Below are 57,671 nucleotides of genomic sequence, written 5' to 3' on the forward strand. Positions count from 1 at the left end.
GGGTACCTGCCTAAGTCACGCAAGGTGAGTTCGGCGTACGCTTACCTCCAAGGATTTCATTGGAGTGCTCATCGCGAACCAGCAGCGCGATTGCTTCCCGTCCCGGATCACCCGCTCGAGAACGGTTATGCGCCCGCAATGGCCGAAGGATAGCCGCGAGCTCTTCTTCTCCCGGATTTACCGTCATCTCGATACGAGTATTCATTCGCTAGTCCTTTAGACGTTGGGTCTGTGCCTCGCTCCCCAGTAGCAAGCAGGAGCGCCACGCCAAGCCTCCCACAAAGGTTGGCCCGCCGAATAGGTGGCGGGATTTGAACCAATGAACTGACAGCAGGTTTCACACGCGTTGCCTGACCAATGCTCAGCGACCTGCCCCTGACAACATTGCAGTACGGCCGGTCTACATAGGCAACCAGGCGGGGCAGCGACGAATATCCATGAACAGTGGTTCGCTATAGGGCCGGTGCAGCCAGTGTTTTAGTGCCACCTGGTTGCTCCGGCGAAGCTTGCGGTTGTCTACCTTCCGAAAGTTCCGCGGCGGACGCTTGCGCCAACTGAAGAAACTGTCGCTGTGAAAGTGTGCGAGGCGCTGGCGAACAGCAATCGACTTCGGGTCCCAGTCGACCTCGTCAATGTCCCAGAGTGCGTACACATAGTCGTATTGGCAGACTCGGCGACGGTAGGTGCGGGCCATGTCATGACTCCTGACGGATTATCTGGCTGACATGGCGACCTCCTGAAAATGGTGGTGAGAGTACTCAGCTGGCAGATGCATCGGGCATTGCGTTTTTGACTAGTTGTTCTGGTGATTGAGCCTACCGAAGTTGGGAGGTAGTCCAAGCATCGGTCGGGGAAGTCTAGTGGAGCAGGGCTAGTCCATAAGTGGTGTTGCTTTGCATTAGTCAGGTGGCACTTGCTGGCGGAGCGTCTTCGCTCGCGAGGGTTTAGGGGCTTGAAACGGATAGGTGACAGGGTGCGTCGTGCTGGAATTGAAGCGGGAATGACCATTCACCCAGGGCCAAATGCCAGGAGCCTGAGAGCATGGTCTGCGTAGTTGGCAGACAGATAGCCGGTGGCGATGACTTCGCATCCGATGGCCGTTCCGAGCAGTTCCAGGATGCTGGCGTAGTCACCCAGGGTGAGGCTGTGATTGGCCTCGATCACCAGCAAGGCGTGAACGGCATTACCCAGAACCGCAGGCTCCGTCTGGGCCAGCAGAGCGGCAACCGCGGCAGCGGGGGTAGCGCCCCGGCCTACTGACGCATGGCCAAGGCTGGCGCCCGTCGACCAGTTGGCATAGCTGCTCCAGTCGAGTCCGGGAATGCACGGACCTTCTCTGGCCAGGTACAGGCTTGCCCAGAACGAGACCAGATCCTGCCGGCTTCGCCACTGGTAATGGCGGGCGGGAATCTGGAGAACGGGCCCGGGTGGTGCGAAGTGATGGATATGAACGGTGTCCGCTGACTCGGATAGGCGCTCCCAAGGCGTCGTTCCGGATGCCGTGGTGTTCAGCCAATGGAGTTCATCGAATCGCCGCCTTGGCCAATTCTGGTTTAAGCCAAGGGCCGTGAAGTGATGCCGTCCCCAATGGCGCTGGCCTATGGGGTGGGCAACGCCGCAGTGCTTTCGCATGCCGTGCAACACTTGCCTGGCCTCGGTATCCGTTGCAGCGACCAGGGCTATTTCGAAATGGCCCATGGTCAGCTCTCGGTAATCTGGATACTGATGCGCCAAGCCTCGTTTTGCGCTTTCGACGTCTTCGCCCTGGCAATGCAGGTAATAGAGAAAATCGCGAGGTCGCCAGCGGCGGAAGCTCATTCTCAGCGCACCTGCACCGGTGCATTGATGCATTTGTACCCAGGGTACTGGGCTTCCGCCGTTACTCGGGCCATTTCCGAGCTGACGGCCTGGACGGTAATGGTGAAGTTGGCGCGGGGGCCGGCGTTGGGTACAACGCGCTGCAAGAACGCAGAGTAGGTTTTCATCGCTTGGTCTCCTTATCCGGGTGGCAGGAGACAGGATGAAGAGGTTGTGCGACACCCTGTGTCGTAAGGACTACCCCTCTTTGTAGAGCATGGCCACTCGCGTTACCGTCGCGATGATCTGCTCACGCAGTTCGGTAGGTTCAAGTATTTCCAGGTGTTCACCTTGGCTCAACAACCATAGATCGAGTCCTTGGCTCAGGTGCAGGCTGCCGGTCATCAGCCACCAGCCGTTGGCGGTCGGTTCCAGATGTTGATCGCTCGTGAGTGCGTTTTCCTGCAAGCGTTCATGGAGCGTCTGGCTTACGCGCAGCTTCAGCTGGACCGGATTGTCCGTCTTCAGGCTTACCAGACTTTTCTGGGCCGAAACGGAGTTTATGTCGTAGTCCTTTGGGGCCGGGAGCTCTTCGACGGTTGCACGTGCCGCAAGAAAACGGTGCAGGGGAAGTGCGGCAATGCTGCCCTGCGGTAGGCCATTGAAGATGCAGGACAGGTAGATATTGGAGTCCTGGTAGGACAGGCCCAGCGGCTTGAGGTGAAGCTCCTTCGGCTCCTGGGCTCTGCGCTTCACGTATTGGGCTCTAACGGTGCCGCCGTCCAATAGCGCTTGCTGTATGACCTCGAGAACTTCAGGTTTGACCGTGCTTGGCGCAAGGGTCACGAAACGCGTGTTGCTGATGATCTTCCCGGAACAGTCCTGGGCCGGACGAGCGCCCTTCAGCAGGGATTTTGCGTATTCCCGTATGGGGGTGAGCTTCTGTACCTGGGCTTCCATGCCGAAACGGGCGGCGTGATCCATGATCATGACCAGATTCATCGCATCGGTCGGTAGCATGCTCAGGCGCGAGAGTGATTTCTCGGCCCACCACAGCTTGGCCTTACCCTTGCCCTTGGCACGGCTATGCACATGGGGGTACTTGAGCTCGAGTTCCCTCAGGTCCCGCTGGATGGTGCGAATGTCGACATCGATGCCCTGGTTGGTTACGCGTTGGAGAACGGCGGAGCTGTCGAGGGCGTTTTCCTTGTTGGGGAGGAGGCCGAGGATCAAGTCCCGGCGATATAGCTGCTCCACATTGTCATCCTTGCTTGCATGCGACACGAGTTGTCGCAGGGGCTGTTGAAAATCGACTGACATGATCAGCGACGAGACAGCAGCATGGGCAAATCCGCCGACCTGTTCAATCTGATGGAGAATCTTCTGCCGCCGAGTGATCAGCTGGCAGTTGTTGTGCCTGGCGAGCTGCAACGACTCTATTCCGGCATTGGCATGCCATCGCTGCGGATTGCCGAGTTGGGTGGGAAGGGGCGCTTTCTCACTTACCACCAGGCCAAGGCGGCCAACCCGCTTCTGGGACTGGCGGATCCGATCAGGCTTCGCCAGCGCTATGGAGAGCTGCGCGAGCAAGCCATGCAAGGCGATGCAGATGCGCTCAATGACCTGGGCTGGCTGTGGCTCAATGGATCGCGACTGGAATCCGATCCACGGTTGGCCAGGCGCTTGTTCAGGATTGCGGCCGTGCTGGAGTCTCCGGAGGCGCTATTCAATCTTGCCGAGCAAGCTTGCTATGGCAAGGGCGTGACAAGCGATCCGATCCTGGCGATCGATTACTACGAACAGGCGTTCACCTCCGGCATTCCTTGCGCAGCCCAAGCTCTGGGAGCCTTGTATGAAAAAGGGGATGACGGAGTTCCTGCCGATCACGGGAAAGCCATCGCCTGGTACAAGCGGGGTGTTGACGAGCAGGATGCGATGGCCGGATTTCTTCTTGGCCGGCTGGCCCTGGATGAGTCGTCCTCCGAGCATTGTCCTGCCGTGGGCCTTTACTGGCTGCAGTGGGCGGCCATGAGTGGTGAGATGCTGGCGAGTGAGCGGCTCGCAGACTTCTACCGCTCCACTTTCGACGCTCCTCCTGACCCGGAGGGTCGGCTTTACCGTTTCTGGCGAGATGTTGCAATCACCCAAGGAAGCAGCTGGGCAGCAGAGATGTCCGCCCTGGATGGTGAATGCCAATTGGCCACTATTCGATAGTAGGATGCGCGGGCTCATCCATCACTACAGCAGGGAAGCCATATGGACCTTTTCAGAGCGATTCCTTCCGGCCAGATAGAGAAGGCGGGAAAAGGGCTGCGTCGTCAGTCGACTGTACGTGTTCCAAGCAACGTGCCCTACATAGTCGACAACCTGTGGGAATGGCTAAGGCCTGAAAGCATGCCTTCGCGGCGGCACGCGATTTATGCCAGTCCCACGGCAGAACTGGCGCTTGCCAATGCGAGTGCACCTCTGGGTGACGGCGAGCACTACATCGCGTGTCGCGTGGTCGTCGACCCGGGGCACGTACGTATCGCTCAGCTGTCCGTCCGTGATGCCCGGGAGCATCCAGACATCCGCGCTGTCGCCCGGTGGGTTAGCGGCCAGGGGCAGGCATTCGTTGCCTTGGACCCTGCTCAGAAGCAGCGGATCGCTCCACTGTTCATGCCGGGTCTGGGGCGAGACGAATTGGAGGGCCTGCGTGATGCGGACAGCCTGGTTGCGGAGGTTTGCCACCACTTCAAAACGGCTTCGACTTTTTGGGGCGCCGCGGCAACACCGGTAGCCTCATCCGAGGGCGAGCTGTTCTTCGAACTCACCGACTCATCCGTCACCTATCGGCTGGAGCCGATTTAAGGACGCAGCAAAATGCAAGACGTTTTCCAGATTGAACCGCTGACCGAAATCGACCAGACGCAGTCCTATATTCGTGCCTATCCGCACATACTGGCCTCGCTGAGGTCCCGGCAGGTTCTGGACGAACAGGACTTCGTGTGTGGCGCACACATGGTTTATGGATGGATGCCGACCATCCTGGAAATTCATGCCAGCGAATCCCTCGATGTTGCCAATGGCGTGGCGCTACTGAACAAGGCGAGTGCCGAGGGTTGCCTCAGTGCGGGTGAGATCGGGCAGTTGGCCCAGCTGGTGAATCGCTCTGTGGTTGGCGCGTCCAAGCTGCTGCACTTCGTGAATCCGGAAGCTTTTGCGATCTGGGACTCGAGAATCTATCGATTCATCCATCGGCAGGAACCGCATCAATACCGCGTCAACAATGCTGCTGAGTATGGAAAGTACCTGGCGCGGCTCCAGCAGCTTCGGCAGGATGCGCGGTTCCCGGATTTCCATGTTTCGGTCAATCGGAAGATGGGGTATCCGGTTTCTGCTCTACGCGCGCTTGAGGTCGTGATGTTTATCAATGCGCCCCGTACCGGTTCGGCGGCGGTTGCCATGTAGATAGGCATCCAGAGCGACAGCGCCACAGTTTTTCATCCCCATGAAGGGTTGTTACGACGCAGGATGTCGTAGCGGCCCGACAGTATTGTCCCTACGGTGCACACGCAGGAATCCTACCCATGCAGGAGCTTGAACCCGGCCTTATCGTGATCCATGGCAACCACCTGGAGGAGCTGCGCGCCCTGTCGGTGGAGTGGATGAAACGCTACCCGCTGCGGCCGCTGGAGAACGAAGTGCTGCTGGTGCAGAGCAACGGTATCGCCCAGTGGCTCAAGCTGGCGCTGGCCGAGCGGGACGGTTGTGGCATCGCCGCGGCGCTGGATGTGGATCTGCCGGCGCGCTTCCTCTGGCAGGCCTACCGCAGCGTGCTTGGGCGCGACGCCATTCCCGAGCAGTCACCGCTGGACAAGGCGCCGCTGACCTGGCGCCTGATGCGCCTGTTGCCGGGCCTGCTGGCCGATGATGCATTCGCGCCGTTGCGCCGCTTCCTCGCCGACGACAGTGACCTGCGCAAGCGCCACCAACTGGCCGAGCGCCTCGCCGACCTGTTCGATCAGTATCAGGTCTACCGCGCCGACTGGCTGGCGGACTGGGCTGAAGGCCGCGACATCCTGCGTACCTCTCGTGGAGGCGAGCGCGAGTTGGACGACGCTTCGTGTTGGCAGCCGGCCTTGTGGCGCGCGCTGCTGGCCGATGTGGGCGAGGAGCATCTGGCGGAAAGCCGCGCCGGCGTGCACCTGCGCTTCGTCGCTCGCCTGCGGGAGCTGGATGCGCCGCCCCCCGGCCTGCCGCGCCGTATCACCGTGTTCGGCATCTCCTCATTACCGGCCCAGGTACTGGAGGCACTGGCGGCCATGGCCCGTTTCAGCCAGGTGATGCTCTACGTGCACAACCCCTGCCAGCACCACTGGGGCGACATCGTCGAAGACAAGGACCTGCTGCGCCACGAGTACCGCCGCCAGCAGCGCAAGGGCGGCGGCGCCAAGCAGATCGGCCTGTTCGACCAGGAGGAAATGCACCAGCACGCCCAGCCGTTACTGGCCGCCTGGGGCAAGCAGGGCCGCGACTACATCAACCTGCTGGACCAGTACGACGAGCCCCAGCGCTACCGAGAGGAATTCGAGCGCATCGACCTGTTCAGCCCGGCGCCGGAAGATAGCCTGCTGGGCCAGTTGCAGAACGACATCCTCGACCTCCGCCCCCTGAAGGAGACCCGCGACACCTGGACACCGGTGGAGCCTTCGCGGGACCGTACCCTTCGCTTCCACCTCGCCCACAGCGCGCAGCGCGAGGTGGAGGTGCTGCACGACCAGCTGCTGGCCTGCTTCAGCGAAGACCCGACACTGCGCCCGCGCGACGTGATCGTCATGGTGCCGGACGTGAACACCTACGCGCCTCACATCCAGGCGGTGTTCGGCCAGTTCAGCGGCGATGATCCCCGCTTCATCCCCTTTACCCTGGCTGACCAGGGCCTGCGCGGCAAAGACCCGCAGGTGATCGCCCTGGAGCATCTGCTGCAATTGCCGGACAGCCGTTTCAGCGTCAGCGAGGTGCTCGATTTGCTGGACGTGGCCGCCCTGCGCGCGCGCTTCGGTATCTCGGAAGATGAACTGCCCACACTGCGCCGCTGGCTGGAGGGCGCTGGCATCCGCTGGGGTCTGGATGCCCGGCAGCGCGAATCCTTAGGCCTGGGCGAGGGGCTGGAACAGAACACCTGGCGCTTCGGCCTGCGTCGCATGCTGCTGGGCTACGCCGTGGGCGGCGCTGGGGCGTACGCCGGCATCGAGCCCTATGACGAAATCGGTGGCCTCGACGCGGCCCTGATCGGCCCGCTGACCCGTCTGCTGGACGCCCTCGACATCCAGCTGGCACAGCTGCGCGAGCCCGCCGCCCCGGTGGTCTGGGGCGAGCGCCTGCGGGGCCTGCTGGACACCTTCTTCCTGCCCAAGGGCGATCGCGAGGAAGTCCTGCTCACTCAGTTGCTCGACGCCCTCGACGGCTGGCTGGCGCTCTGCGAAGCCGCCAGCCTGCAGGAGCCGCTGCCACTGCCAGTGGTACGGGAGGCCTGGCTCGGTGACCTCGATCAGGGCCGCCTCAGCCAGCGTTTCCTCGCTGGCGCGGTGAACTTCTGCACCCTGATGCCGATGCGCGCCATTCCTTTCCGCCACGTTTGCCTGCTGGGCATGAACGACGGCGACTACCCGCGCAGCCAGACGCCACTGGACTTCGACCTCATGGCCGGCGACTACCGCCCCGGCGACCGCTCTCGCCGCGAGGATGACCGCTACCTGTTGCTGGAAGCGCTGCTGGCGGCGCGCGACCGCCTCTATATCAGCTGGGTGGGCCGCAGCATCCGCGACAACAGCGAGCGGCCGCCGTCGGTGCTGATCGGCCAACTGCGCGACCACCTTGCCACCGCCTGGAGTCTCGCCGGTGGCGGCGACCTGCTCCACGCGCTGACCACCGAACACCCGCTGCAACCCTTCAGCCGCCGTTACTTCGGCGCCGAACCGGAGCTGTTCAGCTATGTCCACGAGTGGGCCCGGCTGCACGGTCAGGCAACGCCGGGTGAAGCCACGGGCAGCCTGCCGGCCTGGGAGGATGGTCTGCAGATCACCCCGGAATTGTTGCAGGGCTTTCTGCGCGACCCGGTGAAGTGCTTCTTCACCCGTCGACTGAAGGTGCATCTGGATGAAGAGGAGCAAGCTGAGCTGGACAGCGAACCCTTTGCCCTCGATGGCCTGGAGCGCTACCAGTTGCAGGACAGCTTGCTGAAATCTGCCGTGCTGGCGGGCGACGGCGACACCCAGCAGGCGCTGCTGGAAGCGGCTGACCGGTTGCAGCGCAGCGGTGTGCTGCCGCTGGCCGGGTTCGGCGAGCAGTACCGTAAAAGCCTGCTGGAGCCGCTGCCGGCGCAGCTGCAACGCTATGAAGGGCTCTGCCTGCAGTGGCCGGATCGGGTGGAGTCGCCGCAGCGACTGAGCTTCAGCGCAGGCGCGGTGCAACTCGACGGCTGGCTCGGTGGCCTGCGGCAGCAAGCCGACGGCCGCCTGGCGCGGCTGGAACTGCTGCCCAGCGCCCTGGCCAAGGAAAAGACCTGGAAGTGGCATCGCCTGCTGCGCCCCTACGTGTTGCATGTGGTGGCGGCGGCGTGCGGCGCGCCCATCACCACGCTGTTGGTGGGCGAGGACCAGAGCCTGGCCTTCGAGCCGCTGGCGGCCGAACATGCCGCAAAGTTGCTCACCACCTGGCTGGAGGCCTGGACCGCCGGTATGCAGGCGCCGCTGCCGGTGGCACTGAAAACTTCCCTGGCCTGGCTGAAAGATGGCAACGACGACAAGGCCTGCGGCGTGTATGAGGGCAGCTACAACATCACCGGCGAGGTAGCCAGTAGCGCCAGCCTCGCCCGGCAGTTCCCGGATTACACCGCTCTGACCGCCGATGGCCAGTTCCCCGCCTGGAGCGAGCGGCTCTACCAGCCGCTACTGGAGAGCCACCCCATTGCCCTCAAGGAGGAGCAGGCATGAGCCAGCCCCAACGCCCCCTTGCCTTGCGGTTCCCGTTGCACGGCAGCCGTCTGATCGAGGCCAGCGCCGGCACCGGCAAGACCTTCACCATTTCTGCGCTCTACCTGCGCCTCATCCTCTGCCATGGGGACGACGCAGCGTTTCGCGAGCCCTTGCTGCCGCCGCAGATTCTGGTGGTGACCTTCACCGATGCCGCCACCCGTGAGCTGCGGGACCGTATCCGTGCCCGGCTGGTGCAGGCGGCGGCAGTGTTCCGTGGGGATGGCGAAACCGACCCCCTGCTGGACGAGCTGCGCGGCGATTTTCCGGAATCCCGCTGGCCCGACTGCGCCCGTCGCCTGGAGCTGGCTGCGCAATGGATGGATGAGGCGGCCGTGTCCACCATCCACGGCTGGTGCCAGCGCATGCTGCGGGAGCACGCCTTCGACAGCGGCAGCCTGTTCAGCCAGACCCTGGAAACCGACCACAGCGAACTGCTGGCCGAAGTGGTGCGCGATTACTGGCGGCAGCATTGCTACCCGCTGCAGGGCGTCGCACTGGAGTGGGCTGTGCGCAGCTGGGGCAAACCGGCCAATCTCGGTGCTCGTTTGCGACCGCTGCTGGGCGAGGACGGTGCAACTAGCTCACAGCCCCTGGGCGAGTTGCTGGAACGGGCCCTGCTGGATCGCGAGCGGGAGCTGGCGGCGCTCAAGGCGCCCTGGCGAGCATGGGCTGATGAGCTGCAAGTCCTGTTGGACAAAGCGGTGGCGGACAAGGCGGTGGACGCCCGCAAGATCCAGGCGCGCTACTACAACCCCTGGCTGGACAAGCTGCGTGAGTGGGCGGAAGGCGACGAGGAGCGACTGGACCTCGGCACCGGCTTCACCCGTCTGACCCCCGAGGGTCTTGCCGAAGCCTGGAAGGGCACACCACCTGCGCACCCGGCGCTGGAGGCAATGGCCAACCTCAAGGCTCAGCTCGACGACTTGCCCGCCGCGGACGAAGCTGCACTGCACCACGCCGCCGCCTGGGTTCGCCAGCGCTTCGATCGGGAGAAACGCCAGCGTGCGGAGATGGGCTTCGACGACATGCTCACGCGTCTCGATGCCGCCCTGCAAAGTGAGAACGGACCGCGTCTGGCCGAGGTGATCCGTCACCAGTTCCCGGTGGCGCTGATCGACGAATTCCAGGACACCGACCCGCTGCAGTACCGCATCTTCGACACCCTCTACGAAGTGGAGGCCAATCGCGACGACTGCGGCCTGTTCATGATCGGTGACCCCAAACAGGCCATCTATTCCTTCCGGGGCGCGGATATCCACACCTACCTGCGGGCGCGCCGCGCCACCGCCGGGCGGCATTACAACCTGGAGAAGAGTTTCCGCTCCAGCCAGAACATGGTGGATGCGGTGAACGACGTCTTCATGCGCGCCGAAAACCGTGATGGTGGGGCAGGGGCCTTCCTGTTCCGCGACGACCTGCCTTTCATCCCGGTGGACGCCCAGGGCCGCAAGGAAACCTGGACCGTGGAAGGCGAGGCCCAGCCAGCCCTCAACCTTTGGCAGCTGACCACCGAGGAGCCGGTGGCCAAGGGCACCTACCTCGCCGCGCTGGCCGCAGGCGCGGCCAGCGAGATCGTCCGCCTGCTGGACCTCGGCCAGCGGCAGCGCGCCGGCTTTAGCAGGGATGGTGCACTGAAACCACTACAGCCCAGCGACATCGCCGTGCTGGTGCGCGATTTCAATGAGGCCCAGGCTATCCGTGGTGAGCTGGCCGCGCGTGGGGTGCGCAGCGTCTACCTGTCGGACAAGGATTCGGTGTTCGCTGCGCAGGAGGCCCGCGACCTGCTGCTGTGGCTGCGCGCTTGCGCCGAGCCGGACCAGGATCGCCCCCTGCGCGCCGCCCTGGCCAGCGCCACCCTTGGGCTCGACCTGAGCGAACTGGAGCAGCTCAACCTCGACGAGCGCATCTGGGAACGCCGCGTCATGCAGTTCCGCGATTACCGTCAGCGCTGGCAGCGTCAGGGCGTGCTGCCGATGCTGCGCCAACTGCTGCAGGACTTCGAACTGCCCCAGCGGCTGATGGGACGCGACGATGGCGAGCGGGTGCTGACCAACCTGCTGCACCTGGCTGAGCTGCTGCAACAAGTCGCTGCCGAACTGGATGGCGAGTTGGCGCTGATCCGCCATCTGGGTGAGTTGCTGGCCGGCGACGGCCAGGCCGCCGAGGAGCAGGTGCTGCGCCTGGAAAGCGATGAGGCCCTGGTGCGGGTAGTGACCATCCACAAATCCAAGGGTCTGGAATACCCGCTGGTGTTCCTGCCATTCATCTGCGCCTTCCGTCCCGTAGACGACAAGAAGCCGTTGCAGGTGCATGACGGCGAGCGCCGCCGGCTGGTGCTCAAGGCCGATGAAGACACCCTGGAAAAGGCCGAGCGCGAGCGTCTGGGCGAGGACCTGCGCCTGCTCTATGTGGCGCTGACCCGCGCCCGTCACGCCTGCTGGCTGGGCGTGGCGGACCTGAAGATCGGCAACGCGAAGAAGTCGCGCCTGCACGAGTCGGCCTTCGGCTACTTGCTGGGTGGTGGCCAGGCTCTGGCCGAGAGTGCGGCGCTTGCCGCCTGGTTGGAGCCGTTCGCGGCGGCGCCGCGCAGCACCGTACTGCCGACCCCTGACGCGACCGAACAGCGTTATGAAGCCCTGGAGGAGGGGCAGTTCGAGCCCCATTGGCGCACCCCCGAGCGACGCGCTGCCGAGCATTGGTGGATCGCCTCCTACAGTGCCCTGCGCCTGGACGAGGGCTCGCTGTCGACGCCGAGCCGGCACGACGACGCGGCGCCGGACAGCGCGGCCATGCAGAACTCCAGCGATGACGAGATCCCAGGGTTGGCGCAGGCGCCGCTACCGGCGTCCGCCCAGGGGCTGCACCGTTTCCCCCGTGGTCCCAACCCCGGCACCTTCCTCCACGGCCTGCTGGAAATGGCCGCCGAGGAAGGCTTCGCTCAGCTCGCCGCCGACCCGGAGGCGCTGCGTGACGCCGTGGCGCGACGCTGCCGTCGTCGCGGCCTGGAAGCGTGGATCGACCCGCTTCACCAATGGCTGCAAGCGCTGCTGGTGCAGCCACTGAACCTCGGCGAAGGCCGCGCGGTGAGTCTGACAGAGCTGACGCAGTACCAGCCGGAGCTGGAGTTCTGGTTCGAGGCCAGCCGCGTTGACGTGCTGCGCCTCGACGAATTGGTGCAGCGCCATGAGCTGCCGGGCGTCGCTCGCCAGCTGCTGCGGGCCGACACCCTGAATGGCATGTTCAAGGGCTTTATCGACCTGGTGTTCGAGCATGACGGGCGCTACTACGTGGCCGACTACAAGTCGAATTGGCTAGGCACGGATGACGCCGCCTACACCCGCGAGGCGATGGCCGCGACCATGGCCAGCCATCGCTACGACCTGCAGTACGTCCTCTATGTACTGGCCCTGCATCGGCAGTTGCGCCTGCGTCTGCCGGACTACGACTACGACCGTCATCTGGGTGGGGCGCTCTACCTGTTCCTTCGTGTGCCCGGACCGGGCGTGTACCTGGCGCGTCCGTCGCGCGAGCTGATCGAACAGCTGGATGCCCTTTTCCTGGGCGAGCCTGAGGAGGCCGTTGCATGAGCCCCACACTGTCCCCGGCGCTGAGCGACCGCGCCGAACTTTTCGTCCTGCTGGAAGCCTGGAGCGAACGTGGCTGGCTGCGTGAGCTGGACCGTGCCCTGGCGCGGTTCCTCGCGGAGCTGGATCCGGCGGCGTCGCCGTTGCTGATCCTCGGGGCTGCCCTGGCCAGCCACCAACTGGGGCAGGGCCATGTCTGCCTGGACCTGGCCGCTACCCTGGCCAACCCGGATTTCACCTTGTCCCTGCCGCCGGAGGGGGAGGACGCGGAACTGGCGACGCTGCTGCCGTCCCAGGTGCTGGCCGGGTTGACCCCGGAACACTGGTTGGCGGCGTGCGCCGGCAGTTCGCTGCTGGAAGCCGACGGCGCGCCCCTGGTTCTGAGCGGTCCCTGTCTTTATCTGCGCCGCTATTGGGATTACGAGTGCCGGGTGGCGAGCAACATCGGCGAGCGTCTGCGCGCGACGTCCGGTGCGCCGGCAGACCTTTCCGTACGCCTGGCCACGCTCTTCCCCGAACCCTTCGTGCTGGATGGTGAGCGCCTCACCGACTGGCAGAAACTGGCCTGCGCCTTGGCGGCCCAGGGCCGTTTCACCTTGATCACCGGCGGCCCCGGCACCGGCAAGACGACCACGGTGGTGCGTTTGCTGGCGCTGCTACAGGAGGCCGCGATGGCGGCGGGCGCACCGCTGCGCCTGAGTCTGGCGGCCCCGACCGGCAAGGCGGCGGCGCGCCTCACCGAGTCCATCGGCAAACAGGTGGCATCACTACCGGTGACGGACGCGGTACGTGAGCAGATTCCCAGCGCCGTCACCACGCTACATCGCCTGCTGGGCAGCCGTCCGGACAGTCGTCACTTCCGCCATGACGCCGGCAACCCGTTGCCGCTGGATGTGCTGGTGGTGGACGAGGCATCGATGATCGATCTGGAAATGATGGCGAACCTGCTGGATGCACTGCCGGCCCATGCGCGGCTGATCCTGCTGGGCGACAAGGACCAGCTCGCCTCGGTGGAGGCAGGCGCCGTGCTCGGGGATCTCTGCCGGGAAGCGGAGGCAGGTGGATACAGCCCCAGTACCCGCGCCTGGCTGGAGGCCCATACCGGCGAGCGGGTGGAGGACCCGGCGCTGGTGCCGGGCGAGCAGGCGCTGGCCCAGCACATCGTCATGCTGCGTTACTCGAGGCGCTTCGGCAGCGGTTCCGGCATCGGTCGCCTGGCCCGTGCGGTGAACGTCGGGGATGCCCAGACCGCACGCAGCACCCTGGCGGCCGGCAGCGGCGACCTGCATGTGCTGCGTCTGTCCGGTGAACAGGACCGTGCCTTGGAGCGCCTGCTGCTGGACGGCCTGGCCGGTGGTGAACGCAGGCCGCAAGGCTACGCCCATTACCTGGAGGTGATGCGGCAGGAACGCCCCGAGCCGGGTGCCGAGTCTGCCGCATGGGATACCTGGGCAGGCAAGGTGCTGAAGGCCTTCGACCAGTTCCAGCTGCTCTGCGCGGTTCGCAAGGGGCCGTGGGGCGTCGAGGGGCTGAACGAACGCATTGCCCAGGCGCTTCAGCGTCGTGGCGTGCTGGAACAGGATCATGGCTGGTACGAGGGACGCCCGGTGCTGGTGACCCGCAACGATTACAGCCTGGGTCTGATGAACGGCGACATCGGCATCGCCCTGCGCCTGCCGGAATCGCCCGAGCTTCCCGGTGCCCCGCCGAGGCAGGTGCTGCGCGTGGTGTTCCCTCGCAACGACGGCAGCGGCGCCTTGCGCCATATCCTGCCGAGCCGGCTGGGAGCGGTGGAAACGGTGTTCGCCATGACCGTGCACAAATCCCAGGGCTCCGAATTCGCCCACTGCGCGCTGATCCTGCCGGATACCCTCAACCCGGTACTGACCAAGGAGCTGGTCTACACCGGCATCACCCGCGCGCGGGACTGGTTCAGCCTGATCGAGAGCCATGCAGGCATCTTCGAGCAGGCCGTACAGCGCCGCGTTGAACGGCGCAGTGGATTGGGGGAATCGCTGCTGAGTGATCGCTAGTCCATAGAGCGGCAGCGGCGAAGGGTGCGACATAGCTTGTCGCACCCGTCTGCCACCTTGGTTACACCTGGTCATCTTGTGCAAATGCCTTGCCGATACCTCTTCATCCCCATGTGTTCTGCTGGACGTGTTGCTCCTGGAAGAAAACCATCATCTCCCTTAGTGATGCACTGGTTCTGGGGCGAGACTGGTTCGACAAATGCCCTCAATGTGGATGCGAGGTGCTGGGGCGGCGGCCGGCTACATAGGCGGAAATACTCAAGTCCCGACTCGAACAGATATTCAAGCCAACTCATCACTGACGTTGAGAACCGTCCTCTTCTTTGTGCTTTCAAGGAGTTTTCATGCAGCACGCAGCCGCCGTTGCCAATTATCTACGCCCCTTTATCCATGATGCGGATGCGCACTATCAATGGACCTTCGATGAGGCGCTGGCCACGGAGATCGTGGGGATAGAGTTCGATCCAACGGAAAGCTGGCTGGAGAAGACGGTCAGGCTCAAGGGTTTTCTCGGCAAGCAACTGATGACGACGAGCGACCGGAATGAGCACCTGCGTCTAGCACACTATTTCATCTCCCACTGGGGTGGTGTACGGACCAACAGGAAACTGGATGATCTGATTGATAACACCCGGCGTCTTGCCAGTCTGGGACGCGCGGCATTCGAAGATGTACCGATCGAGGGCGTCAGCAGTTGGTCGAAATATCTGACGTTGCTTTGCGACTGGGCGCCCATCTATGACTCCCGAGTTGCATATTCAATCAACGCTATCAACTTCATGGCGGGGCAGACCCAGTGTTTCTTTGCAATGCCGGACGGACGCAGCCCTAGGCTAAGCCTCATTGACCTGGAAACACTCTTCGTACTTTCTCTTGCGGGCGATGGGCTTATCGCTGACGCGGACCTCGGACACAAACACTTCGCTTCCCGCACCAGAGGCCGGTACCACACTCCGGCCAGACAAACTTACGGCCTGTATGTCCGATTTCTCGAAGAGGTTGCACAGCAGCTCAATCTGGCGCCAGGCGGCAGCCACACGATCGAGATGCTGCTGTTTTCATTAGCGCCCGGCAAGGTCCTTTCCGACTTGATAAAACGTTTGTCTGCACAGTCGCCGTTTGGCGTATCCAACTGGTCAATCCGGGGCTAATTGACCACTGGGTGGCAGGCGTCTCCCCAAAGTGTGTCCGGATTATCGAGCATCAGCAGGATGATTAGCGGTACCAGCTTGCCGAGCAGGTTGCAGCAATCGCGCAACTGGCTGCGATTGACGCTGCCGTTCCAGTTGGCGCCGCCGTGGATGAGCTGATTACGCAGATTGGGTCAATCTGGTAGCGCTGAAGCACGTACTGCACCAGCGCTCCCTTGGGTGTCGATCACCTTCGCGAGCCATTTCATTCAGAACGGCGGCAACATCGTGACCCTTCAGAAAATCTTTGGGCATTCCACCCTTGCCATGACTATGCGTTATGCACACCTGGCTCCCGACCATCTCCAGGATGCGGTTCGACTCGGTCCAGTCACAGCATAATGTTGGGAGCTCTTGCTGTGCCCTTGCTATTGAAATGACATCGTTCGCCCCAATGATGGTTGTTCCCCTCAACCTTGGAGATATGGGATGTCCGAGATAGCGAAAGGTGATGTGGTTCAGCTAAAGAGTGGTGGTCCGAAAATGACGGTGCAGGATCTTGGGGACTACGGCTTTAGTGGTGGGCCGAAGAATGGGGCGTATTGCGTATGGTTCGAAAAGAACAAAGCTGAAGAGAAGGTTTTTGACGTGGCAGTGCTAGTCAAGGCCGCCATTGGTTCAGTTACTGCTCTCTGATTCTCCTGCTATGTCCGGGGCCCTGCGACTGCGGGGCCTTCCATTTTCACGTTGGTGGCACGTCATTTGGTGCTGCCAACGCCGACTTGGGCTTTGGTGCATTAGCCGATGCCAAACACCACTCGGAGTATCACGCCCGCGATGACAGCCCCAACGATGGGCGCGACGTAGTAGCTGTGAAGAGATTTCCACAAGCTGTCCTGACGCAGCGGAATAGCGCTACGAATTTCCTCCAGCGATCTCGCGCGCTCGCCTCGGATGGACTCCTTGATCATCTGTTCTTCGATATCGTCGTCAATTTTACGCAGCTTTCGCTTGAGGCCCTGGCCCGCGCCAATCATCGATAGGGAGGCCAGCAGGAGGACATAGACCACTGCAAAATACAGATTCTGTGAGTCTGAGAGCTGAAACGGATTCGGGATTGGAGCGTGATTCCACAGTGGCTCTAGATACCTTGTGCTGTCGTAGACGTTGTACACGAGTAGCTTGAACGGTCTAGCTATGGCAGCACTGATCTGAGAGCCAGTGTCCAGCCGGTGATAAATCATGAGGAGCACTGACATGAGGCAGAGGATCAGCAGTGGCAGTGCTGCAGTCAGGCCGACGATCTGTAGGGTGTGGGCTTTTCGTTTGACGTCGTGGTAGTTCAAGGGAGCGGGTCCATCCGGCCTTTATTCGATCCGCTTTTGTAGCATGGCCTTCGACACTTTTTCGACACATCAAGGCAGAAACGAAGAAGCCCCTGAAATTCGCTAGAAAAATCAGGGGCTTAGTCGTGGTTTTTGGTGGAGCCGGGGGGATTTGAACCCCCGTCCGCCAGCTCTCCGCTTTCGGGACTACATGCTTAGCCAAGTCTACTGAGTTAGCTCTTTGCGGCCCGACTGGCAGGGTGCTCAGAGCGAGCTGTATAAGTTTTAGCCGTTACGTCTACAGCGAACTTGGCGGCGATCCTGTTCTATCTGACAGTCATTTCGGGTTTACAGGCATCCCCTCATGACTGCTGGCAGCCGAAGCCGCCAGAAGGGTTAGGCCGCGAGGGCCGCCCCGTAGTTGTCGTCGTTGGCAACTAATAGTTTGCAGCAGCTAATTTACGAGGTCTGCTACCAGCTCGGCATGCCCCTAGAGTTTTGTTACCGGCGTCGAATCCTAATCGGCCCCAAGAACTGCAGGGTGTACAACGGGTCGGATTCTACGGCAAAAAGGGGAGCAGCGTCGACCGCGCTTTTAACCTAATGTCATGGGTGCTTGCGATATGATTGCAGGCTATTGTCAGGAAGACCTTTGAGCCGAGACGTCGCCATGCCGCGTTCTGCCCGAACCCCCCTCCGCCAGTGGATCTGGCGTGCCTTCGTACAGAGTGCCCTGATCCCGCTGATTCTGGTCGAATCGGTGTTGATCACGGCTTACCTGTTGACCAACAGCGCGATTCGCGATGCCCAGGTGGATTACCTGCAGCAGAGCGCGCTGGAGGACCTGAGCAGCGCCGTGCTGCGCGAGGGCAAGGTAATCGATATGCGCCTGCAGGGCATCGAGGTGCCCACGCGGCTATTTCGCGATGCGATTGGCCGTGCCTTGCAGGACCGCAGCTTCAGGCCAGATGACCTGGAGCGGCAGCGTCATGTGCTGAGTTCCGACGGCGTCTATTACACGCGCACCGACGATGGCCGCGCCGCGTCCTTCTATGCCAGCAGCACGCCGGTGGAGAAGCAGGACCACGACAAGGCCTTGCGCCTGTCCCAGGTTGACCCGCTGATGCGCTCGATCCGCGAAGCCAACCCGCTCGTGGCGGCGGTCTACTTCAACAGCTGGGACAGCTACAACCGCATCTTCCCGTTCTTCATGACGCCCGAGCAGTATCCCCATGACATGGTGATACCCAACTACAACTTCTATTACCTCGCCGACGCCAAGCACAATCCGCAGCGCAAGACGATGTGGACGGACGTTTACCTCGACCCGGCCGGTCTCGGCTGGATGATGTCGGCGATCACCCCGGTCTACCGTGGCGACTTCCTCGAAGGGGTGGTGGGCCTGGATATCACTGTCGGGCAGATGCTGGGCGAGATCGGCAGCCTGAAGGTGCCGTGGCAGGGCTACGCGATGCTGGTGAGCCGTGACCACAGCATCATGGCGTTGCCGGAGGCGGGCGAGCGCGACTTCGGCCTGCGCGAGCTGACCCGTTTCTCCTACGACGAAGCCGTGCGCCGTGAGGTACTCAAGCCCGAGGACTTCAACCTGGCTCGCCACCGCGAGATGCAGCCGCTGCTGGAGGCCATGGCCGCCGGCAAGGGCAATGTGCAGGAGGTGGAACTGGGTGGGCGCAAGCAGCTGGTGGCCTGGGCTGAGATTCCACAAACCGGGTGGCGGCTGATGATGGTGGTGGACGAGGCCAACATCTTCAAGGAAACCAACCGGCTCGCCGAGCGCTACCAGCAGATCGGCTACCTGCTGATCGCCGGGCTCGGCTTCTTCTATGCGCTGTTCTTCGCCTGGATGTGGTCTCGCTCGCGGCGGCTCAGCGGTGAGCTGGCCACCCCCATGGCCGGCATCATGGGGATGATGAAGCGCATCGGCCAGGGCGACTTCCGCCCGCCTGCGCCTAGCAGCCGCATCGCTGAGTTGCAGGCGTTGGCCGAAGCGGTGCAGCTCAGCGGCGCGCAATTGCAGGCGAGCGAGGAGGAGCGGCTGGAAGCCCGGCGCAACCTCGACCTGGTCCTGGAAAGCACCACGGAAAGCCTCTGGGAAGTGGATGCCATCACCCTGTCGATCAAGATGAGCGGGCGCTTCGTCAAACGCTTTGGCCTGCGCAGCGACAGCATCACCTTCGCCGAATTCAACGAGCGCGTGCACCCGGACGATGTGGAGCGGGTGCGTCGCTTGCGCATGCTGTTCTCGGTCAGCGACCAGGACAACTTCGACGCCGAATACCGCTTTGCCGACGTGGAGGGTCGCTACTCCTGGCTGCTCAGCCGCGGCAAGGTGCTGGAGCGCGACTCCGACGGCCGCGCCCTGCGAGTGGCCGGCACCCATGTGGATATCACCCGGCTCAAGCAGGTGGAAGAAGAGCTGCGCGTCGCCAGTCGCGAGGCGCAGGCGGCAAGTCAGGCCAAGAGCCGCTTCCTGTCCAGCATGAGCCACGAGCTGCGCACCCCGCTCAATGCCATCAACGGCTTCGCCCAGCTCATCGCGCTGGAGGCGGAAGGCCAGGACGATCGCAAAGTGGAGGGGGATTACGCGCAGGAGATCGTCAACGCCAGCCGGCACCTCACCTCGCTGGTGGATGACATCCTCGACCTGTCGAGCATCGAGAACCGGCGCCAGAAGCTGCAGCTCAAGCCGGTGGAGATCGGCCCGCTGCTGGCCAGCTGCTCCGAGTTGATCCAGCCCGAGTTGCAGGCTCGCAATCTGCAATTGCAGCTGATGCCGCCACCTGCATCGCCACTGCACGTGATGGCCGATGCCCGTCGCCTGCGCCAGGTGATGCTGAACCTGCTGTCCAACGCGGTGAAGTACAACAGCCCGCAGGGGATGGTGAGCATGGGCTACGAGATTCGCCCCGCCGCCGTGCGTCTCTGGGTGGCCGACAGCGGTCCGGGTCTGAGTCAGGAGCAGCAGACGATGCTGTTCCAGCCCTTCCAGCGCCTGGGTCGGGAGAACTCCACTATTCCGGGTACCGGCATCGGCCTGGTGCTGTGCCGCGAACTGGCGGAGTTGATGGGCGGTGAAATGGGCTTCAGCAGCGCGCCGGAGATTGGCAGTCGCTTCTGGATCGACCTGCCCAGCGTCGCTGCATCGGGCGACTTCGAGCCGCCGGCGCCGATCAAGCAAGAGATGGAAGAGCCGCAGGTGTTGCCGAAGGTACTTTGCGTGGAAGACCACCCGGCTTGCCTGAAGGTGTTGCAGGAAGGCTTGCGCGACATGGCGGAAGTGCGCGGTGCCGGTTCCGTGGGCAAGGCACTGGGGCTGCTGGCGGATATCACGCCTTCGCTGTTGCTGCTTGACCTGGACCTGCCTGACGGCGACGGCCTCGACGTGCTCGACTTCGTGCGCTCAAGCCCGCGCCTGGCAATGACGCCGGTGCTGGTGGTGAGTGCGGCGGTGGATGAAAAGCTCCTGGCCGAAGCGCGCCGTCGTGGTGCCGACGCTTGCCTGAGCAAGCCTGTGGACCTGAAGCAGGTACGCCGCATGGCGCTCTCCCTGCTGGGTCAGGAGGCCTGAAGCCCGCCCGGGATCCGGCTCGCGCCGAATCCCGGGTGGTTTCCTATTCGCTGGACTGCAGCAGGTTCAGCGCTTCACCCAGCACTTTCTCGGACTCGGCATGATCGCCGGATTTATGCAGCTCCTCGCCCTCGGCGCGGAGCTTTTTCACTTGATCGAGTACGGCGGGGTCGGCGGGTGGATCGCTTTTCAGGATTTCATCGATCTTCGCCATGTCCGCTGGACAGTGTGAGGCGAGGAGCGGGGCACTGAGCAGGGCGGCAGCAAGGAAAACGGCAAGACGGCGCATGTCGAACCTCCTTTTCGGGTTAACCGCTGAGCAGTATAGGTAAGCCTCCGGCTGGTGCTGCGAAGGTAGCCGGCGAATGCGATTTGCCGAGCCGGTGCCTCAGCTGGGCTTCGTTCTGCGACAACCTGGGAGGCGGCTGGGCCGCCCTCCGCAGGCTGAATGTCTATCAGCTGGATTCGCCAGCACCGCCATCGGTGGCCGGTTGCTGCAGGCGCTGCAGGGCCATGCTGCTGTGGTTGATGCAGGCCTTGGTGTCACCAGTCTGTTGGGCCTGTTCGGCCTTCATGCGCAGATCTTCGACTTCCTGGCGCAGTGGCTCGCCGAGGGTGGTGTTGGTAGCCATGGCGTCGTTGATTTTCTGCAGGTTGACCGCGCACAGATCGTCGGCGGCGAATATGGGCGAAGTGAGCAGGGCAGCGGTGATGAAAAGGGCGGTGCGTTTCATGGGAGTCACCTCTCAATTGTTCGGCACTCGGGGCCTTTGCGTCCGAGACGAATAAGCCCATGGCCATTTGCCGGGCTTATGGGGGTGGACTGCCCTGTTTCCGCTGGGGTTCAGGTTTTTTGCGCCAGTGGCGGGAAGCTGACCCGGCGACTGCGGCTAATTTGTAGGAGCGAGCTTGCTCGCGAAGTCCGAGCTCGATCTTTCGCGAGCAAGCTCGCTCCTACACGTCGCTACAGCCCGGCGCGCGGGCGGGTCACGCGGTCCACCAGGTAGACCAGCCCGTGGTAGTCGATGCCGCCATGCTGGGAGAGGCCGATTTCGCAGGTGCGACTGGTGGAAATCCCTTCGTCGCAGATCTGCACGGCGTCCTTCAGGGATCGCAGCGAGTGGGCGTTCAGCTCCGGGGTGGTGAAGCCTTTGTCACCCGCGAAGCCACAGCAGTGAATCCCTTCCGGTATTACGACTTCCCGTGTGCAGCGCTTGACGATGTCGATGAGTCCCTGCGCTTCGCCCAGGTGCTGGGTACTGCAGGTAACGTGGATGGCCACCGGCTTGTCCTGGGGAATGAAGTCCAGCTTTTCCAGCAGGTGGCCGCGGATGAAACGCACCGGATCGAACAGTTGCAGGCGCGAATCCAGGCCGTCCTGCACGAGGCGGAGGGTGCAGGGGCTGGTGTCGCAGTAGATGGGGTCCAGGCCGCCGCGGCTGGCAATGAGCAGGGCGTCCACGAGTTCGCGGCGCTTGGTTTCGGCTTGCTCTGCGTAACCCTTGGAAGCGAAGGGCTGGCCGCAGCAAAGGCTGTCGAGGTTTTCCGGGAACACCACCTGATAGCCGGCCTTCTCCAGCAGCATGCGGGTCTTGTCGATCAGTGGCACCTGCTCGCGGTCGCCTGCCGATGGACCCATGGCGCGGGAGACGCAGGCAGCCAGGTAGACCACCCGTGGCCGTGCATCGGCGGTGGGTGGAGTGATGTGGATGGGGGAAACCGCTTGGGGTAGGGCGGGTGTCCACTGCGGCAGGCGATTGCCAGAAAGCTGGCGCAGGGCACCGGAGGTTTTTTCCAGCAAGGGGGCGCCGAGGACACGGCGGGCGCCATTGGCGGCACGCAAGGTCAGACGCGCACCGCTGAGGGCGGTTGCAAAGTGGCCGGCCAACCAGTCGGCACTGCCGGCGTGGTGGGCGCTCTTTGCGCGCAGCTTGCGCACCAGGTCACCGGTGTTGATGCCGACCGGGCAGCGCTGGGCGCAGAGGCCGGTGGCGGCGCAGGTGTCGATGCCCTGGTACTGGTAGGCCCGTTCGAGTTCGGTGGTGTCGATGCCCGCGCGTTGCTTGGCCTGGATGTCACGCCAGATCACGATGCGCTGGCGCGGGCTCAGGGTCAGCCCCTTGGAGGGACATACCGGTTCGCAGAAGCCGCACTCGATGCACTTGTCGACGATCTCGTCGGCCGCGGGCAGCGGCTTGAGGTTCTTCAGGTGGATATTGCTGTCTTCGCTGAGGATCACATCCGGGTTCAGCACGCCGCGCGGGTCCAGCAGGCGCTTGATCTGCCACATGAACAGGTAGGCATCGCTGCCCCATTCCAGCTCGACGAAGGGCGCCATGTTGCGTCCGGTGCCGTGTTCGGCCTTGAGCGAGCCGCCGAACTCCACCGCCACCAGTTGCGCCACGTCCTGCATGAAGGCTTCGTAGCGGGCTACCTGGTCCGGGCTGTCGAAGCCCTGGGTGAAGACGAAGTGCAGGTTGCCCTCCAGGGCGTGGCCGAAAATGATCGCTTCGTCGTAGCCGTGCTTGTCGAACAGCGCCAGCAGACGATTGACGCCTTCAGCCAGTTGCTCGATGGGGAAGGTGACATCTTCGATGATCACCGTGGTGCCGGTCTGGCGCACGGCGCCGACGGCGGGGAAGGTGTCCTTGCGGATTTTCCACAGCAGGTTGTAGACGGTCGGGTCTTCGCTGAAGTCGACCTTCTGCTCCAGCGGGAAGTGAGCGATGGACGCCATGATCTGCGCCAGTTGCTCATGCAGCAGGCTCTGGCTCGCCGCGCGGGACTCGATCAGCAGGGCGCAGGCGTTGCTCGACAGCCCTTTCACCCATTCGGGCATGCCGGGCTTGCTCTGCACCGAACGCAGGCTGCGGCGGTCGAGCAATTCAACTGCCGACACCGGCTGGCTCTTCAGCAGGGTCACCGCCTTGCAGCAACTTTCCACGTCGGGGAAGACTATCAGCGCGCTGGCCTTGTATGGGTGGTCGGGCACGGTGTCGTAGGTGACCGCGCTGATGAAACCGAGGGTGCCTTCGGAGCCGACCAGCAGGTGGCTGAGGATGTCCAGCGGCTCGTCGAAGTCCACCAGGGCGTTAAGCGACAGGCCAGTGGTGTTCTTCAGGCGGTACTTGTGACGAATCTTCGCGGCCAGTTCGGTGTTGGCGCGGGTCTGCCGGCCGAGTTCCGCCAACTCGGCCAGCAACGGGCCGTGGCTTTGGCGGAAGGCGGCCACGCTCGCCGCGTCTTCGGTATCCAGCAGGGTGCCGTCGGCCAGCACCAGGCGCAGCCCGGCAAGGGTGTGGTAACTGTTCTGCGCGGTGCCGCAGCACATGCCGCTGGCGTTGTTGGCGACGATGCCGCCGATCTTGCAGGCGTTGATGGACGCCGGGTCGGGGCCGATCTTGCGGCCGAAGGGCGCCAGCCAGGCGTTGGCCTGGGCGCCGATGACACCGGGCTGCAGGCGAATCTGTGCACCGCCCTGGCGGATATCGCGACCGTTCCAGTTGTCACCCAGGACCAGCAGCACCGAGTCGGTGATGGCCTGGCCAGAAAGGCTGGTGCCGGCCGCCCGGAACGTCACCGGGACCAGTTCGGCGTGGGCGGCTTTCAGCAGGGCGATGACTTCGGCTTCGCTCTCGACACGGATCACCAGCTTGGGAATCAGCCGGTAGAAACTGGCGTCGGTGCCAAAGGCCAGGGTGGACAGCGGATCGTCAAAGCGCCGCTCGTGGGGAATCAGGCGTTCGACGGTGTTGAGGAAAGGAATCGGCAGGCTCATGCGGTGTCCCGTCTATTTGTCGCGGGCCGCGGGCGGCCCGCCGGAGTGGGGCGGCCGGTCAGCGGCCGAGTTCGCGTACCAGCGAATCGGCGTTGATCTCGCCGATGGATTTGGCGCCGGTCAGCACCATGGCCACGCGCATTTCCTTTTCGATCAGGTCCAGCAGGTTGCTCACGCCGGCACCGCCTGCTGCGGCCAGAGCGTAGACGAAGGCGCGGCCGAGCATCACGGTGTCGGCACCCATTGCGAGCATGCGCACCACGTCGAGGCCGGTGCGGATGCCGGAGTCGGCGAGGATCTTCAGTTCGCCCTTCACGGCATCGGCGATGGCTGGCAGGGCGCGGGCGCTGGACAGCACGCCATCGAGCTGGCGGCCGCCGTGGTTGGAGACGACGATGCCGTCAGCGCCGAACTTCACCGCGTCCTTCGCGTCCTCGGGGTCGAGGATGCCCTTGATCACCATCGGACCTTCCCAGTAGTCGCGGATCCATTCGAGGTCCTTCCAGGAGATCGACGGATCGAAGTTGGCGCCGAGCCAGCCGATGTAGTCGGCCAGACCCGTGGGATTGCCGCGATAGGTGGAGATGTTGCCCAGGTCATGGGGTTTGCCCAACAGGCCCACATCCCAGGCCCAGGAAGGGTGGGTCATGGCTTGCAGCATACGACGCAACGGTGCGTTGGGGCCGCTCATGCCAGAGTGGGCGTCACGGTAGCGGGCACCGGGCACCGGCATGTCGACGGTGAAGACCAGCGTCGTCACGCCCGCAGCCTTGGCCCGCTCCAGGGCGTTCTTCATGAAGCCGCGGTCCTTCAGCACGTAGAGCTGGAACCACATGGGCCGGTTGATGGCCGGCGCCACTTCTTCGATCGGGCAGACAGAAACGGTGGAGAGGGTGAAGGGGATGCCCTTGGCCGCTGCCGCCTTGGCCGCCTGGACCTCGCCACGGCGCGCGTACATTCCGGTCAGGCCTACCGGGGCCAGCGCCACCGGCATGGACAGGGTCTCGCCGAACAGTTTGGTCTCCAGGCTCAGCTCGGACATGTTCCGCAGTACGCGCTGACGCAGGGCGATGCTGGCCAGGTCTTCGACGTTGCGGCGCAGCGTGTACTCGGCATAGGCGCCGCCGTCGATGTAGTGGAACAGGAAGGGCGGGAGCTTGCGCTGGGCGGCGGCACGGTAGTCGGTGGAGGCGGAGATGATCATGTAGTCGGTCCGGGGCGGGCTTCAGGGCAGTAAGAGAAAACCGGGCTGCCACGCGGGGCAGCCCGGGCGCTCGATCAATGGACGAGCATGCCGGTGAACACGTAGGCCTGAGCCAGCGTGATCAGGCCGACCATGGCGGCGAACATCAGGCTGTGCTTCAGGGTGAAACGGAACAGGTCGGATTCCTTGCCAACCATGCCGGTGGCGGCGCAGGCCACAGCGATGGACTGCGGCGAGATCATCTTGCCGGTCACGCCACCGCTGGTGTTGGCTGCTACCAGGAGGGTGTCGTTGACGCCGATCTGATGCGCAGTGGTGGCCTGCAGGGAACCGAACAGGGCGTTGGACGAGGTATCCGAACCCGTGAGGAACACGCCCAGCCAGCCGAGGAACGGCGAGAAGAACGGGAATGCCGCGCCGGTACCGGCCAGGACCAGTGCCAGGGTGGTGGACATGCCGGAGAAGTTGGTGACGAAGGCGAAGGCCAGCACCATGCCGATGGAGAGAATCGGCCACTTCAGCTCGACGAAAGTCTCTTTCAAAGTGGTAATACCATTTTTGACATGGATATTCAGGACGATCATGGAGATCAGTGCGGAGAAGAAGATCGCGGTGCCGGTGGCTGAAATCGGGTCCAGCTTGTAGACGGCCGGAATGGCGGTTGCGGTGGCCACGATGGGCGCGCCTTTCATCACCAACTGGTCCAGGTGCGGAATGGCGAACAGGAAGACGAACTGCTCCAGCGCGCCACCTGGGGCGAACATGGCCTTGAAGGGCTTCAGGGTCCAGATGGTCACCAGTACGGTCAGAATGAGGAAGGGCGACCAGGCCTCGAGGATTTCACCGAAGCTGTAGGGCGAAGGCGAAGTGCTGCGCGGGCCGCCGAAGCCACCCATCATCGCTGCGCCACCGGATACGCCGACCACTTCGCGATCTTCAGCGCGCTTGGGATGCCACACCTTGAGGAACAGGGTCAGGGATACCAGGCTCACCAGGGCGGACGTGATGTCGGGCAGTTCCGGGCCGATGAAGTTGGAAGTGAAGTACTGGGTGACGGCGAAGCTGGCGCCAGCCACCAGGGCTGCCGGCCAGGTTTCCTTGATGCCGCGCCAGCCGTCCATCATGGCGACCAGCCAGAAGGGCACGATGATCGACAGCAGCGGCAGCTGGCGGCCGGTCATGGCGCCGATCTTGAAGGCGTCGATGCCGGTGACCTGTCCCGCAACGATGATCGGGATGCCCAGCGCGCCGAACGCTACCGGGGCGGTGTTGGCGATCAGGCACAGGCCGGCCGCGTACAGCGGGTTGAAGCCGAGGCCCACCAGCAAGGCCGCGGTGATGGCCACCGGGGCGCCAAAGCCGGCAGCACCTTCGAGGAAGGCGCCGAAGGAGAAGCCGATCAGCAGGACCTGCAGGCGCTGGTCATCGGTGATGGACAGCACGGAGCTGCGGATCACTTCGAACTGGCCGCTCTTGACCGTGAGTTTGTAGAGGAACACCGCCGCGACGATGATCCAGGCAATGGGCCAGAGTCCATACGCGAAGCCGTAGCCGGCCGCGGCGAATGCCATGTCCACCGGCATCTGGAAGGCGAAGATCGCCACCGCCAGGGACAGCGCCAGGGTGATGGTGCCGGCGATGTAGCCCTTCATGCGGAACACCGCGAGGGCGAGGAAGAAGAAGATGATCGGAATCAGTGCGACGAGCGCCGACAGCCAGAGGCTGCCAAGGGGGGTATAGATCTGCTGCCAGGTTTGCATCGTGGGGTGGCTCCCTAATTGTTTTTGGAGTGCCTGTTTGCCGGATCGGGCGAAAACCGTTGCGCTTGTGGCGCGGCGGCAGGCGAAGACCGAGTCGGCGCTGCGTATCGTCTAAATTGGTAATACCAATTTACAATGGCGACGACTCAGAGTAAAAGCCGGACTATCCTTGTGTCAATTTGCCGCGTTGCGACTTTGGTCGAGCGGCAGATGGAAGGTGCGGTTCTTGTGCGTGGCTGGCGGGCTGGTTAGGCTGCCGCGTCGCGCCCCGCAGGCGCTGTGTTTGAAGGCCGCCCGAGGTGGCGTGAAAGGTTGGGTGGAGCAATGGGATTCGGTCAGATACGTCAGCGCCGCTTGTCGGACGATATCGTCAGTCAACTCGAGGCGATGATCCTCGAGGGCACCTTGAAGGCCGGTGAGCGGCTACCTGCCGAGCGTGCGTTGGCTGAGCAATTCGGCGTGTCGCGCCCCTCATTGCGTGAGGCGATCCAGAAGCTGGTGGCGAGGGGGCTGCTGATCAGTCGGCAGGGCGGGGGCAACTATGTCGCGGCCGAATTGGGATCGACCTTCAGTGATCCTCTGCTGCAGCTACTGGAGAGCAATCCCGAGGCCCAGCGCGATCTGCTGGAGTTCCGCCACACCCTGGAAGGTTCATGCGCCTTCTACGCGGCGCAGCGGGCGACCGAGGTGGATCACGAGCGCCTGACCGAGGCCTACGAGAACCTGCAGGCCTGCTACGCGTCGGACAGCAAGGCCAGTCGAGCGGAGGAGGGCGCGGCGGATGCGCGCTTCCATCTGGCGATTGCCGAGGCGAGCCATAACGCGGTGCTGCTGCACACCATTCGTGGTCTGTTCGACCTGCTCAAGCACAACGTGGTGACCAATATCGGTGGGATGTACCTGCAGCGCGGAGAGACCCGCGAGATGCTGACCAGGCAGCACCGTGCCCTCTACGAGGCGATCATCGAGCGGCGTGCGGAGGAGGCGCGGGAGATTTCCCACCAGCACATCCAGTACGTGCAGGAGGTACTGGAAGAGGGTCAGCTTGAGGCGCACCGGTTGGCGCGATCGCAGCGGCGCCAGGGAATCTGAGGCAAACAAAAACGCCGGGCATTGCCCGGCGTTTTTCTCGGTAGGGCTTATTCCTTGCCCTTGGTGCGCATGGCTCGTGCGATCTCGCGGTCGGAGTCGCGCTCCTTCTCCGTGGCGCGCTTGTCGAACTCCTTCTTGCCCTTGGCCAGGGCGATCTCGCACTTGATCAGGTGCTTCTTCCAGTAGATGGACAGCGCCACGCAGGCGTAGCCCTTCTGCTGGACCGCACCGAACAGCTTGCCCAGCTCGCGCTTGTGCAGCAGCAGTTTGCGGGTGCGCACCGGGTCGGCGATCACGTGAGTGCTCGCCGTCTTCAGTGGGGTGATGTGGCTGCCGAGCAGCCAGGCTTCGCCGTCCTTCAGCAGCACATAGCTGTCCACCAGCTGTGCCTTTCCGGCGCGCAGACTTTTCACTTCCCAGCCGGCGAGAGCCAGCCCGGCTTCGAATTTCTGTTCGATGGAATAGTCGTGCAGCGCCTTCTTGTTGAGGGCGATGGTGCCTTCCGGATGTTTCTTTTGCTTAGCCATAGGCGGCGCATTATAGGGAGTCGCAGACGGCGCGGCTACGGCGGCGTAGGCTTGAGCGATGCTGGTGAATCCCCGACAATGCGGCACTTTTTTTGACCAGTCCGGCCCGGCGCATTCATATGCGGCGCGGCCTGGAACCCCGTTCGAGGCCAAGATGACCACCCATATCCAGCGCTCCGCCCTGTTGCCGTTCCCTGCGCAGGCGCTCTACGACCTGGTCAACGATGTGGCGCGTTACCCGGAATTCCTGCCCTGGTGCTCGGCCGCCACGGTGATGGAAGAAAGCGAAAGTCACATGCTTGCGAGCCTCGAAGTGGCAAAGGGCAGCCTCAGTCAGCGCTTCGTGACCCGCAACAAGCTGGATGGTGGCAGCACGATCGAGATGAACCTGGAGGAAGGCCCCTTCAGCCAACTGCACGGCGTGTGGCATTTCAAGGCGCTGGGAGACAAAGCCTGCAAGATCAGCCTGGATCTGCGATTCGATTACGCGGGTCCCATCATCAAGGCCACGCTGGGGCCATTGTTCACCCAGGCCGCGAACACCATGGTGGATGCCTTCTGCCAGCGCGCGAAGCAGATTTATGGTTGAGGGTGTGATCCGGATCGAGGTGGTCTACGCCCTGGCGGGCCGCCAGCAGTTGCTGCGTCTTGAGGTCCCAGCAGGTATCAGTGCTCGGCAGGCGGTGCTGCGGTCGGGGATGGAGGCGCATTTCTCCGACCTGGACCTTGCCAGTTGCCCGCTTGGTATCTTCGGCAAGGCGCTGCCGAACCCGGAAGAGCGGCTGCTGGAAGAGGGTGATCGGGTGGAAATCTATCGGCCGCTGATTGCTGATCCCAAGGTAGTGCGCAAGCAGCGTGCGGCCAAGGCCGCCCAGGTGCGGGCGGGCGAGCGGGACGCCTGAATCTCAGCCATGAAAAAGCCCGGGACCAGCCCGGGCTTTTTTGTTGCCGCGTGTTATTGCGGCGAAGTTTCCAGCGGTTCCGGAATCGGTACCGGAACGGGTTCGGCGCTGTCCACTTCCTTCTGGATTTTCTCCAGCAGGGAACCCGGTGCTGCCGGCTCTTCGGGCTTTTGCTGCTCTTGCGGCTGTTCGGGCTTGGCTTCGGTGGTCGTGGTGGTGCTTTCGCCGCCGAGGATCGCTTCGTCACGGCTCACGCCGGGCATGAAGTCACCCGCCAGGCCGATCAGTTGATCGTTGTTATCGAACATCAAGCTGACACGTTCCTGGAGGCGCTGGCCGCCGCCGGGCTGGATGCTGTAGAGGTAATCCCAGCGCTTGGCGTGGAAAGTGTCGGTGATCAGCGGGTTGCCCATGATAAACCGCACTTGACGTCGGGTCATTCCGGGCTTCAACTGGTCTATCATGTCCTGCGTTACGACGTTGCCCTGCTGGATGTCGATCTTGTAGACCCCGGGAAACGAGCAACCGGCGAGTGCGAGCAAGCCTGCGAATGAAAGGCTGGTCAGCAGGAGCTTGGTGTTTTGCATCGGTGGGAGACTTCCACTATCTTGGCTGGGCACGAAAAGTCCCGATCATACCTGCATTAAGGGAAGCTGCGAAAGCCGCATTCCTCGAGAAAACCGACCATGGTTGAAAACAACGAACTGCGTAAAGCTGGCCTGAAGGTGACCTTGCCTCGGGTCAAGATCCTCCAGATGCTCGACTCCACCGAGCAACGCCATATGAGCGCTGAGGACGTTTACAAGGCCCTGATGGATGCCGGCGAAGATGTCGGTCTGGCCACTGTCTATCGCGTTCTGACCCAGTTCGAAGCGGCGGGCCTGGTGGTTCGTCACAACTTCGACGGCGGTCATGCAGTGTTCGAGCTGGCCGATAGCGGCCACCACGACCACATGGTGTGCGTCGACTCCGGCGAAGTGATCGAGTTCTTCGATCCGGAGATCGAGAAGCGCCAGAAGGAAATCGTCAAAGAGCGTGGTTACGAGCTGGTTGACCACAATCTGGTGCTGTATATCCGCAAGAAGAAGTAAGCGCTTCGCGCAAAAGAAAAGGCGACCACAAGGTCGCCTTTTTCGTTTTTTGGGGAAGGATCAGCGCTGGGCGCTGACCACCATCTTCCGCGCATGGGCCAGGGATTCCTCGGTGAGGTCCAGGCCGCCCAGCATGCGGGCAATCTCTTCGATGCGCGGTGCTTCCTGCAGTTTCGCCACCGCAGTCCGAGTTTCCTCGGTGCCACGCACCTTGTGCACGAACAGATGGTGATGGCCTTGCGCGGCTACCTGGGGCAGGTGAGTGACAGTGAGGACCTGGCCGCGCTCGCCGAGGCGGCGCAGCAATTGCCCAACCACTTCGGCGGTGGGGCCGCCAATGCCTACGTCCACTTCGTCGAAGACCAGGGTAGGTACGCGGGATGTCTGCGCGGTGATCACCTGGATCGCCAGGCTGATACGGGACAACTCGCCGCCTGAGGCAACCTTCGCCAGTGCCTTCAGCGGCTGCCCGGGGTTGGCGCTCACCAGAAACTCCACCTGCTCCAGTCCGTAGTGCTGCGGCTCATCCAGTTGGCTGGCATGTAGCTGGATATTGAAGCGCCCGCCGGGCATGCCCAGGCGCTGCATCTCGATTTCCACGGCTCCAGCCAGGTTTCCTGCTGCCTCGCTGCGTAGTCGGCTCAGCTCCGTGGCTTTCTCCTGATAGTGACGCAGATAGGCTGCCAGTTCCTCGGCCAGTCGTTCGGCTGCTTCGTCGTCGGCGTTGAGGGCTTCCAGTTCGTCCAGCAGGCGCTGCTGAAGTTCGGCCAGGTCGCTTGGTTGGACGCGGTGTTTGCGTGCAAGGGTGTAAATGGAGTCGAGGCGTTCTTCCAGGGCTTGCTGGCGTTCGGGGTCGGCGTCGAAATGATCGAGGAAGCGGTTCAGCTCGCCCATGGCTTCCTCGACCTGGATCTGCGCGCTGGACAGCAGGTTGACTGACTCGGCCAGGGCACCCGGTTGGGAGTGAAACGCGGTGAGGCGGTTGAGGCTGGCGGTCAAGGCGCTGAGTACGTTGCCGGCATCGCTGTCGCTGCACATTTCGATGACCTGGCGGCAGGCGGCAAGCAGGCTTTCGGCATTGGTGAGGTTCTTGTGTTCCTGCTCCAGCTGTTCCAGTTCATTTTCGCCAAGTGCGAGGTTTTCCAGCTCGTCCAGCTGGTAGCTGAGCAGTTGGTGGCGCGCTCGCTGCTCGTCGCCGGCGCGGGATAGGCGCTCAAGTTCCTGGCGGGTCTGCCGCCAGCGCTGGGCTGCCAGTTGCACCTGGCGGGCCAGGTCGCTGGCGCCTGCGAATTCGTCCAGCAGGCGGCGATGGGTGTCCGCCTTGAGCAGGGATTGGTGTTCGTGCTGGCTGTGGATGTCGATCAGCAGTTCGCCCAGGGTCTTGAGGTCGCCCTGGGGGCAGGGGCTGCCATTGATGTAGGCGCGGGAGCGGCCTTCGGCGGTGATGACGCGCCGCAGTATGCAGGGGCCGTCGTTGTCCAGGTCGCGCTCGGCCAGCCAGGTGCGGGCTTCGGGAATGTCGCTGATGTCGAAGCTGGCGAGGATATCGGCCTTGTCGGCACCGGGGCGCACCACGCCACTGTCGGCACGGTCACCCAGAGTCAGGCCGAGGGCGTCGAGCATGATCGACTTGCCGGCACCGGTTTCGCCGGTGATCACGGACATTCCACCCTCGAGCTCTAGATCCAGGTGCTCGACGATGGCGTAGTTGTGGATCGACAGGTGTACCAGCATGGTGCGACTCCCGCGCTGAGATGGCTGGGTATTTATACAGTGTTTGTTTTCTGCCTGACAATCGTCCCTCCCCCTTGAAGCGACAAATTGCGGCCCCATATAGGCGGACATATCAGCGGGTCTTTACCCGCAGCTGTCTTTTATGAGGAGGAAGGCATGGCCGACGAACAGACCCTGGATAACCAGACCCCCGAAGCGAATCCTGCTGCCGAAACCGCATCCGGCGAAGACCTCGCCGCCCGCGTGCAGGTGCTGGAAGAGCAACTGGCCGCGGCCCAGGATCAGTCGCTGCGTGTTGCCGCCGAGCTGCAGAACATCCGCCGCCGCGCCGAACAGGATGTGGAGAAGGCGCACAAGTTCGCCCTGGAAAAATTCGCCAACGACCTGCTGCCGGTCGTCGACAGCCTGGAGCGCGGCCTGGAACTGTCCAGTGCCACCGACGAGACGATCAAGCCGGTGCGCGAAGGCATGGAGCTGACGCTCAAGCTGTTCCACGACACGCTCAAGCGTCACCAGCTGGAAGCCGTGGATCCGCACGGCGCGCCCTTCAACCCTGAGCACCACCAGGCCATGGCCATGGAAGAGAGCACCCATGTCGAGCCGGGTAGCGTTCTGAAGGTGTTCCAGAAGGGTTACCTGCTCAATGGTCGTCTGCTGCGCCCCGCGATGGTGGTGGTCAGCAAGGCACCGAGCGCGACGCCGCCGTCGATTGACGAGCAGGCTTGAAATCCGGGCTCGGGCCCCCATTTGTTAGTTCAAGCGTTTATTTGCTGCCGCGGCCCATGAAGTGAGGCCGCGGAGAATCCAAAGTTTCGGGAGAGAGAATATGGGCAAAATCATCGGTATCGACCTGGGGACCACCAACTCCTGCGTGGCCATCCTGGAAAACGGCAACGTCAAGGTGATCGAGAACGCCGAAGGCGCTCGCACCACGCCGTCCATCATCGCCTACACCAACGACGGTGAGACCCTCGTCGGCCAGTCCGCCAAGCGTCAGGCGGTCACCAACCCGCAGAACACCCTGTACGCCGTGAAGCGCCTGATCGGTCGCCGCTTCGAAGAAGACGTCGTGCAGAAAGACATCAAGATGGTTCCCTACAAGATCGCCAAGGCCGATAACGGTGACGCCTGGGTCGAAGTGAAGGGCCAGAAGATGGCTCCGCCGCAAATCTCTGCGGAAGTGCTGAAGAAAATGAAGAAAACCGCCGAAGACTACCTCGGCGAGCCGGTGACCGAAGCGGTGATCACCGTTCCGGCCTACTTCAACGACAGCCAGCGCCAGGCCACCAAGGACGCCGGCCGCATCGCCGGTCTGGACGTCAAGCGCATCATCAACGAGCCGACCGCGGCTGCGCTGGCCTACGGTATGGACAAGGCCAAGGGTGACCACACTGTCATCGTCTACGACCTGGGCGGCGGCACCTTCGACGTATCGGTGATCGAGATCGCCGAGGTCGATGGCGAACACCAGTTCGAAGTACTGGCCACCAACGGCGACACCTTCCTCGGTGGTGAAGACTTCGACCTGCGCCTGATCGACTACCTCGTCGAAGAGTTCAAGAAAGAGTCCGGCATGGACCTGAAGGGCGACCCGCTGGCTATGCAGCGTCTGAAGGAAGCTGCCGAAAAGGCCAAGATCGAGCTGTCCTCCGCTCAGCAGACCGACGTCAACCTGCCGTACATCACTGCAGACCAGACCGGTCCGAAGCACCTGAACGTGAAGATTTCCCGCGCCAAGCTGGAAGCCCTGGTTGAAGACCTGGTCGCTCGTACCATCGAGCCCTGCCGCATTGCCCTGAAGGATGCCGGCCTCGACGTATCCGACATCCAGGAAGTGATCCTGGTCGGCGGTCAGACCCGCATGCCGCTGGTGCAGAAGCAGGTTGCCGACTTCTTCGGCAAAGAGCCGCGCAAGGACGTGAACCCGGACGAAGCTGTCGCCATCGGTGCCGCTATCCAGGGCGCCGTGCTGGCCGGTGATGTGAAGGACGTACTGCTGCTCGACGTATCCCCGCTGACCCTGGGTATCGAAACCCTGGGTGGCGTGATGACCGCGCTGATCGAGAAGAACACCACCATCCCGACCAAGAAGTCGCAGGTGTTCTCCACTGCCGACGACAACCAGGCCGCCGTGACCATTCACGTGCTGCAGGGCGAGCGCAAGCAGGCTACCCAGAACAAGTCCCTGGGCAAGTTCGACCTGGCCGAGATTCCGCCGGCCCCGCGTGGCGTGCCGCAAATCGAAGTGACCTTCGACATCGACGCCAACGGCATCCTGCACGTTGGCGCGAAGGACAAGGCCACCGGCAAGCAGCAGTCCATCGTGATCAAGGCCAACTCCGGCCTGTCCGAGGAAGAGATCCAGCAGATGGTGCGTGATGCCGAGGCCAACGCCGAGGAAGACCGCAAGTTCGAAGAGCTGGCCGCTGCCCGTAACCAGGGTGATGCGCTGGTTCACGCCACTCGCAAGATGATTACCGAAGCGGGCGACAAGGCCACTGCCGAGGAGAAAGCTGCGATCGAGAAAGCGCTGGGCGAGCTGGAAGTTGCCGTGAAGGGCGACGACAAGGCCGACATCGAAGCCAAGATGAATGCCCTGTCCCAGGCTTCCACTCCGCTGGCTCAGAAGATGTACGCCGATCAGGCTCAGGCTGGTGAGCAGCCGCAAGCTTCCGGCGCGGACAAGGCGGGTGACGATGCCGTCGACGCCGAGTTCGAAGAGGTCAAGGAAAACAAGTAAGTGTCACGCTTGCTTTCGCCCCGGCGTGCGGTTCCAGACGGTCCGTACGCCTGATCTACCGCGCGGGAGCTTGCTCCCGCGTTGGCGTGTCTGGGGCTGGTGAATTCGAGAGTGCAGGAAACTATGGCTAAACGTGACTTTTACGAAATCCTCGGTGTCGAGCGCGGCGCCAGCGAGGCTGAACTCAAGAAGGCTTATCGCCGGCTGGCGATGAAGCACCACCCGGACCGTAATCCGGGGGACAAGGAGTCCGAAGACAAATTCAAAGAGGCCAACGAGGCCTACGAGATCCTATCCGACGCTAGCAAGCGCGCGGCGTACGACCAGTACGGTCACGCTGGCGTCGATCCGCAGATGGGCGGGGGCGCCGGTGCCGGATTCGGTGGGGCGAGCTTCTCCGACATCTTCGGCGATGTGTTCAGCGACTTCTTTGGCGGCCAACGTGGCGGTCAGCGTGGTGGCCCGCAGCGCGGCAGTGACCTGCGCTACACCCTGGAACTGGATCTGGAAGAGGCGGTGCGTGGCACCACCGTGACCATCCGCGTACCGACGCTGGTCAATTGCAAGACCTGCGATGGCTCTGGCGCCAAGAAGGGCACCAGTCCGGTTACCTGTACCACCTGCGGTGGTATCGGTCAGGTGCGTATGCAGCAGGGCTTCTTCTCGGTACAGCAGACCTGCCCGCGCTGCCATGGCAGCGGCAAGATGATCAGCGACCCCTGTGGCAGTTGCCATGGTCAGGGGCGCATGGAAGAGCACAAGACCCTGTCCGTGAAAGTACCCGCGGGCGTGGATACCGGTGATCGCATCCGCCTTTCCGGCGAAGGTGAGGCCGGTGCGCTGGGTGGGCCGGCCGGTGACCTCTACGTAGTGGTCAACGTGCGCGAGCACCCGATCTTCCAGCGTGATGGCAAGCACCTCTACTGTGAAGTGCCGATCAGCTTCGCCGACGCCGCCCTGGGCGGCGAGCTGGAAGTGCCGACCCTGGATGGCCGGGTCAAGCTGAAGATTCCGGAAGCGACCCAGACCGGCAAGCTGTTCCGCCTGCGCGGCAAAGGCGTTGCGCCAGTGCGCGGTGGCGGTGCTGGCGACCTGATGTGTCGGGTGGTGGTGGAAACACCGGTCAATCTGGACAAGCGCCAGCGCGAGCTGCTCGACGAGTTCCGCAAGACGCTGCAGAGCGATGGCTCCCATTCGCCCAAGGCCAGTAGCTGGTTCGAGGGTATGAAGCGCTTCTTCGGCGATCTCTAACGACGAGCTGGTAATCGGTGGCCGGAGCTGACTCGCTCCGCTACCGGTTTCCAGCTCCAGGCTTCCAGCTTGGAGCTTTTTTATGCGACGTATTGCAGTCATGGGCGCCGCCGGGCGCATGGGCAAGAACCTGATCGAAGCGGTGCAGCAGGCGCAGGGCGCTGGCCTGACCGCCGCCATCGACCGTCCGGATAGCACCCTGGTCGGCGCCGACGCTGGTGAGCTGGCGGCACTGGGACGAATCGGCGTGCCGCTGTCGGGCGACCTGGCCAAGGTGGCCGACGAGTTCGACGTGCTGATCGACTTCACCCACCCTTCGGTGACCTTGAAGAACCTGGAAGTCTGCCGTCAGGCGGGCAAGGCCATGGTGATCGGCACCACTGGATTCTCCGCTGACGAGAAGGCCCTGCTGGCCGCCGCTGCCAGGGATATCCCGATCGTCTTCGCCGCCAACTTCAGTGTCGGCGTGAACCTTTGCCTCAAGCTGCTGGATACCGCTGCCCGTGTCCTGGGCGACGAGGTCGACATCGAGATCATCGAGGCCCACCACCGCCATAAAGTGGATGCGCCATCCGGTACCGCACTCCGCATGGGTGAGGTAGTTGCTGACGCGCTCGGTCGCGATCTGTCCAAGGTCGCTGTCTATGGCCGCGAGGGTCAGACTGGTGCCCGCGCCCGCGAGACCATTGGTTTTGCCACTGTGCGGGCCGGCGACGTGGTTGGCGATCACACTGTGCTGTTCGCCGCCGATGGCGAGCGCGTGGAAATCACCCACAAAGCCTCTAGCCGCATGACCTTCGCTCGTGGCGCCGTGCGTGCCGCACTCTGGCTGGACGGCCAGGAAGCGGGCCTTTACGACATGCAGGATGTGTTGGGTCTGCGTTGATGCGTGATCGCACAATCGCCAGTCTGCCAAGTGGGATGTCTTTCGGGTGGACCGAAATGACGCATTCCTGTAAACTGCAGCTTTAGTGTGTCCACTAAAAGTTACGCAGAAATGGCTCAGATAAAAAAGCGGGGTGACGGTAACAACGTCATCCCGCTTTTTTACAACCTGCGTTTGCTTCAGCCTTGATCTACGGGAGGTCTTCTTGATTAAGCCAGCCATACTCGCGCTTGCCGACGGCAGCATTTTTCGCGGCGAAGCCATTGGGGCCGATGGCCATACCATCGGCGAGGTAGTGTTCAACACTGCCATGACCGGCTATCAGGAAATCCTTACCGATCCTTCCTATGCCCAACAAATCGTCACCCTGACCTATCCGCACATTGGCAACACCGGTACCACTCCGGAAGACGCCGAATCCAGTCGCGTATGGGCCGCCGGTCTTATCATTCGTGACCTGCCGCTGCTGGCCAGCAACTGGCGTGACAAGCAGTCGCTGCCGGATTACCTGAAAGAGAACGGTACCGTCGCCATCGCCGGCATCGATACCCGCCGCCTGACCCGCATCCTGCGTGAGAAGGGTTCGCAGAACGGCTGCATCCTCGCTGGCGCCGACGCCACCGAAGAGAAGGCGCTTGAACTGGCTCGCAGCTTCCCCGGCCTGAAAGGCATGGACCTGGCCAAGGTCGTCTCCTGCGAGGAGCGCTATGAGTGGCGTTCCAGCGTATGGAACCTGGAAACCGACAGCCATCCGGAAATCGCTGCCAGCGAACTGCCGTATCACGTCGTGGCCTACGACTTCGGCGTCAAGCTGAACATCCTGCGCATGCTGGTTGCCCGTGGCTGCCGCCTGACCGTGGTGCCCGCGCAAACTCCGGCCAGTGAAGTTCTGGCGCTCAACCCGGACGGCATCTTCCTCTCCAACGGTCCTGGCGACCCCGAGCCGTGCGATTACGCCATCCAGGCGATTCGTGAATTCCTCGACACCGAGATTCCGGTCTTCGGCATCTGCCTCGGTCACCAGCTGCTGGCCCTGGCCTCGGGTGCCAAGACCGTGAAGATGGGCCATGGCCACCATGGTGCCAACCACCCGGTGCAGGACCTGGATTCCAGCGTGGTGATGATCACCAGCCAGAACCATGGTTTCGCTGTCGACGAGTCGACCCTGCCAGCCAATCTGCGCGCTACCCACAAGTCGCTGTTCGACGGCACCCTGCAAGGCATCGAGCGCACCGACAAGGTCGCCTTCAGCTTCCAGGGTCACCCGGAAGCCAGCCCCGGTCCGCACGACGTGGCTCCGCTGTTCGACCGCTTCATCGCGGCGATGGCCGAGCGTCGCTGAGGCCGTTGAGGGGCTTGCGAAGATGATGCCGACCCTGGGAATCACCGACCTCTGGACCTACGTCCTGGGGACGCTGTTCATCGTCCTGCTGCCTGGGCCGAACTCGCTGTTCGTGCTCGCCACTGCCGCCCAGCGCGGCGTGGCTGCCGGCTACCGGGCGGCCAGCGCGGTGTTCATCGGGGATGCGATCCTGATGCTGTTGTCGGCACTGGGAATCGCCTCGCTGCTCAAGGCCGAACCAATGCTGTTCCTCGGCCTGAAGTACGTTGGCGCCGGCTACCTGTTCTATCTCGGTGTCGGCATGCTCAGGGGTGGCTGGCAGAAGTTGCGCCAGCCGGTCGAGCAGGCTGCTCCGGTGAAGGACATGGACGTCAACCAGCCGTTCCGCAAGGCACTGCTGCTGAGCCTGTCCAATCCCAAGGCGATCCTCTTCTTTGTGTCCTTCTTCATCCAGTTCGTCGATCCGGGATACGCCTACCCCGGAGTGTCGTTCCTGGTGCTGGGCACAATCCTCGAAGTCATCAGCGCCCTGTATTTGAGTTTCCTGATTTTCTCCGGTGTACGCCTGGCGGCCTGGTTCCGCCGGCGGCAACGGCTGGCTGCCGGCGCCTCGAGCGGCGTTGGCGCCCTGTTCGTCGGCTTTGGCGTGAAGCTGGCGACCGCAACCCTGTCCTGAATATTGCAACGAGAGTCCCATGCCCAAGCGTACAGACATCAAGAGCATCCTGATCCTCGGTGCCGGCCCCATCGTGATCGGCCAGGCCTGCGAGTTCGACTATTCCGGCGCTCAGGCCTGCAAGGCCCTGAAGGAAGAAGGCTTCCGCGTCATCCTGGTGAACTCCAACCCGGCCACCATCATGACCGACCCGGCCATGGCCGACGCCACCTACATCGAGCCTATCAAGTGGGCGACCGTCGCCAAGATCATCGAGAAAGAGCGTCCTGACGCGCTGCTGCCCACCATGGGTGGCCAGACTGCGCTGAACTGCGCCCTCGACCTCGAGCGCCATGGCGTGCTCGAGAAGTTTGGCGTGGAAATGATCGGTGCCAATGCAGACACCATCGACAAGGCCGAAGACCGTTCGCGCTTCGACCGCGCGATGAAGGACATCGGCCTGGCTTGCCCGCGCTCGGGTATCGCCCACAGCATGGAAGAAGCCTACGGCGTGCTGGAGAAGGTCGGCTTCCCCTGCATCATCCGTCCCTCCTTCACCATGGGCGGCACCGGTGGTGGCATCGCCTACAACCGTGAAGAGTTCGAAGAGATCTGCGCCCGTGGCCTGGACCTGTCGCCAACCAGCGAGTTGCTGATCGACGAGTCGCTGATCGGCTGGAAGGAATACGAGATGGAGGTGGTCCGCGACAAGAAGGACAACTGCATCATCGTTTGCTCCATCGAGAACTTCGATCCCATGGGCGTGCACACCGGTGACTCCATCACCGTGGCCCCGGCCCAGACCCTGACCGACAAGGAATACCAGATCATGCGCAACGCCTCCCTGGCGGTGCTGCGTGAGATCGGCGTGGAAACCGGCGGTTCCAACGTCCAGTTCGGCATCTGCCCGAACACCGGCCGTATGGTCGTGATCGAGATGAACCCGCGTGTGTCGCGTTCCTCGGCCCTGGCTTCCAAGGCTACCGGCTTCCCGATCGCCAAGATCGCCGCGAAGCTGGCTGTCGGCTACACCCTCGACGAACTGTCCAACGACATCACCGGCGGCCGTACCCCAGCGTCCTTCGAGCCGGCCATCGACTACGTCGTGACCAAGGTTCCGCGTTTCGCCTTCGAGAAGTTCCCCAAGGCCGACGCCCGCCTGACCACTCAGATGAAGTCCGTCGGTGAGGTAATGGCCATCGGCCGCACCTTCCAGGAGTCGATGCAGAAAGCCCTGCGCGGCCTGGAAGTCGGCGTTGCCGGTTTCGATCCGAAGCTTGATCTGAACGATCCGGAAGCTGAAAGCACGCTGCGTCGTGAGCTGACTGTACCCAGCGCCGACCGCATCTGGTATGTGGCCGATGCCTTCCGCGCCGGTAAAACCATTGCCGAAGTATTCGAACTGACTCGCATCGACGAGTGGTTCCTGGTTCAGATTGAAGACCTGGTCAAGGATGAGGCGACTGTACAGACCCTTGGCCTGTCCGCCCTCGACCGCGATCTGATGTTCAAGCTCAAGCGCAAGGGCTTCTCCGATGCGCGTCTGGCCAAGCTGCTCGGTGTTTCCGAGAAGAGCCTGCGTGCCCATCGCCACAAGCTCAAGGTGCTGCCGGTGTATAAGCGCGTAGATACTTGCGCCGCCGAGTTCGCCACCGACACCGCCTACATGTATTCGACCTACGAGGAAGAGTGCGAGGCCAACCCGTCGAGTCGCGACAAGATCATGATTCTCGGTGGTGGCCCCAACCGCATCGGTCAGGGCATCGAGTTCGACTATTGCTGCGTGCACGCGGCACTGGCCATGCGTGAAGACGGTTACGAGACCATCATGGTCAACTGCAACCCGGAAACCGTCTCCACCGACTACGACACTTCCGACCGCCTGTACTTCGAGCCGGTAACCCTGGAAGACGTGCTGGAGATCGTCCGCGTCGAGCAGCCGAAAGGCGTCATCGTCCAGTACGGCGGTCAAACTCCGCTGAAGATCTGCCGCGCCTTGGAAGAAGCCGGCGTGCCGATCATTGGTACCAGCCCCGAGGCCATCGACCGCGCGGAAGACCGCGAGCGCTTCCAGCAGATGGTACAGCGCCTCGGTCTGCGCCAGCCGGCTAACGCCACTGCGCGCAGCGAAGATGAAGCCCTGGCCCTGTCGAAGAACATCGGTTATCCGATGGTGGTGCGCCCGTCCTACGTACTGGGCGGCCGCGCGATGGAAATCGTTTACCAGGAAGAAGAGCTCAAGCGCTACATGCGTGAAGCGGTGAAGGTGTCCAACGACAGCCCGGTGTTGCTGGATCGCTTCCTCAACTGCGCCATCGAAGTGGATGTGGATGCGGTGAGCGACGGTGAGAGCGTGGTGATTGGCGCAATCATGCAGCACATCGAGCAGGCTGGCGTTCACTCTGGTGACTCCGCGTGCTCGCTGCCGCCGTACTCGCTGCCGAAGCACATCCAGGACGAGATTCGTGACCAGGTCAAGAAAATGGCCCTGGAACTGGGTGTGGTTGGCCTGATGAACGTGCAGATGGCGGTGCAGGGCGAGGACATCTTCGTGATCGAAGTGAACCCGCGTGCTTCGCGTACCGTTCCGTTCGTTTCCAAGTGCGTGGGCGAGTCGCTGGCCAAGGTTGCCGCGCGTGTCATGGCAGGCAAGAGCCTGGCCGAGGCCGGCTACCAGGAAGAGATCATCCCGCCGTTCTTCAGCGTCAAGGAGGCGGTGTTCCCGTTCGCCAAGTTCCCGGGCGTCGACCCGATCCTCGGCCCGGAAATGAAGTCCACTGGTGAAGTGATGGGCGTTGGTGACAGCTTCGGTGAAGCCTTCGCCAAGGCGCAGCTGGGTGCCAGCGAGATTCTGCCGAACTCGGGTTGTGCATTCATCAGCGTGCGCGAAGATGACAAGCCGGAAGCCGTTCAGGTCGCACGTGATCTGGTCGCGCTGGGCTTCGAAGTCGTTGCCACCGCCGGTACCGCCAAGGTGATCGAGGCCGCTGGTCTGCCGGTACGCCGTGTGAACAAGGTGACTGAAGGTCGTCCGCATGTCGTCGACATGATCAAGAACGATGAGGTCACCCTGATCATCAATACCACCGAGGGGCGTCAGTCGATTGCCGACTCCTACTCGATTCGTCGTAACGCCCTGCAGCACAAGATCTACTGCACCACCACCATCGCGGCTGGTCAGGCGGTCTGTGAAGCGCTCAAGTTCGGTTCCGAGAAAACCGTTCGCCGGCTGCAGGATCTGCATGCAGGGATCAAGGCATGAATAAGTACCCCATGACTGTCCAGGGCGCTCGCGCCCTGGAAGAGGAGCTGACTCATCTGACCAAAGTGATGCGCCCGCAACTGAGTCAGGCCATCGGTGAAGCGCGTGAGCTGGGTGATCTCAAGGAAAACGCTGAATACCATGCGGCGCGCGAGCAGCAGGGCATGGTCGAGGCGCGTATCCGTGATATCGAAGGCCGCCTGCAGAATTCGGTGGTCATCGATGTCACCAGCATCGCTCATACCGGCAAGGTGATTTTCGGCACCACGGTGGATATCGCCAACGTCGAAACCGACGAGGCCGTTACCTACCAGATCGTTGGCGACGATGAAGCCGACATCAAGAAAGGCAAGCTGTCGGTCAGCTCTCCCATTGCTCGTGCCCTGGTGGGCAAGGAAGAAGGGGACGTGGTGACCGTCAAGACTCCGAGCGGCATCGTTGAGTACGAGATTGTCGAAGTCCGCCACGTCTAAGCGTTATCGGGCCGGCGCCATTGCCTGGCAGCTGGCCCAGACCTTCTGGGTAGGTGGTCTCTGGCTGCTGCATTTCGTCATGCTGCCGGCGCTGGGCCAGATTGGTCTGGCACCCATGCTGGTCGATGAAGTGTCTGCGGGTCTGCGACCCCTGCTGGTAGCCTTTGCCGGATTCTGCGCACTGCTCCAGGCCCTGCTGCTGATTCAGCATGTAGGGCTTGCGCGTCTCTGGCGTGATGCGCGCGCGCAATTGCTCGCCGCGGTGCTGGCTCTGGTGGCGGCGTTTCTGCTGGTGCGCTTCTGGATGCCGGAGGCGGCTTACTGGCTGAATTTCAGCTATCTGTCGCTGGCCTTCTGTGGCCTGCTGCTGGTGATCCAGCCTTTGCCAGTGAAATTGGCGGAGGGCCGGGCGCGCTGAGTGCGCGCCCTGGCAGGGGAATCAGAGCCCGCTGAAACGGCTGATGTTGGAGAGGTTGCGGTTCGGCTTGGGGTTGCGGCGATAGACCAGCGCCATCTTGCCAATGATCTGGACCAGTTCGCAGTTCCCGGCGGAGCAGAGCTCGTCGATCAGGGCGCGGCGGTCATCACGCTCAATGATGCGGAACTGGACCTTGATCAGTTCGTGATCGTTCAGCGCGCGCTCCAGTTCGGCCAGAACACCCTCGGTCAGGCCGTTTTCGGCCACCGTCAATACCGGTTTCAGGTGATGACCGATAGATTTGTATTGCTTCTTGTGCTCCGGTGAGAGCGCCATAATCAGACCCCTGCGAAAAAAGGCTGCTAGTTTACCCGAGTGATTCCGGGGCGCACAGCCGAACACGAGGTATACCGTGGCCCGTTCCAAGAGTAGTCAGCAATGGCTGCGAAGACATATCGACGACCCATACGTCAAAATGGCGCAGAAGGACGGTTATCGTTCCCGCGCCAGCTATAAATTGCTCGAAATCCAGGAAAAGGACCGCATCCTGCGGCCTGGCATGACCGTCGTCGACCTCGGTGCGGCACCCGGCGGCTGGTCCCAGGTGACTAGCCGGGTGATCGGTGATCGCGGTCGGTTGATCGCTTCCGACATTCTGGAAATGGATAGCATTCCTGACGTGACCTTCATTCAGGGTGACTTCACCGATGATGAAGTCCTCGTACGCATCCTCGAGGCGATCGGTGATAACCCGGTAGACCTTGTGATTTCCGATATGGCCCCCAATATGAGTGGCGTAAGGGCCTCCGACCAGCCGCGCTCCATGTTTCTCTGTGAGTTGGCGCTGGACCTGGCGAGTCGTACTCTGCGCCCGGGTGGCGATTTTCTGATCAAAATCTTCCAGGGCGAAGGTTTTGACGTCTACCACAAGCAGGTGCGCGAGCTGTTCGACAAGGTACAGATGCGCAAGCCGCTTTCGTCGCGTGACAGCTCCCGCGAGCAATACCTGCTCGCGCGCGGCTTCCGTGGGGAATAGACTGCAACGGGAACCTGACCAATCGGTTCCCCTTTGCGGGAGCTGGATAGTGCAGGGAGGCCGCGAGGTCTCATAAAGGGTTACAGACGGCGTCTGCCAGGGGCAGGGGTTGTGTAGTAAGTTAGGCCGATTAATCACCAGCCGTCATGCGGGCTGCGCTCCAGGAAGGAGCCCGTTCCAGAGGGTAGCTAATTGAACGATATGGCAAAAAATCTCATCCTGTGGCTGATCATCGCCGCCGTCCTTGTTACGGTGATGAACAATTTCTCCAGTCCAAGCGAACCGCAGACACTCAACTACTCGGAATTCATCGAGCAGGTTAAGGAAGGCAAGGTCGAACGAGTGACCGTCGATGGCTTCGTCATCACCGGCAAGCGCAACGATGGCGAGCCCTTCAAAACGATTCGTCCGGCGATTCAGGATGGCGGCCTGATTGGCGACCTGATCGACAATAACGTGATCATCGAAGGCAAGCAGCCTGAACAGCAGAGCATCTGGACCCAGCTCCTCGTGGCGAGCTTCCCGATTCTGGTGATCATCGCCGTCTTCATGTTCTTCATGCGCCAGATGCAGGGCGGCGGCGGCGGTCGCGGCGGCCCGATGAGCTTTGGCAAGAGCAAGGCGCGCCTGCTGTCGGAAGACCAGGTCAAGACCACTTTCGCCGACGTCGCCGGTTGCGATGAGGCGAAAGAAGAAGTCAGCGAACTGGTGGAATTCCTTCGCGATCCGGGCAAGTTCCAGCGCCTGGGCGGTCGTATCCCGCGCGGCGTACTGATGGTTGGTCCGCCCGGCACCGGTAAGACCCTGTTGGCCAAGGCCATCGCAGGCGAGGCCAAGGTGCCATTCTTCACGATTTCCGGCTCTGACTTCGTCGAAATGTTCGTCGGTGTGGGCGCGTCCCGTGTCCGTGACATGTTCGATCAGGCCAAGAAACACGCTCCATGCATCATCTTCATCGATGAGATCGACGCTGTTGGTCGCCATCGTGGTGCCGGCCTGGGTGGCGGTCACGACGAGCGTGAACAGACCCTCAACCAGTTGCTGGTGGAGATGGACGGCTTCGAAATGAACGACGGCATCATCGTGATCGCCGCCACCAACCGTCCTGACGTGCTCGACCCGGCTCTGCTGCGCCCTGGTCGCTTTGACCGTCAGGTGGTCGTGGGCCTTCCGGACATCCGTGGCCGTGAGCAGATCCTCAAAGTGCACATGCGCAAGGTGCCCATGGGCGACGACGTCGATCCTGCCGTCATCGCGCGTGGTACTCCGGGCTTCTCCGGTGCCGACTTGGCCAACCTGGTCAACGAAGCCTCCCTGTTCGCCGCTCGCGTCAACAAGCGCCTCGTCGAAATGAAAGAGTTCGAGCTGGCCAAGGACAAGATCATGATGGGCGCCGAGCGCAAGTCCATGGTCATGTCCGAGAAAGAGAAGCTGAACACCGCGTTCCATGAGGCGGGTCACGCCATCGTCGGTCGCCTGGTGCCGGAACATGATCCTGTCTACAAGGTATCGATCATTCCGCGTGGTCGTGCCCTGGGCGTGACCATGTTCCTCCCCGAGGAAGACCGCTACAGTCTGTCCAAGCGCGCGCTGACCAGCCAGATCTGTTCGCTGTTCGGCGGCCGTATCGCCGAGGAGATGACCCTGGGCTTCGATGGGGTCACTACGGGCGCCTCCAACGACATCATGCGTGCCACCCAGATCGCTCGGAACATGGTTACCAAGTGGGGCCTGTCCGAGAAACTCGGTCCGCTGATGTACGCGGAAGAGGAGGGCGAGGTGTTCCTTGGCCGCAGCGCTGGCTCGCAGCACGCGAATTTGTCGGGTGAAACCGCCAAGCTGATCGACCAGGAAGTTCGTCGCATCATCGACGAGAGCTATACCACCGCGAAGAACCTGCTGATGGAAAATCGCGACAAGCTCGATGCGATGGCTGAAGCCCTGATGAAGTACGAAACCATCGACTCCGAGCAGATCGACGACATCATGTCGGGTCGCACTGTGCGCGAGCCCAAGGATTGGCAAGGTGGTTCCGGTGCTTCCGGCACTCCCGCCCCGCGTGAAGATGCCAAGCGCCCTGAAACCCCCATCGGCGGGCCGGCTGGCGAACACTAAGGCCTGTAGATGAAGTCAGTGCAGTACCAGACCCGGTTGCCTTGCGGCAGCCGGGTTCTTGATTTGGCCCAGCCGCAGGTCATGGGCATCCTCAACGTCACCCCTGATTCCTTCTCCGACGGCGGCCGTTTCAATGCGCGTGACGCAGCATTGCGTCATGCCGAGGAAATGGTGACTGCTGGCGCGACCCTGATCGATGTCGGCGGTGAGTCGACTCGCCCGGGCGCTCGCCCCGTGTCCCCGACCGAGGAGCTCGAGCGCGTAGCGCCTGTGGTCGAAGCCATCGCCCGCGAGCTGGATGTGGTCATCTCCCTGGACACGTCGACCCCCGCAGTGATTCGTGAAGGTGCCCGGCTGGGCGCCGGCATGATCAACGATGTGCGTTCATTGCGTCGTGATGGCGCCCTGGACGCCGCAGCCGATACTGGCTTGGCGGTCTGTCTGATGCATATGCTCGGTGAGCCGGGCAACATGCAGCAGGATCCGCACTATGGCGATGTTGTGCGCGAAGTCGGTGAATTCCTTTCCGAGCGCATGCGGGCTTGCCTGGCTGTGGGTATTCCAGAAGATCGCATAGTCCTGGATCCGGGCTTTGGCTTTGCCAAGACCCTGGCTCACAATCTCAGCCTGTTCAAGCATATGGAGGCCCTGCATGAGCTTGGGCGTCCATTGCTGGTTGGGGTTTCGCGCAAAAGCATGATTGGCCAGACGCTGGGACGGGAAGTTCAGCAGCGTCTCCCTGGCAGTCTCGCGCTGGCCGCCCTTGCCGTGGCCAAGGGCGCACGCATCGTGCGTGTACACGATGTCGCAGAGACGGTCGACGCAGTACGCATGATCGCCGCGGTACAAGCGGCGGAATAAGACAATACGGAGCACCCCATGAGTAGAAAGTATTTTGGCACCGACGGTATTCGTGGCCATGTCGGGCAGTTCCCGATTACTCCAGAATTCATGCTCAAGCTTGGTTGGGCGGCCGGTATGGCGTTTCGCAAACAGGGCAAGTGCCGCATCCTGATCGGCAAGGACACGCGGATTTCCGGTTACATGTTCGAGTCCGCGCTTGAGGCCGGTCTGCTGGCTGCCGGTGCCGACGTGATGCTCCTCGGCCCCATGCCGACTCCAGCTATTGCTTATCTGACTCGCACCTTCCTGGCGGATGCGGGCATCGTCATCAGTGCTTCGCACAACCCGCATCACGACAACGGCATCAAGTTCTTCTCCGGCAAGGGCACCAAACTCTCGGATGAAGTCGAGCTGATGATTGAAGAGCTACTCGATCAGCCGATGACCGTGGTTGATTCGGCTCAGTTGGGCAAGGTATCCCGCATCAACGACGCCGCAGGCCGCTATATCGAGTTCTGCAAGAGCACTACTCCGATCAGCACCGACTTCGCGGGTCTCAAGGTGGTGGTGGATTGCGCCCACGGTGCCACTTACAAGGTTGCGCCAAACGTCTTTCGCGAATTGGGCGCCCAGGTCAGCGTACTGGCAGCGCAGCCCAATGGCCTGAATATCAATGACGATTGCGGCTCCACTCACATGAGCAGCCTGCAGGCGGCTGTCGTCGAGCAGAACGCGGACATTGGTATTGCCTTCGATGGTGACGGCGACCGCGTCCTGATGGTCGATCACACGGGTGCCGTGGTCGATGGCGACGAGCTGATTTATCTGATTGCCCGTGACCTGCATGGCCGTGACATGCTGAACGGCGGTGTCGTCGGTACCCTGATGAGCAATCTGGGTCTGGAACTGGCGTTCAAGGAGCTCGACATACCATTCGTGCGCGCCAAGGTCGGTGATCGCTACGTGATGAGCGAATTGCAAAACAATGGTTGGACGTTGGGCGGCGAGAATTCCGGCCATATCGTCTGCAGCCATTTCACCACGACGGGTGATGCAATCGTTGCCGCTTTGCAGGTGCTGCTGGCCTTGCAGCGCAGCGGTCAATCCCTCGCCGAAGCCCGTCAGGGCATGCGCAAGTGCCCTCAGGTGCTGATCAACGTCCGCTACGCAGGCGGCGATGTTGACCCGATCCATCATCCGGCCGTGCAGGATGCCTCTGCCCGTGTCACTTCCCAAATGGCAGGTCGCGGGCGTGTGCTTCTGCGCAAGTCCGGTACCGAGCCGCTGGTGCGTGTGATGGTCGAAGGCGACGACGAAAAGCTGGTGCGCGGCTACGCCGAGGAACTGGCCAAAGTCGTAACCGAGGTATGTGCTTGATTTCTCTTGCTTGTTGAAAATCTCTTGGGTAACATCTGCGCCCACTTTGATCGACGAGATAAAGCATGCGCCGACCTCTGGTAGCCGGTAACTGGAAAATGCACGGTACCCGCGCCAGCGTCGCAGAGCTGATCAAAGGCTTGCGCCAATTGGCCTTGCCTACTGGCGTCGAAGTTGCGGTAATGCCGCCCTGTCTGTACATCAATCAGGTCCTTCAAGGCCTGGACGGTAAGTCGATTGCCGTAGGTGCCCAGAATTGTGCGGTGGAGCCGGTGCAGGGAGCCCTCACCGGAGAGATCGCGGCAAGCCAGTTGGTAGACGTGGGTTGCAGCCTGGTTCTGGTTGGTCATTCGGAGCGACGCCTGATTCTGGGCGAAAGCGACGAAGTCGTGAGTCGCAAGTTCGCTGCTGCTCAATCCTGTGGTCTGATTCCGGTGCTATGCGTCGGTGAGACCCGGGAACAGCGCGAAGCCGGCAAGACGCTCGAGGTTGTGGGGCGTCAGCTGGGTAGCGTGATCGAAGAGCTTGGTGTGGGCGCATTTGCGCAAGCGGTAATTGCCTATGAGCCGGTTTGGGCCATTGGTACGGGGCTGACGGCCTCGCCGCAACAGGCGCAAGAGGTTCATGCGGCGATTCGCTCGCAACTTTCGGCGGAGAATGCTGAGGTTGCTCGCGGCGTACGAATTCTGTACGGCGGCAGTGTGAAGGCGGCCAGTGCGGCCGACTTGTTCGGCATGCCGGATATCGATGGGGGGCTGGTAGGTGGTGCCTCCCTGAATGCGGATGAGTTCGGTGCGATCTGTCGCGCCGCAGGAAGCTGACGAGATGCTGGAAACTGTCGTAATTGTGGTGCACTTGCTGGTTGCTCTGGGCGTTGTTGGTCTGGTGCTGGTTCAGCAGGGCAAGGGCGCGGATGCTGGTGCCTCCTTTGGCTCCGGTGCTTCGGCAACCGTATTCGGAAGCCAAGGTTCCGCTACCTTTTTGAGTCGAGTTACTGCTATACTCGCCGCGGTTTTTTTCATTACCAGCCTGGGTTTAGCGTTCTTCGCTAAAGAAAAGGCTGAGGCGCTGAGCAACGTAGGTCTGCCAGATCCGGCGGCCCTCGAAGTTCAACCCGCCAAGCCGGCAGCTGACGATGTGCCGGTGCTCGAAGAGCAAAAGCCAGCTACCCAGTCGGGTGATGTGCCGCAGGCTCCGGAGCAGAAGTAAGGCAAGTTTTGCCGAGGTGGTGGAATTGGTAGACACGCTACCTTGAGGTGGTAGTGGCCATAGGCTGTAGGGGTTCGAGTCCCCTCCTCGGTACCATACAAAGAGAAGGCCCGCAGTGATGCGGGCCTTTCTCTTCGCGGGATGTTCGGTTGACCACGCAAGGTGCTGGCCGTATACTCTCGCACCAGCTTTGACGCGGGGTGGAGCAGTCTGGTAGCTCGTCGGGCTCATAACCCGAAGGTCGTTGGTTCAAATCCAGCCCCCGCAACCAGTAGTCGCGAAGCCCCTTTTTAGGGGCTTTTTGCTAGCTGGACAGTTGACCTCCGATCACAGATCAGGCGGTTTTTGAAGGGATGGGCGTTTCGCCCATTTTTTATTTGCACAGCATGCGAGAGGCGATCAGGTGTCGAGCAAGCTAGAACAGTTGCAGGCCTTGTTGGCCCCGGTAGTCGAAGCGCTCGGTTATCAGTGCTGGGGCATCGAGTTCCTGTCTCAAGGGCGGCATTCCCTGCTGCGTATCTATATCGATCACGAAAACGGCATCCTGGTCGATGATTGCGAGAAGGTCAGTCGGCAGATCAGTGGTGTGCTCGATGTCGAGGACCCGATCAGCAACGAATACACCCTCGAAGTATCTTCGCCGGGCATGGATCGTCCGCTGTTCACCCTTGAACAGTTTGCGGCCCACGCTGGTGAGCTGGTCAAGATCAAGCTGCGTTCACCCTTCGAGGGGCGGCGCAATTTTCAAGGGCTTCTCCGCGGGGTGGAGGAGCAGGACGTGGTTGTTCTTATCGAAGACCGCGAGTTCCTCCTGCCGATCGAGTTGATCGACAAGGCCAACATCATTCCCCGTTTTGACTGAGACGCGGATCCCGCGGATCCAATGGATTGCGAAAGGCGAGGCGTACGATGAGCAAAGAAGTACTGCTGGTTGTTGAGTCGGTATCCAATGAAAAGGGTGTACCGGCTGGCGTTATTTTCGAGGCGCTGGAGCTGGCCCTGGCCACTGCTACCAAGAAGCGTTTTGAAGACGAGGTCGACCTGCGAGTGTCGATCAATCGTCAGAGCGGTATCTACGACACTTTCCGTCGCTGGACTGTGGTCGAGGAAGACGATTTCGAGGATCCGGCCATCCAGCTGACCCTCGATCAGGCTCAGGCTCGCGATGAGCAGGCCAAGATTGGCGACATCATCGAAGAGAAGATCGACTCCATCGAGTTCGGTCGCATCGCTGCCCAGACCGCCAAGCAGGTCATCGTGCAGAAGGTGCGTGAAGCCGAGCGTGCTCAGGTAGTTGAAGCCTACCGCGAGAAGCTGGGTGACATCATTTTCGGTACCGTGAAGAAGGTCACTCGCGACAACGTGATCGTCGACCTGGGCAACAATGCCGAAGCGCTCCTGGCTCGCGAGGACATCATCGCTCGCGAAACTTTCCGCGTCGGTGCCCGTGTCCGTGCCCTGCTGAAGGAAATCCGCACCGAGAACCGCGGTCCGCAACTGATCCTGTCGCGTACTGCGCCGCAGATGCTGATCGAACTGTTCCGCATCGAAGTGCCGGAAATCGCCGAAGAGCTGATTGAAGTGATGGCTGCGTCCCGTGACCCGGGTTCGCGCGCCAAGATCGCTGTGCGCTCCAAGGACAAACGTATCGACCCGCAGGGCGCCTGCATCGGCATGCGCGGTTCCCGCGTCCAGGCCGTATCCGGTGAACTGGGTGGCGAGCGCGTCGATATCGTCCTGTGGGACGACAACCCTGCACAGTTCGTGATCAACGCCATGGCTCCGGCCGAAGTGGTGGCGATCATCGTCGACGAAGATGCCCACGCGATGGACATCGCCGTTGCCGAAGACAACCTGGCCCAGGCCATTGGTCGTGGTGGCCAGAACGTGCGGTTGGCCAGCCAACTGACCGGCTGGACCCTCAACGTGATGACCGAAGCGGACATCCAGGCCAAGCAGCAAGCCGAAACCGGCGACATCCTGCGTGCCTTCGTTGACGAGCTGGAAGTGGACGAAGAGCTGGCCCAGGTACTGGTTGAAGAAGGTTTCACCAGCCTGGAAGAAATCGCCTACGTGCCCATGGAAGAAATGCTCAGCATCGACGGCTTCGACGAGGACATCGTCAACGAGCTGCGTGCGCGCGCGAAGGACCGCCTGCTGACCAAGGCTATCGCAACCGAAGAGAAGCTGGCGGACGCCCAGCCTGCCGAAGACCTGCTTTCCCTGGAAGGCATGGACAAGGACCTGGCTGTTGAACTCGCCGTACGTGGCGTTATTAATCGCGAAGATCTGGCCGAGCAATCGATCGACGACCTGCTCGACATCGACGGCATGGACGAAGAGCGTGCCGGCAAGCTGATCATGGCCGCCCGAGCCCACTGGTTCGAGTAAGTTTCGCGGCCTGAGGAGAGAAGTGCATGACGCAAGTCACGGTGAAAGAACTGGCCCAAGTGGTCGATACACCGGTGGAGCGCCTGCTGCTGCAGATGCGCGAGGCGGGATTGCCGCACACCAGCGCCGAACAAGTTGTAACCGATAACGAGAAGCAGGCCCTGCTGGCTCATCTCAAGAGCAGCCACGGTGAGCGCCTGGAAGAGCCGCGCAAGATTACCCTGCAGCGCAAGACCACTACTACGCTGAGGGTCGCCGGTAGCAAGACCATCAACGTCGAAGTACGCAAGAAGAAAACCTACGTCAAGCGCAGCCCTGACGAGATCGAAGCTGAGCGTCAGCGCGAACTCGAAGAGCAGCGCGCGGCGGAAGAAGCTACTCGACTGAAGGCCGAGGAAGAAGCTCGTCAGCGTGCTGAAGAGGCTGCTCGTCGCGAAGCGGAAGCTCGTCCCAAGGTAGTGGCTGAAAGCGCTTCCGCGGAAGTCGCTGTTGCGGCTGGCGCGCCGGCTGCTGTTGCAGCTGCACCTGTGGCCGCTGCCACTGCGGCAGCTGCTCCTGCCCCGGCTGGCGCAGCTGCGGTGAACGGCGAGCGCAAGAAGGAAGAAGTTCGTCGTCCCGAGCGTGCTCGTGATGAAGACGATCGCCGCGACCGCAAGCATGCGCAGCACCGTCCTTCCCTCAAAGAGAAGGAAAAGGCTCCGGCTCCCCGAGTCGCGCCGCGTAGCACCGAGGAAGAGAGCGATTCCTTCCGTCGCGGTGGCCGAGGCGGCAAGTCCAAGCTGAAAAAGCGTAACCAGCACGGGTTCCAGAGCCCGACAGGACCTATCGTGCGTGAAGTCAGCATCGGCGAGACCATCACCGTGGCCGAACTGGCCGCGCAGATGACGGTCAAAGGCGCCGAAGTCGTCAAGTTCATGTTCAAGATGGGCACTCCGGTGACCATCAACCAGGTGCTCGATCGCGAGACCGCTCAGCTGATCGCCGAAGAGTTCGGCCACAAGGTCAAGCTGGTCAACGAGAACGCCCTGGAAGACCAGTTGGCTGAGTACCTGAAGTTCGAAGGCGAGGCCCTGACCCGTGCGCCGGTGGTGACCGTGATGGGTCACGTCGACCACGGCAAGACCTCCCTGCTCGACTACATCCGTCGTACCAAGGTGGCCAGCGGTGAGGCGGGTGGTATCACCCAGCACATTGGCGCCTACCACGTCGAAACCGATCGCGGCATGGTGACCTTCCTCGACACCCCTGGCCACGCGGCGTTCACGGCCATGCGTGCCCGTGGTGCCAAGGCCACCGACATCGTCATCCTGGTGGTGGCGGCCGACGACGGCGTGATGCCGCAGACCATTGAAGCGGTACAGCACGCGAAAGCGGCTGGCGTGCCGATCGTGGTCGCGGTCAACAAGATGGACAAGCCGGAAGCCAACCCGGACAACATCAAGAACGGCCTGGCCGCGCTGGATGTGATTCCGGAAGAGTGGGGCGGCGATACCCAGTTCGTACCTGTTTCGGCCAAGGCCGGTACCGGCGTCGACGAGCTGCTCGAAGCCGTGCTGCTGCAAGCCGAAGTCCTGGAACTCACCGCCACTCCGTCGGCCCCTGGCCGTGGTGTCGTGGTCGAGTCCCGCCTGGACAAGGGCCGTGGTCCGGTCGCTACCGTTCTGGTTCAGGACGGTACCCTGCGCCAGGGCGACATGGTTCTCTGCGGCGTCAACTATGGCCGTGTTCGCGCCATGCTCGACGAGAACGGCAAGCCGGTTAAAGAAGCCGGTCCGTCCATCCCTGTCGAGATCCTCGGCCTGGATGGCACTCCGGACGCCGGTGATGACCTGACCGTGGTCGCCGACGAGAAGAAAGCACGTGAAGTTGCCCTGTTCCGTCAAGGCAAGTTCCGCGAGGTCAAGCTGGCTCGCCAGCAGTCCTCCAAGCTGGAGAACATCTTCGAAAGCATGGGGCAGGACGAGAAGAAGACCCTCAACATCGTGCTCAAGTCCGATGTACGTGGTTCTCTCGAAGCCCTGCAGGGCGCCCTGGCCGATATCGGCAACGAAGAGGTCCAGGTGCGTGTTGTGGGTGGCGGCGTAGGTGGTATCACCGAGAGCGACGCCAACCTGGCGCTGGCGTCCAACGCCGTGCTGTTCGGCTTCAACGTGCGTGCCGATGCCGGTGCGCGCAAGATCGTCGAGCAGGAAGGTCTGGACCTGCGCTACTACAACATCATCTACGACATCATCGAAGACGTTAAGAAGGCACTGTCCGGCATGCTGGGCAGCGAAGTCCGGGAGAACATCCTGGGTATCGCCGAGGTGCGTGACGTGTTCCGCTCGCCGAAGTTCGGCGCGGTCGCCGGCTGCATGGTTACCGAGGGTCTGGTACACCGCAACCGTCCGATCCGCGTACTGCGCGACGATGTGGTGATCTTCGAAGGCGAACTGGAATCTCTGCGCCGCTTCAAGGACGACGTGTCCGAGGTGCGTGCCGGCATGGAGTGCGGTATCGGCGTGAAGAGCTACAACGACGTCAAAGTCGGCGACAAGATCGAAGTCTTCGAGAAGGTCCAGGTGGCGCGCACGCTGTAAGTGTCGCGCTTGCCACAAGCCGGGAGCCAGGAGCTGGAAGCCATCGCTTTCCACTCCTGGCTTTCGGCTTTTAAGCGTTCATGAGTGAAACGAAATGGCTAAAGACTACAGCCGTACCCAACGCATCGGCGACCAGATGCAGCGTGAGCTGGCGCTGCTGATCCAACGCGAGATCAAGGATCCGCGCCTGGGCCTGGTGACCATCACCGGCTGCGACGTGGCCCGTGACCTGTCCCACGCCAAGGTGTTCATCACCGTGATGGGGCAGGATGACAACGCCGAAGTCATCAAGCAGAACATCGACATCCTCAACGATGCCGCCGGTTTCCTGCGCATGCAGCTGGGCCGCGCGATGAAGCTGCGCACCGTGCCGCAGCTGCACTTCAACTACGACGCGAGCATTCGTCGCGGTGTCGAGCTGTCGGCACTGATCGAGCGCGCCGTGGCGGAAGACCGCAAGCACCCGGGCAACGACGAGGAGTAATGGCGTGGCCCAGGTAAAACGTATTCGCCGCAATGTCAGCGGTGTGCTGATCCTCGACAAGCCGCACGGCATGAGTTCCAACGCCGCGCTGCAGAAGGTGCGCTGGTTGCTCAACGCCGAAAAGGCTGGCCATACCGGCAGCCTCGATCCGCTGGCTACCGGTGTGCTGCCGCTGTGCTTCGGCGAGGCGACCAAGTTCTCTCAATACCTGCTGGATGCCGACAAGGGTTACGAAACCCTGGCGCAGCTTGGCGTGACCACCTCCACCGGTGATGCCGAAGGGGAAGTGACCGAGCGTCGCGAGGTGACCGTTGGTCGCGAGGACATCGAGGCTCTGCTGCCGCGTTTTCGTGGCGAAATCAAGCAGATACCCCCGATGTACTCTGCCCTCAAGAAGGACGGCCAGCCCCTCTACAAGCTGGCGCGTGCTGGTGAAGTAGTGGAGCGCGAGGCGCGTTCTGTTACTATTGCGCGCCTGGAATTGCTGGCCTGTGAGAACAGCCAGGCAAGACTGGCGGTAGCTTGCAGCAAGGGCACCTACATCCGCACTCTGGTCGAGGATCTTGGCCAGGCCCTCGGATGTGGCGCCCACGTAGCTGAGCTGCGCCGGACTCAGGCGGGACCCTTCGTGCTGGCCCAGGCGATCAGCCTGGAGACTCTCGAGAAAGTCCACGCCGAAGGCGGTAGCGAGGCAGTCGATCAGTTCCTCCTGCCGGTCGACAGCGGACTGGAACACTGGCCGCTGATCCAGCTTACCGAACATAGCGCGTACTACTGGCTCCACGGCCAGCCGGTGCGAGCTCCGGAAGCGCCGAAGTTCGGCATGATGCGAGTTCAGGATCATACCGGTCGCTTCATCGGTATCGGTGAAGTGAGCGATGACGGGCGCGTAGCGCCGCGTCGACTGATTCGGTCGGAATGACCGATCCGAGGATGGCTGTTAATAGGCACGGTCAATCCTCCTTTTTAAACACGGGGCGCAGGTCCCGGCCTATTACTCTCAGAGGAAGCCCATCATGGCACTGAGCGTTGCTGAAAAAGCCCAGATCGTTAACGAGTACAAGCAAGCTGAAGGCGATACCGGTTCTCCGGAAGTGCAGGTTGCCCTGCTGACCGCCAACATCAACAAGCTGCAGGATCACTTCAAGGCCAACGGCAAAGACCACCACTCCCGTCGTGGTCTGATCCGCATGGTTAACCAGCGCCGCAAGCTGCTGGACTACCTGAAGGGTAAGGACACCTCTCGTTACAGCGCCCTGATCGGTCGTCTGGGTCTGCGTCGCTAAGCGACACAGACGAGCTGGAAGCTGGAAACCGGAAGCTGGACATCGTTCCAGCTTTCGGCTTTCCAGCTTCTGGTTTTTTAAGGGATTGAAACGGGTCCGACTCCCGCCATTCCCCCGATTTCCCCCAAGGCAACACAGAGAAGGAAAACACCGTGAACCCGGTAATCAAGAAGTTCCAGTTCGGTCAATCGACCGTAACCCTCGAGACTGGCCGTATCGCCCGTCAAGCCTCCGGTGCCGTACTGGTCACCATGGACGAAGACGTCACCGTTCTGGTGACCGTGGTCGGCGCCAAGCAAGCTGACCCGGGCAAGGGTTTCTTCCCCCTGTCCGTGCACTACCAGGAAAAAACCTACGCTGCCGGCCGCATCCCCGGTGGCTTCTTCAAGCGTGAAGGTCGTCCGTCCGAGAAAGAGACCCTGACCTCGCGCCTGATCGACCGCCCGATCCGTCCGCTCTTCCCGGAAGGCTTCCTGAACGAAGTGCAGGTCATCTGCACCGTGGTCTCCACCAACAAGAAGACCGATCCGGACATCGCTGCCATGATCGGTACCTCCGCAGCCCTGGCCATCTCCGGCATTCCGTTCGCTGGCCCGATCGGTGCCGCTCGCGTGGCTTACCACGAAGAGACCGGCTACCTGCTGAACCCCAACTACGAGCAGCTCAAGGCCTCCAGCCTGGACATGGTGGTTGCCGGTACCCAGGACGCCGTACTGATGGTTGAGTCGGAAGCCCAAGAGCTGACCGAAGACCAGATGC

At 62.3% G+C, this 57,671-nt stretch carries 49 protein-coding genes, 2 tRNA genes, 1 other RNA gene and 1 pseudogene (1 of these 53 running past the window's edge); 38 read left to right on the forward strand and 15 right to left on the reverse strand.

What is annotated here, in order from left to right; genetic code table 11:
* Positions 1-400: 400 nt before the first annotated feature.
* From MnOB_RS05370 to MnOB_RS05380, 4 genes are all read right to left on the reverse strand, one after another.
* The gene (locus tag MnOB_RS05370; RefSeq protein WP_077522785.1) at positions 401-694 is read right to left on the reverse strand and encodes a hypothetical protein; all 294 of its coding nucleotides are present in this window, start codon (positions 692-694) and stop codon (positions 401-403) included.
* Between the two features lie 314 nt (positions 695-1,008).
* Positions 1,009-1,818 carry a hypothetical protein gene (locus MnOB_RS05375; RefSeq protein ID WP_077522787.1) on the reverse strand — a complete coding sequence of 270 codons (810 nt, stop codon included), beginning with the start codon at positions 1,816-1,818 and terminating at the stop codon, positions 1,009-1,011.
* Positions 1,819-1,820: 2 nt separating this feature from the next.
* Entirely contained in the window at positions 1,821-1,985 is a 165-nt protein-coding gene (locus tag MnOB_RS28995) for a hypothetical protein (RefSeq protein WP_199824477.1), read from the reverse strand.
* 70 nt (positions 1,986-2,055) lie between these two features.
* Complete coding sequence (locus MnOB_RS05380; RefSeq protein WP_199824479.1) at positions 2,056-3,117, reverse strand: helix-turn-helix transcriptional regulator; 1,062 nt, start codon at positions 3,115-3,117, stop codon at positions 2,056-2,058.
* A 21-nt stretch (positions 3,118-3,138) separates the two neighbouring features.
* Between MnOB_RS05380 and MnOB_RS05385 the strand changes: the two genes are divergently transcribed.
* From MnOB_RS05385 to MnOB_RS05425, 9 genes and pseudogenes are all read left to right on the forward strand, one after another.
* Positions 3,139-4,011, forward strand: coding sequence for a tetratricopeptide repeat protein (locus MnOB_RS05385; RefSeq protein ID WP_077522791.1), 873 nt, complete (start codon positions 3,139-3,141; stop codon positions 4,009-4,011).
* 42 nt (positions 4,012-4,053) lie between these two features.
* Complete coding sequence (locus MnOB_RS05390) at positions 4,054-4,647, forward strand: hypothetical protein (protein WP_077522793.1); 594 nt, start codon at positions 4,054-4,056, stop codon at positions 4,645-4,647.
* A 12-nt stretch (positions 4,648-4,659) separates the two neighbouring features.
* Entirely contained in the window at positions 4,660-5,247 is a 588-nt protein-coding gene (locus tag MnOB_RS05395) for a hypothetical protein (RefSeq protein WP_077522795.1), read from the forward strand.
* Between the two features lie 119 nt (positions 5,248-5,366).
* Positions 5,367-8,774, forward strand: coding sequence for an exodeoxyribonuclease V subunit gamma (gene recC / locus MnOB_RS05400; RefSeq protein WP_077522797.1), 3,408 nt, complete (start codon positions 5,367-5,369; stop codon positions 8,772-8,774).
* Positions 8,771-12,403 (forward strand): exodeoxyribonuclease V subunit beta, encoded by a 3,633-nt coding sequence (gene recB, locus MnOB_RS05405; protein ID WP_077522799.1) that lies wholly within the window; start codon positions 8,771-8,773, stop codon positions 12,401-12,403. Before recC ends, recB begins: the two co-directional genes overlap by 4 nt.
* Complete coding sequence (gene recD / locus MnOB_RS05410; RefSeq protein ID WP_077522801.1) at positions 12,400-14,433, forward strand: exodeoxyribonuclease V subunit alpha; 2,034 nt, start codon at positions 12,400-12,402, stop codon at positions 14,431-14,433. Before recB ends, recD begins: the two co-directional genes overlap by 4 nt.
* A 344-nt stretch (positions 14,434-14,777) precedes the next feature.
* Positions 14,778-15,584, forward strand: coding sequence for a hypothetical protein (locus MnOB_RS05415; RefSeq protein ID WP_077522803.1), 807 nt, complete (start codon positions 14,778-14,780; stop codon positions 15,582-15,584).
* A gap of 228 nt (positions 15,585-15,812) precedes the next feature.
* Positions 15,813-15,965 (forward strand): annotated as a pseudogene (locus MnOB_RS05420) (tyrosine-type recombinase/integrase); the annotation flags it as partial.
* An 87-nt stretch (positions 15,966-16,052) separates the two neighbouring features.
* Entirely contained in the window at positions 16,053-16,259 is a 207-nt protein-coding gene (locus MnOB_RS05425; protein ID WP_077522807.1) for a YodC family protein, read from the forward strand.
* Positions 16,260-16,360: 101 nt separating this feature from the next.
* On the opposite strand, the gene MnOB_RS05430 is transcribed toward MnOB_RS05425, so the two are convergent.
* Entirely contained in the window at positions 16,361-16,909 is a 549-nt protein-coding gene (locus MnOB_RS05430) for a YniB family protein (RefSeq protein WP_077522809.1), read from the reverse strand.
* Positions 16,910-17,042: 133 nt separating this feature from the next.
* Positions 17,043-17,417: a transfer-messenger RNA gene (gene ssrA, locus MnOB_RS05435) on the reverse strand.
* 141 nt (positions 17,418-17,558) lie between these two features.
* Here ssrA and MnOB_RS05440 point away from each other — a divergent pair.
* On the forward strand, positions 17,559-20,477 hold the full coding sequence (locus MnOB_RS05440; protein WP_077522811.1) for an ATP-binding protein: 2,919 nt from the start codon (positions 17,559-17,561) through the stop codon (positions 20,475-20,477).
* Between the two features lie 43 nt (positions 20,478-20,520).
* Here MnOB_RS05440 and MnOB_RS05445 read toward each other — a convergent pair whose 3' ends face one another.
* The 5 genes from MnOB_RS05445 to MnOB_RS05465 form a co-directional block, all read right to left on the reverse strand.
* The gene (locus tag MnOB_RS05445) at positions 20,521-20,766 is read right to left on the reverse strand and encodes a hypothetical protein (RefSeq protein WP_077522813.1); all 246 of its coding nucleotides are present in this window, start codon (positions 20,764-20,766) and stop codon (positions 20,521-20,523) included.
* A gap of 166 nt (positions 20,767-20,932) precedes the next feature.
* A complete protein-coding gene (locus MnOB_RS05450) occupies positions 20,933-21,211 on the reverse strand; it encodes a hypothetical protein (protein WP_077522815.1) in 279 nt (92 codons plus the stop codon).
* 230 nt (positions 21,212-21,441) lie between these two features.
* Positions 21,442-24,255 (reverse strand): FAD-binding and (Fe-S)-binding domain-containing protein, encoded by a 2,814-nt coding sequence (locus MnOB_RS05455; protein WP_077522817.1) that lies wholly within the window; start codon positions 24,253-24,255, stop codon positions 21,442-21,444.
* Positions 24,256-24,313: 58 nt separating this feature from the next.
* On the reverse strand, positions 24,314-25,459 hold the full coding sequence (gene lldD / locus MnOB_RS05460; protein WP_077522819.1) for an FMN-dependent L-lactate dehydrogenase LldD: 1,146 nt from the start codon (positions 25,457-25,459) through the stop codon (positions 24,314-24,316).
* 74 nt (positions 25,460-25,533) lie between these two features.
* Entirely contained in the window at positions 25,534-27,219 is a 1,686-nt protein-coding gene (locus tag MnOB_RS05465; protein WP_077522821.1) for a lactate permease LctP family transporter, read from the reverse strand.
* A gap of 324 nt (positions 27,220-27,543) precedes the next feature.
* On the opposite strand from MnOB_RS05465, the gene MnOB_RS05470 reads away from it, so the two are divergent.
* Entirely contained in the window at positions 27,544-28,311 is a 768-nt protein-coding gene (locus MnOB_RS05470; protein ID WP_077522823.1) for an FCD domain-containing protein, read from the forward strand.
* 47 nt (positions 28,312-28,358) lie between these two features.
* Here MnOB_RS05470 and smpB read toward each other — a convergent pair whose 3' ends face one another.
* A complete protein-coding gene (smpB, locus tag MnOB_RS05475; RefSeq protein ID WP_028629989.1) occupies positions 28,359-28,838 on the reverse strand; it encodes an SsrA-binding protein SmpB in 480 nt (159 codons plus the stop codon).
* Positions 28,839-28,992: 154 nt separating this feature from the next.
* Between smpB and MnOB_RS05480 the strand changes: the two genes are divergently transcribed.
* Both MnOB_RS05480 and MnOB_RS05485 read left to right on the forward strand, forming a co-directional pair.
* Positions 28,993-29,427, forward strand: a complete 435-nt coding sequence (locus tag MnOB_RS05480; RefSeq protein WP_077522825.1) for a type II toxin-antitoxin system RatA family toxin — start codon at positions 28,993-28,995, stop codon at positions 29,425-29,427.
* A 4-nt stretch (positions 29,428-29,431) separates the two neighbouring features.
* On the forward strand, positions 29,432-29,740 hold the full coding sequence (locus MnOB_RS05485) for an RnfH family protein (RefSeq protein WP_371579009.1): 309 nt from the start codon (positions 29,432-29,434) through the stop codon (positions 29,738-29,740).
* Between the two features lie 53 nt (positions 29,741-29,793).
* On the opposite strand, the gene MnOB_RS05490 is transcribed toward MnOB_RS05485, so the two are convergent.
* Positions 29,794-30,327, reverse strand: a complete 534-nt coding sequence (locus tag MnOB_RS05490) for an outer membrane protein assembly factor BamE (protein WP_077522829.1) — start codon at positions 30,325-30,327, stop codon at positions 29,794-29,796.
* Positions 30,328-30,426: 99 nt separating this feature from the next.
* Here MnOB_RS05490 and fur point away from each other — a divergent pair, with 99 nt between their 5' ends.
* Positions 30,427-30,831, forward strand: a complete 405-nt coding sequence (gene fur, locus MnOB_RS05495; RefSeq protein ID WP_077522831.1) for a ferric iron uptake transcriptional regulator — start codon at positions 30,427-30,429, stop codon at positions 30,829-30,831.
* A 60-nt stretch (positions 30,832-30,891) separates the two neighbouring features.
* On the opposite strand, the gene recN is transcribed toward fur, so the two are convergent.
* Entirely contained in the window at positions 30,892-32,565 is a 1,674-nt protein-coding gene (recN, locus tag MnOB_RS05500; RefSeq protein WP_077522833.1) for a DNA repair protein RecN, read from the reverse strand.
* A gap of 156 nt (positions 32,566-32,721) precedes the next feature.
* Between recN and grpE the strand changes: the two genes are divergently transcribed.
* From grpE to MnOB_RS05545, 9 genes are all read left to right on the forward strand, one after another.
* Positions 32,722-33,291 carry a nucleotide exchange factor GrpE gene (gene grpE / locus MnOB_RS05505; protein WP_077522835.1) on the forward strand — a complete coding sequence of 190 codons (570 nt, stop codon included), beginning with the start codon at positions 32,722-32,724 and terminating at the stop codon, positions 33,289-33,291.
* A 100-nt stretch (positions 33,292-33,391) separates the two neighbouring features.
* Positions 33,392-35,305: a molecular chaperone DnaK gene (gene dnaK, locus MnOB_RS05510; protein WP_077522837.1), complete on the forward strand. Its 1,914-nt coding sequence runs from the start codon at positions 33,392-33,394 to the stop codon at positions 35,303-35,305.
* A 123-nt stretch (positions 35,306-35,428) separates the two neighbouring features.
* Positions 35,429-36,556 carry a molecular chaperone DnaJ gene (gene dnaJ, locus MnOB_RS05515; RefSeq protein WP_077522839.1) on the forward strand — a complete coding sequence of 376 codons (1,128 nt, stop codon included), beginning with the start codon at positions 35,429-35,431 and terminating at the stop codon, positions 36,554-36,556.
* Positions 36,557-36,638: 82 nt separating this feature from the next.
* Positions 36,639-37,442: a 4-hydroxy-tetrahydrodipicolinate reductase gene (gene dapB / locus MnOB_RS05520; protein ID WP_077522841.1), complete on the forward strand. Its 804-nt coding sequence runs from the start codon at positions 36,639-36,641 to the stop codon at positions 37,440-37,442.
* Between the two features lie 205 nt (positions 37,443-37,647).
* The gene (gene carA, locus MnOB_RS05525; protein WP_077522843.1) at positions 37,648-38,784 is read left to right on the forward strand and encodes a glutamine-hydrolyzing carbamoyl-phosphate synthase small subunit; all 1,137 of its coding nucleotides are present in this window, start codon (positions 37,648-37,650) and stop codon (positions 38,782-38,784) included.
* Positions 38,785-38,809: 25 nt separating this feature from the next.
* Positions 38,810-39,460: a leucine efflux protein LeuE gene (leuE, locus tag MnOB_RS05530; RefSeq protein ID WP_107504032.1), complete on the forward strand. Its 651-nt coding sequence runs from the start codon at positions 38,810-38,812 to the stop codon at positions 39,458-39,460.
* 19 nt (positions 39,461-39,479) lie between these two features.
* Positions 39,480-42,701, forward strand: a complete 3,222-nt coding sequence (gene carB, locus MnOB_RS05535) for a carbamoyl-phosphate synthase large subunit (protein WP_077522847.1) — start codon at positions 39,480-39,482, stop codon at positions 42,699-42,701.
* A complete protein-coding gene (greA, locus tag MnOB_RS05540) occupies positions 42,698-43,174 on the forward strand; it encodes a transcription elongation factor GreA (protein ID WP_077522849.1) in 477 nt (158 codons plus the stop codon). Before carB ends, greA begins: the two co-directional genes overlap by 4 nt.
* Positions 43,152-43,592, forward strand: a complete 441-nt coding sequence (locus tag MnOB_RS05545; protein ID WP_077522851.1) for a DUF4149 domain-containing protein — start codon at positions 43,152-43,154, stop codon at positions 43,590-43,592. Before greA ends, MnOB_RS05545 begins: the two co-directional genes overlap by 23 nt.
* Before the next feature lie 21 nt (positions 43,593-43,613).
* On the opposite strand, the gene MnOB_RS05550 is transcribed toward MnOB_RS05545, so the two are convergent.
* Entirely contained in the window at positions 43,614-43,928 is a 315-nt protein-coding gene (locus tag MnOB_RS05550; protein WP_077522853.1) for a YhbY family RNA-binding protein, read from the reverse strand.
* A 76-nt stretch (positions 43,929-44,004) separates the two neighbouring features.
* Between MnOB_RS05550 and rlmE the strand changes: the two genes are divergently transcribed.
* The 15 genes from rlmE to pnp form a co-directional block, all read left to right on the forward strand.
* Complete coding sequence (rlmE, locus tag MnOB_RS05555; RefSeq protein ID WP_077522855.1) at positions 44,005-44,628, forward strand: 23S rRNA (uridine(2552)-2'-O)-methyltransferase RlmE; 624 nt, start codon at positions 44,005-44,007, stop codon at positions 44,626-44,628.
* A gap of 201 nt (positions 44,629-44,829) precedes the next feature.
* Positions 44,830-46,743 carry an ATP-dependent zinc metalloprotease FtsH gene (gene ftsH / locus MnOB_RS05560; protein ID WP_077522857.1) on the forward strand — a complete coding sequence of 638 codons (1,914 nt, stop codon included), beginning with the start codon at positions 44,830-44,832 and terminating at the stop codon, positions 46,741-46,743.
* A 9-nt stretch (positions 46,744-46,752) separates the two neighbouring features.
* Entirely contained in the window at positions 46,753-47,604 is an 852-nt protein-coding gene (gene folP, locus MnOB_RS05565) for a dihydropteroate synthase (protein WP_077522859.1), read from the forward strand.
* Between the two features lie 18 nt (positions 47,605-47,622).
* Positions 47,623-48,963: a phosphoglucosamine mutase gene (gene glmM / locus MnOB_RS05570; protein ID WP_077522861.1), complete on the forward strand. Its 1,341-nt coding sequence runs from the start codon at positions 47,623-47,625 to the stop codon at positions 48,961-48,963.
* Positions 48,964-49,028: 65 nt separating this feature from the next.
* On the forward strand, positions 49,029-49,784 hold the full coding sequence (tpiA, locus tag MnOB_RS05575; RefSeq protein ID WP_077522863.1) for a triose-phosphate isomerase: 756 nt from the start codon (positions 49,029-49,031) through the stop codon (positions 49,782-49,784).
* A 4-nt stretch (positions 49,785-49,788) separates the two neighbouring features.
* Positions 49,789-50,172 carry a preprotein translocase subunit SecG gene (gene secG, locus MnOB_RS05580; protein ID WP_077522865.1) on the forward strand — a complete coding sequence of 128 codons (384 nt, stop codon included), beginning with the start codon at positions 49,789-49,791 and terminating at the stop codon, positions 50,170-50,172.
* A 10-nt stretch (positions 50,173-50,182) separates the two neighbouring features.
* Positions 50,183-50,268, forward strand: a tRNA-Leu gene (locus MnOB_RS05585).
* Between the two features lie 98 nt (positions 50,269-50,366).
* Positions 50,367-50,443: transfer RNA gene (locus MnOB_RS05590), tRNA-Met, on the forward strand.
* A 132-nt stretch (positions 50,444-50,575) separates the two neighbouring features.
* A complete protein-coding gene (rimP, locus tag MnOB_RS05595) occupies positions 50,576-51,034 on the forward strand; it encodes a ribosome maturation factor RimP (protein ID WP_077522867.1) in 459 nt (152 codons plus the stop codon).
* 47 nt (positions 51,035-51,081) lie between these two features.
* Complete coding sequence (gene nusA / locus MnOB_RS05600; protein WP_077522869.1) at positions 51,082-52,563, forward strand: transcription termination factor NusA; 1,482 nt, start codon at positions 51,082-51,084, stop codon at positions 52,561-52,563.
* 26 nt (positions 52,564-52,589) lie between these two features.
* A complete protein-coding gene (gene infB, locus MnOB_RS05605) occupies positions 52,590-55,142 on the forward strand; it encodes a translation initiation factor IF-2 (protein ID WP_077522871.1) in 2,553 nt (850 codons plus the stop codon).
* A gap of 94 nt (positions 55,143-55,236) precedes the next feature.
* Positions 55,237-55,626, forward strand: coding sequence for a 30S ribosome-binding factor RbfA (gene rbfA, locus MnOB_RS05610; protein ID WP_077522873.1), 390 nt, complete (start codon positions 55,237-55,239; stop codon positions 55,624-55,626).
* A 4-nt stretch (positions 55,627-55,630) separates the two neighbouring features.
* Positions 55,631-56,548, forward strand: a complete 918-nt coding sequence (gene truB, locus MnOB_RS05615; protein WP_077522875.1) for a tRNA pseudouridine(55) synthase TruB — start codon at positions 55,631-55,633, stop codon at positions 56,546-56,548.
* Between the two features lie 94 nt (positions 56,549-56,642).
* The gene (gene rpsO, locus MnOB_RS05620; RefSeq protein WP_044874075.1) at positions 56,643-56,912 is read left to right on the forward strand and encodes a 30S ribosomal protein S15; all 270 of its coding nucleotides are present in this window, start codon (positions 56,643-56,645) and stop codon (positions 56,910-56,912) included.
* A gap of 152 nt (positions 56,913-57,064) precedes the next feature.
* Positions 57,065-57,671: the beginning of a polyribonucleotide nucleotidyltransferase gene (gene pnp / locus MnOB_RS05625; protein ID WP_077522877.1), read on the forward strand. 1,502 nt of this gene lie beyond the right edge of the window; only the first 607 of its 2,109 coding nucleotides appear in the window; the start codon lies at positions 57,065-57,067; the stop codon falls past the right edge of the window.

It is taken from the genome of Metapseudomonas resinovorans (assembly GCF_002003485.1).
GTDB classification, from domain to species: Bacteria; Pseudomonadota; Gammaproteobacteria; order Pseudomonadales; family Pseudomonadaceae; genus Metapseudomonas; species Metapseudomonas resinovorans_D.

Bases quoted from the DNA above. Each gene is read 5' to 3' on its own strand.
- MnOB_RS05370 (WP_077522785.1), bottom strand. From the start codon at position 694: ATGGCCCGCACCTACCGTCGCCGAGTCTGCCAATACGACTATGTGTAC.
- MnOB_RS05375 (WP_077522787.1), bottom strand. From the start codon at position 1,818: ATGAGCTTCCGCCGCTGGCGACCTCGCGATTTTCTCTATTACCTGCAT.
- MnOB_RS28995 (WP_199824477.1), bottom strand. From the start codon at position 1,985: ATGAAAACCTACTCTGCGTTCTTGCAGCGCGTTGTACCCAACGCCGGC.
- MnOB_RS05380 (WP_199824479.1), bottom strand. From the start codon at position 3,117: ATGTCAGTCGATTTTCAACAGCCCCTGCGACAACTCGTGTCGCATGCA.
- MnOB_RS05385 (WP_077522791.1), top strand. From the start codon at position 3,139: ATGGGCAAATCCGCCGACCTGTTCAATCTGATGGAGAATCTTCTGCCG.
- MnOB_RS05390 (WP_077522793.1), top strand. From the start codon at position 4,054: ATGGACCTTTTCAGAGCGATTCCTTCCGGCCAGATAGAGAAGGCGGGA.
- MnOB_RS05395 (WP_077522795.1), top strand. From the start codon at position 4,660: ATGCAAGACGTTTTCCAGATTGAACCGCTGACCGAAATCGACCAGACG.
- recC (WP_077522797.1), top strand. From the start codon at position 5,367: ATGCAGGAGCTTGAACCCGGCCTTATCGTGATCCATGGCAACCACCTG.
- recB (WP_077522799.1), top strand. From the start codon at position 8,771: ATGAGCCAGCCCCAACGCCCCCTTGCCTTGCGGTTCCCGTTGCACGGC.
- recD (WP_077522801.1), top strand. From the start codon at position 12,400: ATGAGCCCCACACTGTCCCCGGCGCTGAGCGACCGCGCCGAACTTTTC.
- MnOB_RS05415 (WP_077522803.1), top strand. From the start codon at position 14,778: ATGCAGCACGCAGCCGCCGTTGCCAATTATCTACGCCCCTTTATCCAT.
- MnOB_RS05425 (WP_077522807.1), top strand. From the start codon at position 16,053: ATGTCCGAGATAGCGAAAGGTGATGTGGTTCAGCTAAAGAGTGGTGGT.
- MnOB_RS05440 (WP_077522811.1), top strand. From the start codon at position 17,559: ATGCCGCGTTCTGCCCGAACCCCCCTCCGCCAGTGGATCTGGCGTGCC.
- MnOB_RS05445 (WP_077522813.1), bottom strand. From the start codon at position 20,766: ATGCGCCGTCTTGCCGTTTTCCTTGCTGCCGCCCTGCTCAGTGCCCCG.
- MnOB_RS05450 (WP_077522815.1), bottom strand. From the start codon at position 21,211: ATGAAACGCACCGCCCTTTTCATCACCGCTGCCCTGCTCACTTCGCCC.
- MnOB_RS05455 (WP_077522817.1), bottom strand. From the start codon at position 24,255: ATGAGCCTGCCGATTCCTTTCCTCAACACCGTCGAACGCCTGATTCCC.
- lldD (WP_077522819.1), bottom strand. From the start codon at position 25,459: ATGATCATCTCCGCCTCCACCGACTACCGTGCCGCCGCCCAGCGCAAG.
- MnOB_RS05465 (WP_077522821.1), bottom strand. From the start codon at position 27,219: ATGCAAACCTGGCAGCAGATCTATACCCCCCTTGGCAGCCTCTGGCTG.
- MnOB_RS05470 (WP_077522823.1), top strand. From the start codon at position 27,544: ATGGGATTCGGTCAGATACGTCAGCGCCGCTTGTCGGACGATATCGTC.
- smpB (WP_028629989.1), bottom strand. From the start codon at position 28,838: ATGGCTAAGCAAAAGAAACATCCGGAAGGCACCATCGCCCTCAACAAG.
- MnOB_RS05480 (WP_077522825.1), top strand. From the start codon at position 28,993: ATGACCACCCATATCCAGCGCTCCGCCCTGTTGCCGTTCCCTGCGCAG.
- MnOB_RS05490 (WP_077522829.1), bottom strand. From the start codon at position 30,327: ATGCAAAACACCAAGCTCCTGCTGACCAGCCTTTCATTCGCAGGCTTG.
- fur (WP_077522831.1), top strand. From the start codon at position 30,427: ATGGTTGAAAACAACGAACTGCGTAAAGCTGGCCTGAAGGTGACCTTG.
- recN (WP_077522833.1), bottom strand. From the start codon at position 32,565: ATGCTGGTACACCTGTCGATCCACAACTACGCCATCGTCGAGCACCTG.
- grpE (WP_077522835.1), top strand. From the start codon at position 32,722: ATGGCCGACGAACAGACCCTGGATAACCAGACCCCCGAAGCGAATCCT.
- dnaK (WP_077522837.1), top strand. From the start codon at position 33,392: ATGGGCAAAATCATCGGTATCGACCTGGGGACCACCAACTCCTGCGTG.
- dnaJ (WP_077522839.1), top strand. From the start codon at position 35,429: ATGGCTAAACGTGACTTTTACGAAATCCTCGGTGTCGAGCGCGGCGCC.
- dapB (WP_077522841.1), top strand. From the start codon at position 36,639: ATGCGACGTATTGCAGTCATGGGCGCCGCCGGGCGCATGGGCAAGAAC.
- leuE (WP_107504032.1), top strand. From the start codon at position 38,810: ATGCCGACCCTGGGAATCACCGACCTCTGGACCTACGTCCTGGGGACG.
- carB (WP_077522847.1), top strand. From the start codon at position 39,480: ATGCCCAAGCGTACAGACATCAAGAGCATCCTGATCCTCGGTGCCGGC.
- greA (WP_077522849.1), top strand. From the start codon at position 42,698: ATGAATAAGTACCCCATGACTGTCCAGGGCGCTCGCGCCCTGGAAGAG.
- MnOB_RS05550 (WP_077522853.1), bottom strand. From the start codon at position 43,928: ATGGCGCTCTCACCGGAGCACAAGAAGCAATACAAATCTATCGGTCAT.
- ftsH (WP_077522857.1), top strand. From the start codon at position 44,830: ATGGCAAAAAATCTCATCCTGTGGCTGATCATCGCCGCCGTCCTTGTT.
- folP (WP_077522859.1), top strand. From the start codon at position 46,753: ATGAAGTCAGTGCAGTACCAGACCCGGTTGCCTTGCGGCAGCCGGGTT.
- glmM (WP_077522861.1), top strand. From the start codon at position 47,623: ATGAGTAGAAAGTATTTTGGCACCGACGGTATTCGTGGCCATGTCGGG.
- tpiA (WP_077522863.1), top strand. From the start codon at position 49,029: ATGCGCCGACCTCTGGTAGCCGGTAACTGGAAAATGCACGGTACCCGC.
- secG (WP_077522865.1), top strand. From the start codon at position 49,789: ATGCTGGAAACTGTCGTAATTGTGGTGCACTTGCTGGTTGCTCTGGGC.
- nusA (WP_077522869.1), top strand. From the start codon at position 51,082: ATGAGCAAAGAAGTACTGCTGGTTGTTGAGTCGGTATCCAATGAAAAG.
- infB (WP_077522871.1), top strand. From the start codon at position 52,590: ATGACGCAAGTCACGGTGAAAGAACTGGCCCAAGTGGTCGATACACCG.
- rbfA (WP_077522873.1), top strand. From the start codon at position 55,237: ATGGCTAAAGACTACAGCCGTACCCAACGCATCGGCGACCAGATGCAG.
- rpsO (WP_044874075.1), top strand. From the start codon at position 56,643: ATGGCACTGAGCGTTGCTGAAAAAGCCCAGATCGTTAACGAGTACAAG.